Source organism: uncultured Clostridium sp., from assembly GCF_900547735.1.
In the GTDB taxonomy this organism is placed as follows: Bacteria; Bacillota; Clostridia; order Lachnospirales; family Lachnospiraceae; genus Otoolea.
Window position 1 is genome coordinate 1 of the sequence record NZ_URHZ01000026.1, and the last position, 57,671, is coordinate 57,671.

52 protein-coding genes and 1 pseudogene (1 of these 53 running past the window's edge) are annotated in these 57,671 nt (G+C 49.2%); 20 read left to right on the plus strand and 33 right to left on the minus strand.

All coding sequences use genetic code 11. From position 1 onward, the window contains the following. Positions 1–132: 132 nt before the first annotated feature. The 6 genes from QZT18_RS10155 to QZT18_RS10180 form a co-directional block, all read right to left on the minus strand. Positions 133–954, minus strand: a complete 822-nt coding sequence (locus QZT18_RS10155; RefSeq protein WP_294147381.1) for a formate/nitrite transporter family protein — start codon at positions 952–954, stop codon at positions 133–135. Between the two features lie 182 nt (positions 955–1,136). Beyond that, positions 1,137–2,804 (minus strand): formate--tetrahydrofolate ligase, encoded by a 1,668-nt coding sequence (locus tag QZT18_RS10160; protein WP_294147384.1) that lies wholly within the window; start codon positions 2,802–2,804, stop codon positions 1,137–1,139. Positions 2,805–2,863: 59 nt separating this feature from the next. After that, positions 2,864–3,505, minus strand: a complete 642-nt coding sequence (locus QZT18_RS10165; protein WP_294147386.1) for a cyclodeaminase/cyclohydrolase family protein — start codon at positions 3,503–3,505, stop codon at positions 2,864–2,866. A 110-nt stretch (positions 3,506–3,615) separates the two neighbouring features. Beyond that, complete coding sequence (gene ftcD, locus QZT18_RS10170) at positions 3,616–4,542, minus strand: glutamate formimidoyltransferase (RefSeq protein WP_125143780.1); 927 nt, start codon at positions 4,540–4,542, stop codon at positions 3,616–3,618. Positions 4,543–4,719: 177 nt separating this feature from the next. Continuing rightward, positions 4,720–5,337 carry a HutD family protein gene (locus QZT18_RS10175; protein WP_294147388.1) on the minus strand — a complete coding sequence of 206 codons (618 nt, stop codon included), beginning with the start codon at positions 5,335–5,337 and terminating at the stop codon, positions 4,720–4,722. 31 nt (positions 5,338–5,368) lie between these two features. Further along, positions 5,369–6,316 carry an agmatinase gene (locus QZT18_RS10180; RefSeq protein WP_294147390.1) on the minus strand — a complete coding sequence of 316 codons (948 nt, stop codon included), beginning with the start codon at positions 6,314–6,316 and terminating at the stop codon, positions 5,369–5,371. 205 nt (positions 6,317–6,521) lie between these two features. Here QZT18_RS10180 and QZT18_RS10185 point away from each other — a divergent pair, with 205 nt between their 5' ends. Then, positions 6,522–6,974 carry an Lrp/AsnC family transcriptional regulator gene (locus QZT18_RS10185; RefSeq protein WP_294147392.1) on the plus strand — a complete coding sequence of 151 codons (453 nt, stop codon included), beginning with the start codon at positions 6,522–6,524 and terminating at the stop codon, positions 6,972–6,974. A 216-nt stretch (positions 6,975–7,190) separates the two neighbouring features. On the opposite strand, the gene QZT18_RS10190 is transcribed toward QZT18_RS10185, so the two are convergent. Both QZT18_RS10190 and trxB read right to left on the minus strand, forming a co-directional pair. After that, positions 7,191–8,612 (minus strand): NlpC/P60 family protein, encoded by a 1,422-nt coding sequence (locus QZT18_RS10190; RefSeq protein WP_294147394.1) that lies wholly within the window; start codon positions 8,610–8,612, stop codon positions 7,191–7,193. Between the two features lie 13 nt (positions 8,613–8,625). Beyond that, positions 8,626–9,546: a thioredoxin-disulfide reductase gene (trxB, locus tag QZT18_RS10195; RefSeq protein ID WP_294147396.1), complete on the minus strand. Its 921-nt coding sequence runs from the start codon at positions 9,544–9,546 to the stop codon at positions 8,626–8,628. 502 nt (positions 9,547–10,048) lie between these two features. Between trxB and QZT18_RS10200 the strand changes: the two genes are divergently transcribed. The 4 genes from QZT18_RS10200 (at position 10,049) to QZT18_RS10215 (ending at position 14,638) form a co-directional block, all read left to right on the plus strand. Next, entirely contained in the window at positions 10,049–10,780 is a 732-nt protein-coding gene (locus tag QZT18_RS10200) for an elongation factor P 5-aminopentanone reductase (RefSeq protein WP_294147398.1), read from the plus strand. A 114-nt stretch (positions 10,781–10,894) separates the two neighbouring features. After that, entirely contained in the window at positions 10,895–11,812 is a 918-nt protein-coding gene (locus QZT18_RS10205; RefSeq protein WP_294147400.1) for a LysR family transcriptional regulator, read from the plus strand. A 244-nt stretch (positions 11,813–12,056) separates the two neighbouring features. Continuing rightward, positions 12,057–13,244: a M20 family metallopeptidase gene (locus QZT18_RS10210; RefSeq protein WP_294147402.1), complete on the plus strand. Its 1,188-nt coding sequence runs from the start codon at positions 12,057–12,059 to the stop codon at positions 13,242–13,244. A 17-nt stretch (positions 13,245–13,261) separates the two neighbouring features. Continuing rightward, positions 13,262–14,638 (plus strand): YfcC family protein, encoded by a 1,377-nt coding sequence (locus QZT18_RS10215; RefSeq protein ID WP_294147404.1) that lies wholly within the window; start codon positions 13,262–13,264, stop codon positions 14,636–14,638. A gap of 73 nt (positions 14,639–14,711) precedes the next feature. Here the strand turns inward: QZT18_RS10215 and QZT18_RS10220 are convergent, their stop codons facing one another. The 6 genes from QZT18_RS10220 to QZT18_RS10245 form a co-directional block, all read right to left on the minus strand. Beyond that, a complete protein-coding gene (locus QZT18_RS10220; RefSeq protein ID WP_294147408.1) occupies positions 14,712–15,764 on the minus strand; it encodes an electron transfer flavoprotein subunit alpha/FixB family protein in 1,053 nt (350 codons plus the stop codon). 27 nt (positions 15,765–15,791) lie between these two features. Further along, a complete protein-coding gene (locus QZT18_RS10225; RefSeq protein ID WP_294147410.1) occupies positions 15,792–16,583 on the minus strand; it encodes an electron transfer flavoprotein subunit beta/FixA family protein in 792 nt (263 codons plus the stop codon). Between the two features lie 70 nt (positions 16,584–16,653). Then, positions 16,654–17,808, minus strand: a complete 1,155-nt coding sequence (locus tag QZT18_RS10230; RefSeq protein WP_294147412.1) for an acyl-CoA dehydrogenase — start codon at positions 17,806–17,808, stop codon at positions 16,654–16,656. A 75-nt stretch (positions 17,809–17,883) separates the two neighbouring features. Then, positions 17,884–18,720, minus strand: coding sequence for a 3-hydroxyacyl-CoA dehydrogenase family protein (locus QZT18_RS10235; RefSeq protein WP_294147414.1), 837 nt, complete (start codon positions 18,718–18,720; stop codon positions 17,884–17,886). 25 nt (positions 18,721–18,745) lie between these two features. Beyond that, positions 18,746–19,522, minus strand: a complete 777-nt coding sequence (locus tag QZT18_RS10240) for an enoyl-CoA hydratase-related protein (RefSeq protein ID WP_294147415.1) — start codon at positions 19,520–19,522, stop codon at positions 18,746–18,748. Between the two features lie 96 nt (positions 19,523–19,618). Continuing rightward, positions 19,619–20,803 (minus strand): acetyl-CoA C-acetyltransferase, encoded by a 1,185-nt coding sequence (locus QZT18_RS10245; RefSeq protein WP_294147417.1) that lies wholly within the window; start codon positions 20,801–20,803, stop codon positions 19,619–19,621. A gap of 1,021 nt (positions 20,804–21,824) precedes the next feature. Between QZT18_RS10245 and QZT18_RS10250 the strand changes: the two genes are divergently transcribed. The 8 genes from QZT18_RS10250 to QZT18_RS10285 all read left to right on the plus strand — a co-directional run bounded on the left by QZT18_RS10250 (position 21,825) and on the right by QZT18_RS10285 (position 30,925). Then, positions 21,825–22,616 carry an enoyl-CoA hydratase-related protein gene (locus QZT18_RS10250; RefSeq protein ID WP_294147419.1) on the plus strand — a complete coding sequence of 264 codons (792 nt, stop codon included), beginning with the start codon at positions 21,825–21,827 and terminating at the stop codon, positions 22,614–22,616. A gap of 187 nt (positions 22,617–22,803) precedes the next feature. Next, entirely contained in the window at positions 22,804–24,360 is a 1,557-nt protein-coding gene (locus tag QZT18_RS10255) for an acyl CoA:acetate/3-ketoacid CoA transferase (RefSeq protein ID WP_294147421.1), read from the plus strand. A 30-nt stretch (positions 24,361–24,390) separates the two neighbouring features. After that, the gene (locus QZT18_RS10260; protein WP_294147423.1) at positions 24,391–25,698 is read left to right on the plus strand and encodes a GntP family permease; all 1,308 of its coding nucleotides are present in this window, start codon (positions 24,391–24,393) and stop codon (positions 25,696–25,698) included. A gap of 238 nt (positions 25,699–25,936) precedes the next feature. Beyond that, a complete protein-coding gene (locus QZT18_RS10265; protein ID WP_294147424.1) occupies positions 25,937–27,076 on the plus strand; it encodes an acyl-CoA dehydrogenase family protein in 1,140 nt (379 codons plus the stop codon). 158 nt (positions 27,077–27,234) lie between these two features. Beyond that, positions 27,235–27,657 (plus strand): MarR family winged helix-turn-helix transcriptional regulator, encoded by a 423-nt coding sequence (locus QZT18_RS10270; RefSeq protein ID WP_125143805.1) that lies wholly within the window; start codon positions 27,235–27,237, stop codon positions 27,655–27,657. Between the two features lie 95 nt (positions 27,658–27,752). After that, on the plus strand, positions 27,753–28,469 hold the full coding sequence (locus QZT18_RS10275; RefSeq protein ID WP_294147427.1) for a hypothetical protein: 717 nt from the start codon (positions 27,753–27,755) through the stop codon (positions 28,467–28,469). Positions 28,470–28,485: 16 nt separating this feature from the next. Further along, positions 28,486–29,493, plus strand: coding sequence for an electron transfer flavoprotein subunit alpha/FixB family protein (locus QZT18_RS10280; RefSeq protein WP_294147429.1), 1,008 nt, complete (start codon positions 28,486–28,488; stop codon positions 29,491–29,493). A gap of 88 nt (positions 29,494–29,581) precedes the next feature. Next, positions 29,582–30,925 (plus strand): butyryl-CoA:acetate CoA-transferase, encoded by a 1,344-nt coding sequence (locus tag QZT18_RS10285; RefSeq protein WP_294147431.1) that lies wholly within the window; start codon positions 29,582–29,584, stop codon positions 30,923–30,925. Between the two features lie 134 nt (positions 30,926–31,059). Here the strand turns inward: QZT18_RS10285 and QZT18_RS10290 are convergent, their stop codons facing one another. The 4 genes from QZT18_RS10290 to QZT18_RS10305 all read right to left on the minus strand — a co-directional run bounded on the left by QZT18_RS10290 (position 31,060) and on the right by QZT18_RS10305 (position 34,366). Continuing rightward, the gene (locus tag QZT18_RS10290; RefSeq protein ID WP_294147433.1) at positions 31,060–31,311 is read right to left on the minus strand and encodes a Smr/MutS family protein; all 252 of its coding nucleotides are present in this window, start codon (positions 31,309–31,311) and stop codon (positions 31,060–31,062) included. Next, positions 31,308–31,748: a hypothetical protein gene (locus QZT18_RS10295; protein ID WP_294147435.1), complete on the minus strand. Its 441-nt coding sequence runs from the start codon at positions 31,746–31,748 to the stop codon at positions 31,308–31,310. The genes QZT18_RS10290 and QZT18_RS10295 overlap by 4 nt, the downstream gene beginning before the upstream one ends. Before the next feature lie 95 nt (positions 31,749–31,843). Then, positions 31,844–33,148, minus strand: coding sequence for a CitMHS family transporter (locus tag QZT18_RS10300; protein WP_294147437.1), 1,305 nt, complete (start codon positions 33,146–33,148; stop codon positions 31,844–31,846). A 27-nt stretch (positions 33,149–33,175) separates the two neighbouring features. Further along, a complete protein-coding gene (locus QZT18_RS10305) occupies positions 33,176–34,366 on the minus strand; it encodes a CaiB/BaiF CoA-transferase family protein (protein WP_294147439.1) in 1,191 nt (396 codons plus the stop codon). Between the two features lie 295 nt (positions 34,367–34,661). Here QZT18_RS10305 and QZT18_RS10310 point away from each other — a divergent pair, with 295 nt between their 5' ends. Next, positions 34,662–35,396 carry an IclR family transcriptional regulator gene (locus QZT18_RS10310; protein ID WP_294147441.1) on the plus strand — a complete coding sequence of 245 codons (735 nt, stop codon included), beginning with the start codon at positions 34,662–34,664 and terminating at the stop codon, positions 35,394–35,396. A gap of 107 nt (positions 35,397–35,503) precedes the next feature. Here the strand turns inward: QZT18_RS10310 and QZT18_RS10315 are convergent, their stop codons facing one another. Together QZT18_RS10315 and QZT18_RS10320 are read right to left on the minus strand one after the other, a co-directional pair. Further along, positions 35,504–36,445 carry a hydroxymethylglutaryl-CoA lyase gene (locus QZT18_RS10315; RefSeq protein WP_294147444.1) on the minus strand — a complete coding sequence of 314 codons (942 nt, stop codon included), beginning with the start codon at positions 36,443–36,445 and terminating at the stop codon, positions 35,504–35,506. A 131-nt stretch (positions 36,446–36,576) separates the two neighbouring features. Continuing rightward, complete coding sequence (locus QZT18_RS10320) at positions 36,577–37,860, minus strand: 2-hydroxycarboxylate transporter family protein (protein ID WP_294147446.1); 1,284 nt, start codon at positions 37,858–37,860, stop codon at positions 36,577–36,579. Between the two features lie 367 nt (positions 37,861–38,227). On the opposite strand from QZT18_RS10320, the gene QZT18_RS10325 reads away from it, so the two are divergent. Together QZT18_RS10325 and QZT18_RS10330 are read left to right on the plus strand one after the other, a co-directional pair. Continuing rightward, entirely contained in the window at positions 38,228–38,656 is a 429-nt protein-coding gene (locus QZT18_RS10325) for a MarR family winged helix-turn-helix transcriptional regulator (RefSeq protein ID WP_294147447.1), read from the plus strand. Beyond that, positions 38,649–40,007, plus strand: a complete 1,359-nt coding sequence (locus QZT18_RS10330; RefSeq protein WP_294147448.1) for an MATE family efflux transporter — start codon at positions 38,649–38,651, stop codon at positions 40,005–40,007. Before QZT18_RS10325 ends, QZT18_RS10330 begins: the two co-directional genes overlap by 8 nt. Positions 40,008–40,107: 100 nt before the next feature. Here QZT18_RS10330 and QZT18_RS10335 read toward each other — a convergent pair whose 3' ends face one another. Further along, the gene (locus QZT18_RS10335; protein ID WP_294147450.1) at positions 40,108–41,445 is read right to left on the minus strand and encodes a benzoate/H(+) symporter BenE family transporter; all 1,338 of its coding nucleotides are present in this window, start codon (positions 41,443–41,445) and stop codon (positions 40,108–40,110) included. A 489-nt stretch (positions 41,446–41,934) separates the two neighbouring features. On the opposite strand from QZT18_RS10335, the gene pruA reads away from it, so the two are divergent. Further along, entirely contained in the window at positions 41,935–43,563 is a 1,629-nt protein-coding gene (pruA, locus tag QZT18_RS10340; RefSeq protein ID WP_294147452.1) for an L-glutamate gamma-semialdehyde dehydrogenase, read from the plus strand. Positions 43,564–43,636: 73 nt separating this feature from the next. On the opposite strand, the gene QZT18_RS10345 is transcribed toward pruA, so the two are convergent. The 12 genes and pseudogenes from QZT18_RS10345 to QZT18_RS10400 form a co-directional block, all read right to left on the minus strand. Next, complete coding sequence (locus QZT18_RS10345) at positions 43,637–44,338, minus strand: AraC family transcriptional regulator (protein ID WP_294147453.1); 702 nt, start codon at positions 44,336–44,338, stop codon at positions 43,637–43,639. A 225-nt stretch (positions 44,339–44,563) separates the two neighbouring features. Further along, positions 44,564–46,648, minus strand: a complete 2,085-nt coding sequence (locus QZT18_RS10350) for a sodium-translocating pyrophosphatase (protein ID WP_294147455.1) — start codon at positions 46,646–46,648, stop codon at positions 44,564–44,566. Positions 46,649–46,917: 269 nt separating this feature from the next. Next, positions 46,918–47,421 carry a transcription elongation factor GreA gene (gene greA / locus QZT18_RS10355; RefSeq protein WP_294147457.1) on the minus strand — a complete coding sequence of 168 codons (504 nt, stop codon included), beginning with the start codon at positions 47,419–47,421 and terminating at the stop codon, positions 46,918–46,920. A 151-nt stretch (positions 47,422–47,572) separates the two neighbouring features. After that, positions 47,573–48,925 (minus strand): phosphoglucosamine mutase, encoded by a 1,353-nt coding sequence (gene glmM, locus QZT18_RS10360; protein WP_294147460.1) that lies wholly within the window; start codon positions 48,923–48,925, stop codon positions 47,573–47,575. Positions 48,926–48,959: 34 nt separating this feature from the next. Beyond that, positions 48,960–49,817, minus strand: a complete 858-nt coding sequence (rfbD, locus tag QZT18_RS10365) for a dTDP-4-dehydrorhamnose reductase (protein WP_294147463.1) — start codon at positions 49,815–49,817, stop codon at positions 48,960–48,962. 19 nt (positions 49,818–49,836) lie between these two features. Beyond that, a complete protein-coding gene (gene rfbB / locus QZT18_RS10370; RefSeq protein ID WP_294147465.1) occupies positions 49,837–50,859 on the minus strand; it encodes a dTDP-glucose 4,6-dehydratase in 1,023 nt (340 codons plus the stop codon). Continuing rightward, positions 50,792–51,064 carry a hypothetical protein gene (locus QZT18_RS10375; RefSeq protein ID WP_294147467.1) on the minus strand — a complete coding sequence of 91 codons (273 nt, stop codon included), beginning with the start codon at positions 51,062–51,064 and terminating at the stop codon, positions 50,792–50,794. Before QZT18_RS10375 ends, rfbB begins: the two co-directional genes overlap by 68 nt. Positions 51,065–51,085: 21 nt before the next feature. Then, a complete protein-coding gene (gene rfbA, locus QZT18_RS10380) occupies positions 51,086–51,979 on the minus strand; it encodes a glucose-1-phosphate thymidylyltransferase RfbA (protein ID WP_125143955.1) in 894 nt (297 codons plus the stop codon). A gap of 207 nt (positions 51,980–52,186) precedes the next feature. Continuing rightward, positions 52,187–53,080 (minus strand): class B sortase, encoded by an 894-nt coding sequence (gene srtB, locus QZT18_RS10385; protein ID WP_294147472.1) that lies wholly within the window; start codon positions 53,078–53,080, stop codon positions 52,187–52,189. Positions 53,081–53,121: 41 nt separating this feature from the next. Then, positions 53,122–53,322, minus strand: a pseudogene (locus QZT18_RS10390) (hypothetical protein); the annotation flags it as partial. Then, positions 53,323–53,583, minus strand: a complete 261-nt coding sequence (locus QZT18_RS10395; RefSeq protein WP_294147474.1) for a DUF2164 domain-containing protein — start codon at positions 53,581–53,583, stop codon at positions 53,323–53,325. A gap of 18 nt (positions 53,584–53,601) precedes the next feature. Next, positions 53,602–54,474 carry an AraC family transcriptional regulator gene (locus QZT18_RS10400; protein WP_294147475.1) on the minus strand — a complete coding sequence of 291 codons (873 nt, stop codon included), beginning with the start codon at positions 54,472–54,474 and terminating at the stop codon, positions 53,602–53,604. Between the two features lie 459 nt (positions 54,475–54,933). On the opposite strand from QZT18_RS10400, the gene QZT18_RS10405 reads away from it, so the two are divergent. The 3 genes in view from QZT18_RS10405 to QZT18_RS10415 are tightly spaced (at most 20 nt apart) and all read left to right on the plus strand, a layout consistent with a single transcriptional unit that may run on beyond the window. Next, on the plus strand, positions 54,934–55,902 hold the full coding sequence (locus QZT18_RS10405; RefSeq protein ID WP_294147476.1) for an alpha/beta hydrolase: 969 nt from the start codon (positions 54,934–54,936) through the stop codon (positions 55,900–55,902). Between the two features lie 20 nt (positions 55,903–55,922). Continuing rightward, on the plus strand, positions 55,923–56,405 hold the full coding sequence (locus tag QZT18_RS10410) for a TRAP transporter small permease (RefSeq protein WP_294147478.1): 483 nt from the start codon (positions 55,923–55,925) through the stop codon (positions 56,403–56,405). Continuing rightward, positions 56,402–57,671: the 5' portion of a TRAP transporter large permease subunit gene (locus QZT18_RS10415; RefSeq protein ID WP_294147480.1), read on the plus strand. 56 nt of this gene lie beyond the right edge of the window; only the first 1,270 of its 1,326 coding nucleotides appear in the window; it begins with the start codon at positions 56,402–56,404; the stop codon falls past the right edge of the window. Before QZT18_RS10410 ends, QZT18_RS10415 begins: the two co-directional genes overlap by 4 nt.

The window sequence follows — 57,671 nt, forward strand, 5'->3', positions numbered from 1 at the left end:
GCGTTTCCCGCAGGAACTTTTTCTGCCCGGATTCCCCACCCGCGACAACCTAAATCCCGGGGCTGAAGACTCATAATCCCCCTCTCACCATCCCGCCCCCCGACCGTCCCGGCGGCGTTCTCATTCTTCAACTTATTTTTTCCCATTATAGATATGCCCAAGCCACATCGCCACGCCAACAAATACACCGCCCAGGATATTCCCGATCGTGACCGGGATTAAATTTTTCACAATGAAATTCCCCCAGGTCAGCATGGACAGGTCAAGACCTGCTTCGGCCGCTTTTGCCGCATAGGCCGGCACATGGGATGCAAAAATCCCGGCCGGAATGTAATACATGTTGGCCACCGAGTGCTCAAATCCACAGATAACGAAGGAAGCGATTGGAAGGAAGGTTCCGAAAATTCTTCCGCATACATCCTTGGCCTGAAGGCTGCATAATACGGCAAAGCAGACAAGTACGTTGCAGAAGAAGGCTAAAACGACTGCATTCCCTGTCGGCAGCGAGGCCTTGGTGGCGGCCAGCTTCATCGTAAATACGGCGAGTCCGCCGCCGGAGTAATTCATCTGTCCGAAGTATGCGCAGCCAAATGCTACAATAATGCTTCCGATGAAGTTTCCTATATAAACAAACAGCCAGTTTTTAAGCATCTTGGCCACTGTCGTTTCTTTTGCCAGGACGGAAATGCTGATCAGGCAGTTCCCGGTGAACAGCTCTCCTCCCATTAAAACAACGAGTGACAGTCCGGCCGGAAACAGAAGGCCGCAGATGATACGGGCTGTAGAAACGTCCGTAATTGTGTGGGCTGCCGTATTGGTGACGGCGGCTCCCAAAGCGATAAACATACCTGCCAGTATCCCCAATACCAGCATCTTGAAAATAGATAATTCCGATTTTTTCTTACCGGCGGCTGCAAAATTCATTACAACTTCCGGAGCAGTAAAAAGATTCATAATATTCCTCCCCTGTTCGGCAATAGAAAATCCTTGAACGGCGCATAAATGCCTTCAATTATAAGAAATGACACCGCAGAAAAGAATTTCTGCGGCATCATTCACGTTACACTCTAATCTATACACTGCCTGTATCTGTATTTTTGAATGTTCTTTCAGTTCCTAAAGAACTGATTCGGTTTTTAGAACAGACCGGAAATCTTTCCTGTCTCATCTACATCAATCTTCTCTGCAGCCGGAACTTTTGGAAGACCCGGAAGAGTCATGATGTCGCCTGTGAGGGCTACGATGAATCCGGCGCCTGCGGATACTTTCAGGTTACGTACGGTAATCTTGAATCCACGTGGTGCTCCTGTCAGTTTCTGATCCTCGGAGAAGCTGAACTGTGTCTTAGCCATACAGATTGGCAGGTTGCCGAATCCAAGCTCGGTCAGTTTCTTTGCCTGTTTCTTTGCTGCTGCAACCAGTTCTACGCCGTCGCCTCTGTAGATCTTTGTTACGATTGCATTTAATTTCTCTTCGATGGAGAGGCTCTCATCGTAGCAGAACTCAAAGTTGTTCTCTGTCTCACAGAGACGGATTACTTCTTTAGCCAGCTCCTCGCCGCCTTCGCCGCCCTTTGCCCATACTTCGGAAAGTGCTACGTTAACGCCCAGCTCCTTGCACTTGTCAGCGATAAGCTGTAATTCTGCCTCGGAGTCGAATGGGAAACGGTTGATGGCAACTACACAGGGAAGACCAAATACTTTTGTGATGTTCTCTACGTGCTGTAACAGGTTCGGAAGACCTTTCTCAAGTGCTTCCAGGTTCTCGTTGTTGAGCTCTGTCTTAGCAACTCCTCCGTGATGTTTCAGGGCACGTACGGTAGCTACGACTACAACTGCGGATGGTCTGAGACCAGCCTTACGGCACTTGATATCAAGGAATTTCTCTGCACCGAGGTCAGCGCCGAAGCCTCCCTCTGTTACCGTGTAATCGCCAAGCTTTAATGCCATCTTTGTAGCGATAACGGAGTTACAGCCATGAGCGATGTTAGCGAATGGTCCGCCGTGGATAAAGGCAGGTGTATGCTCCAGAGTCTGAACCAGGTTTGGTTTCAGGGCATCTTTTAACAGGGCTGCTGCAGCGCCTGCTGCCTTTAAGTCTCCTGCAGTTACAGGCTCATCCTCGTATGTATAAGCAATGATCATCTTTGCAAGACGCTCTTTTAAGTCTGTAATGTCGTTTGCAAGGCAGAGAACTGCCATGATCTCACTTGCTACGGTAATCTCATATCCGTCTTCACGTGTGAAACCGTCTACTTTTCTTCCAAGTCCGTCAACGATGTTTCTTAACTGACGGTCGTTCATATCTACAACACGTTTCCATGTGATTCTCTTCGGATCAATGCGAAGTGCGTTGCCCTGGTAGATGTGGTTGTCAAGCATTGCTGCAATCAGGTTGTTCGCTGCGCCGATTGCGTGGAAATCACCTGTGAAGTGCAGGTTGATGTCTTCCATCGGAACGACCTGAGCGTATCCGCCGCCTGCTGCTCCGCCCTTAACGCCGAATACCGGTCCCAGGGACGGCTCACGCAGAGCTACGGTTACGTTCTTGCCAAGTCTCTTTAAGCCGTCTGCAAGACCTACGGTTGTTGTTGTCTTTCCTTCACCGGCCGGTGTTGGTGTGATAGCGGTAACGAGAATCAGTTTTCCGTCTTCTTTGTCTGTTTCTTTTAACAGGTTGTAGTCAACTTTTGCTTTGTAGTTGCCGTACTGCTCTAAGTACTTCTCATCAACGCCTGCTGCTTTGGCGATCTCACGGATGTTTAACGGTGTTGACTCCTGTGCGATTTCGATATCTGTTTTCATGATATGTTCCCCTCCATCGATTTTATTTTTTATGTTTTGATTAATAAAGTTCAATATAATTATTTATATAACTGATCGGAAAGTTCAGATGCTTTTAAAATCTTCTGCTCGTAAGCGATTGCCTGCTCTTCAAGGCTCTTTACCTTTGCAGCCAGTTCAGCTACGAATGCTTCATCTTTAATGGAACCCAGGTTAATCTTAACATTGAATAATGCTCCGATTACGGCTGTACGTGCCATCATCGCTGCTACAAGGCCATCTGTTACCGCATTAGTATTTCCTCTGCTTACTACTGCCTCAGCGATTGGGAAAATCTTGTATGCAGTCTCTCCTACGGAAAGCGGAACCTGTGCTGCAGCCTTTAAGCCGTTCTGCATAGCTTCTCTTCTTGCTGCCTTTTCTTCGTCTGTGTCCTTAGGCATTCCGATAGCGTCCATGTAAAGGTTGAAAGATGTGCTGTCTTTCTGGATATCTTCTACCAGCTCTTTTCTGATAGCGGCTCCGGCTGCTGCCAGTTCCTTCATCTCGCCTTCTACTTCTGCATATTTTGCTTTGCCTACCGTCAGATTTGCAACCATCTCTGCAAGTGCTGCTGCAAGTGCTCCTGCAAGTGCGGATACGCTGCCGCCGCCTGGCGCCGGTGCGTCAGATGCTGTTACGTCTACAAAACCCTCAACTGTTAAATCTTTTAAATCTCCCATTGTGGTATATCTCCTCGCATTTATTCATACTTTCGTTGTACCGCCCCGGCTCAGAGCAGGGGCGGCGTCACTACAAAATCGTTCTTATCAGGCTGCGTCCCGGATTCGGATTATTCCTCTTCCAGTAAACGGTTCTCCATAACCTGTTTGTCGGCATCGAATGTCATCGGGCCGAAGCTTGCAAGCTGTAAGTAGTACTCAGCACAGTCAATCAGAGCCTGCATTGGTACAAGACCTACTAATTCGCTCTCTAATACGGAAACGCCGTAGCGTTTTGCTTCCATCTTGATTGCTTCGAATGCACGGTAAACGGATGTCTTTGTGTAATCTGTCAGGTTCATGGAAACCTGTGCAAGGTTTCTGTCATCCAGCATGATACCGATAGCTTTTACATAACGGTAGCCGCCGCCGATGTGACGGATTCTCTTTGCGATCTGGTTTGCAATCTCAAGGTTTGGTGTGTCAAGGTTTACGTTAAATGCTACGAGCGGCATTCTTGCGCCAACTGCTGTAACACCTGCTGTAGGATGGATTGTTTCCGGTCCGAAGTCCGGTGCCCACAGTTCTTTGTCTTTCATCTTCTCAGCCATTCCCTCGAACTGTCCCTTACGAATCTTTGCAAGGTTCACTCTGTGAGGAGCTGAAGCGGAATCTTCATATAAGAAACACGGAATACCATATTTCTCAGCAACTGTCTTAGCTACTTCTTTTGCTACTGCATCTGCTTCTTCTACGGTTGTGTTACGGCAAGGAATGAATGGAACTACGTCAACTGCGCCCATTCTAGGATGCTGTCCTTCGTGTTTGGTCATATCAATTAACTCAACTGCTTTTCCAAAGGAAGCAACTACGGCGTCACGCAGTTCATCCGGCTCACCGATAACAGTTACAACACATCTGTTGTGGTTCGGGTCTGTCTGGTAATCTAAGAGCTTAACTCCTTTTTTACCTCTGAAGCAGTCAACGATCTGCTCCACCTTCTGCAGGTCACGGCCCTCGCTGTAGTTCGGTACGCATTCAATCAGTTTGTTTCCCATGATAATGATCCTCCTCTGTTTTAATAGTGATAAATAATAGTGATAGTGATATATATAATGGTGATATATATTATAGTGAATCGTAACTATTCAGTGCCTTCTGAACAGTTACAGTGAATCTATTATAGCTTATTCTGTGTCTTTCAGGATAAGCCCGTGATAATCTTAACTCTTTTCTTACTGGAAGTGGACTGCCGCCACAACAGCCGCTACGGCCGTCTTTGCGGAACATGACCAGCTGGCTCCGCCGAAGCTTCCGGTCAGTTTCATCGTATCTCCGGTTTCCAGAAGGTACTCTCTTTCGTTCTCCAGTGTAATGGCAAGTGTTCCTTTATAGCAGTAAACCATAACTGCTTCGTACTCCGGCATCTCGAAGGTAAGGATACTGCGCAGGTCGCAGCCTTCTTCTTCTTCCATGCGCAGCGGAACCACATGTCCGGCGCACTGGCCTTTCCGTAACATCAGGTTAAAATCAATTACTTTGCCTTTGCTTACGGTCTCATCTTTACCGTCAAAGACATGAGGTGTAAATTCCGGCAGGTCAATCCAGTTGTCGTTGTTATGTGAAAGACTGATGTCACCCTTCAGTGTCATAATAATGCGGTCATAATCGGGAAGGCATGTGAAATCACTCTCTTCCAGTTCCACAGTAGCCGAACTCAGCCTCCACATGAAATCTCTGTCTGCGTAAACGCTGCCTTCCGGTGCAATGGAAAGTTCGGTTGTCATTCCGCCGCTCCACTCCGTCGTCTTATAATCTTCTTTGTGTAACAATTCCGCCTGGTATTCTGCCATAGCCTTACCCCTCTCTCTTAACCTCTCCTGTTTAACCCTTGTCTGTTTGTTTTTGTTCCTCTATCTTGGCGAACACATGCATCATCATCAATGACGCGAGCCGCAATGTAATTCCCGACGGGTCAAACATCGGATCCACCTCCACGAGGTCGGCTGCCACGATTTTTCCCATCTTTGCGATACCGTCTATGATGTCGCATTCCTGGTTATAAAAAAGTCCTCCGGGCAGCGGTGATGCAACTCCCGGTGCGATGGACATATCAAATCCATCAATATCTATTGTAAGAAAGTAATTCTTTGCTTTTGGAATCTTTGCCAGAACGCCTTCTACGCCAATCTCTTCGGCCTCGCGTGCCGAGATGAGAACACTGCCGTATTTCCTGGCATCGTCAAAATCCGTTTTCCTGCTGCTTCCCATACCCCTTAAGCCAATCTGTGCCATCGGTCCGATATGGTCCATCTCCGACATACGCCTCATCGGGCTTCCGTTGCCGGTTTTCAAAGGTCCGACATGGTCGGTCCAGTCGAGGTGAGCGTCAAACTGTATTACGCACACTTCCTCACCCAGCTCCTCAAGTGCTTTTCCCACCGGAATGGAGATAGAGTGGTCGCCTCCCATAATAACGGGAACGGCTCCTTTTCTGATAATCTTCTTTACACTTTCCGTTACATTGGCGAAGGTGTAATTAAAATCGCTATGTAGTACATCGACGTCCCCACAGTCTACAATCTTTAAAGGCGCTGCAAGTCTCTGCTTATCGCTCTCAAAGTCATAGTAACCCGTCTTCCCGCGGCCATACTGGGTGGATGCTTCCCTGATTCTTCTCGGGGCCAGCCTCGCGCCGCTCATAAAACCTACCGCAAAGTCAACAGGTACCCCCAATACTGCTATATCCGCATCAAGTTCATCAAGGTCGGTACAAATCGGATATTTGCCAAAAGAACAGATACCCGTAATAGGTAAATTCAACGGCTCCATGAGACATCTCTCCTCTTTTAATATTGTACGATAATTTTAACAATATTACACCGTTGTGTAAATATCTTTCCGTTTGCAAAACTATTCATTCTCTAAAATTCTTATTTCAATTTTGCCCAACCGCTTTACAGAAAGTCTTTACTTACCAATTTTTATCATGTATAATGAGACTTTAGGGGAACTATTTACAGAAAGGGGAAGAGGCATGGATAATACAGATATCAAGATCATTAATATTCTCCAGGATAACTGCAAAACTTCAACCCGTGAAATCGGACAGATGGTAGGACTGACCGCTCCGGCTGTAGCCGAAAGAATAAACCGCTTAAAAGATGCAGGGGTTATTGAAGGATTTCACGCGCAGATTAATGAGACGCTTTTGGGGAGCAACATATCGGCGTACGCGCTTGTGAACGTCCCTCCGAAGGAATACGAACCATTCTGCAGATTCTGCGAAAATGATCCTTCTATCGTTGAACATCATCATATAGTCGGCTTAAATAATGTATTGATTAAAATGCGCGTAGGCAATGCGCAGGAACTGGAGGTGCTCCTTGAGCAGATCCGCAAGTACGGTCTCTCCAACACCTCAATTTTACTTTCCACCTATTTCAGGCAGAAAGAATTTTCTCCATTAAGCGGAATCAGGCTGGACTGATTTCACCGGATACAATCAGATAACAGAAATTAAAACTTCAGGCCATGCGGGACAGTATCAACTGTTTTGCGTGGCTTTTTTATATCGCCCCGCCGCAGGCGGAAACTGCGGCACAGACACATTTTTTATAAAAAAAGCGGCGGAAAGCCTGATAAGCTTTCCGCCTGATAATTAATATGTCTGTGTATATCTTCTCTTCTATATCTTATTCCTTTATTAATCCAGGAACGATACCGCTTTACACGGCGTACGGTAATTGGACGATGTAATCGTGATACCGGTCGCAGGAGTGCTGGAATGAATTACCTGGCCTCCGCCTATGTACATGGCAACGTGGTTAATATAATTGCCGCTGGCATAGAACAGAAGATCTCCCGGCTGTACGCTGCCGACCGAAATCTCACGTCCTTTAGCCGCCTGATCCCTGGAGCTTCTTCCCGTTGTAATTCCAAAATGGGCGTATACTCCCTGTGTAAATCCGGAACAGTCCGCGCCGTTTGTCAGGCTGGTTCCTCCGTAAACGTACGGGTTGCCCAGGAACTGTTTTGCATAAGCCACAACAGCAGACCTTGTCGCGGATGTGACCTCGCTTGAGCCTCCGCCAGGGCCTTTGGCTCCTGAATCCCCGCCTCCGGGACCTTTATTGTTTGCGGCCTTCGTCGTCTCAGGCGCCTTGGTTGGCGCTTTGGTTGTTTCCGGCGCCTTAGTCGGAGCGCTGTCCGGATTGGCCTCTATCGTTCCATTGTAAGATGTCTCAGGCGCTTTCGTTGTCGACGGTGCCTTAGTCGTCTGCTTCGCGGCTTCCGTTGTCTGCTTGGCAGCGTCCTTCTTGGCATCCTCCATTTTCTTTATCGCGTCCTCCGCATCTTTCTTAAGCTTTGCGGCCTCGGCTGCCTTCTGCTGTTCTTCCTGGGTGGAGACTGCCTGGTTAAATTCTACCTTCACATCGATATAATCTTTAAACACATAGCCAACCAGGTCGTTATCAACGGATATCTTATAAAAATCTCCCTCTTCCCCGATTACTACGTATTCCGCATCCGGTGAAAGCAGATCAAGCGTCCTGCTGTCCAGGCCGGGCTTCTCGCGCAGCCTCAGAGTACCGGTGCTGGCAACGCGGGCCTTCTGCGTTCCCACCTGCCTGGCAATCGACTCCGCCTCCGAACCCGTTATAAAATACTGTGACTTAATATATCCTTTTACGCTGCCCGACTGGATCTGATACCACTTTCCGCCTTCTCCATCTACTGTGGAAAGAATCGTGGCGGCACAGTTATTGTAGATTTTTCCCACCACAGCGCTTGTCGTGTTGGCCTCCGCCCTCACATTGACATAATTGCTGACGCGGGAAATAGCCACATTATCATATGCTGATTTTGATGTGGCTTTTACGACCGGTACCTCTCCGTCACGGGACGATGTGGCTGCCTGGGCCAGTTTCTCATCCGAAGAGAAGGCCTGAGCCAGCTCCTCCTCCGGGTTCAGGCTTCCGGCATAGTAATTATTAATCGCTACCGACGCGCCCGCCACCGGGGAATCCGTCTCAAGATTCATTGCAGCTTCCGATGAAAACGCCATCCCGCTTGCAAAAAGCAGGCAGGCGGACGACATCATCAGTATCTTCAAACCCTTTTTCATGTGAAACTTCCCCCTAAATCATGGTAAGATAACTCTGGGCGCTGGTAATGCAGTTCGCTCCGTCAGCAGCTGCCGTTATAACCTGTCTGAGTGCTTTCGTCCTCACATCCCCGGCGGCATATACGCCGTCCACCGATGTCTTTCCGTCCTCACCGGCTACAATATATCCGTGCTGGTCCATCTCTATCTGACCGGAATACTGCCCGCTGTCAGGCTCAATCCCCACGGCTATAAACACGCCGTCCACCTTCAGTCCGCTCTTCTCTCCGGTCTTTTTATTCCTAAGCATTAATGACTCTACTTTGTCTTCTCCTTCTATCTCATCCACTACCGTATCCCAGATAACTTCCACATTATCTAAGGACAGCAGGCGGTTCTGCAGGCTCTTGGCGCCTCTCAGCTCGTCCCTTCTGTGGATCAGGTATACCTTGCTGCACATCCTGGCAAGGAATATGGCATCCTCTATCGCCACATCGCCTCCGCCGATGACCGCCGTTACTTTATTCTTAAAGAACGCTCCATCACATGTTGCACAGTAGGAAACCCCGGCTCCCGTCAGGATTTCTTCGCCCTTCGCCCCCAGTTTTCTGTGGTGGGCGCCCGTGGCAATGATCACTGTCTTTGCAAGATACGTGTCATTCTCGCAGACAATCTTCTTCACGTCTCCGCCCAGCTCGGCCGCCATAACGGTGTCCTCTTTGAATTCGGCTCCCAGCTTGTCCGCATGTTCCCTCAGCTTCATTCCAAGGTCAAAACCGGAAATTCCCGGAAGTCCGGGATAATTGTCTACTTCGTATGTGTTGAGGATCTGTCCTCCGCTCATCATATTCCTCTCGATCACCACCGTGTCGAGCTCCGCCCTCTGCGCATAAACAGCGGCGCTTAATCCTGCCGGTCCTGAACCGATAATGATCAAATCATGGATTTTATCCATCTGACCGTCCTCCATTCGTCCTGATATTTTAGTCTGATTTACTGTTTTGTTCAATTAAAATATTGAATTTCTGCCGTATATTTTCTGGATTTTATCTGATAGCCAGGTGTATCCGGTCGGTTTACCCTGATTTTTTTACGTATTCCGTGCTGCTCTTATCATCCGTTTTCAGCCATTTTAGGATAAATTAGGATTGGCTTTTAAGGTTACTTTTAAGTATACCACATCTTTCCAGTGCGGAACAGATATTTTATATGGAAACTTCTTACATTTTTGGGTTGCGGCGCGAAACGGTGTTTTTGCCTTTTCTGTGCACTGCGCAGCGTGTTACCGGGCACGGAGAGAACAGTAACGGGACGTTTTCATTCCTCAGCTCCCCTTCTGTTTTTATCATGACTTTTTCCCCAATCCGTGATAAAATAACCTTATCCCCAATGAGGAACTTACTGATACGATTCACAGTGAATATCCCACAGGGTATTCTGTCAAAGGAGTTGATTTTATGCCAAGAAAAACTGTACTTGTCACTGGCGCTTCCCGCGGAATCGGAAAGGCCATAGCGATAAAATATGCCAAAAAGGGCTACAATGTGGTCATCACCTGCGTTCACCGGCGTGAACAGCTTCTGCAGACCGAGATGGAGATTGAGGATTATAATGTGGAATGCCTGACCTGGGTAGGGGATGCCGGGGACTACGGCTCCTGCGAAGAGCTGTTCCAGAAAATCAAAAAGCAGTTCGGGACCCTGGACGTCCTTGTCAATAACGCCGGCGTCTCCTATATCGGTCTGCTTCAGGACATGAAGCCGGAGGACTGGGACCTCATCGTCCGCACCAACCTGACCTCGGTATTTAACTGCTGCCGTCTGGCCGTACCCATGATGATTCAGAAACAGCAGGGCAAGATCGTCAACATCTCTTCCGTCTGGGGCGTCAGCGGCGCTTCCTGTGAAGTTGCCTATTCCGCCACCAAGGGCGGAGTCAACGCGTTTACAAAAGCGCTGGCCAAAGAACTGGCTCCCAGCAACATTCAGGTTAATGCCATCGCCTGCGGCGCCATCGACACGGAGATGAACCATTTCCTGCACAGGGAAGACCTGCTGAACCTGATCGATGAGATACCGGCCGGACGCCTCGGCAAAGCGGAGGAGGTAGCGGATCTGGCTTACCATCTTGGGTATAAGGAGTCTTATTTAACCGGACAGATTATCGGGCTGGACGGCGGATGGATTTAATCTTCGGAGGTTATTATTTGCGGCGCCATTCTCCCGAACGTTAAACCAACTATATCAATCATTTATAATTCTATTTTATTTTGTTTAATTTTTCATGCCGGGAGGGTAGTCCGTATGGATTTGAAAGAACAAAAGTATGTATGTACGCTGGCCGAATGTCAAAATCTGACCAGGGCCGCCGAACGTCTCTATATTTCCCAGCCTGCCCTCAGCATATTTATCAGCAAACTGGAGAACAGTATGGGCATCCCGTTATTTACCAGGAAAAACGGGAAATTCATCCTTACCTATGCAGGGGAATGCTATGTGGAAGAAGCCCGCAAAATGCTGGAACTCGAGCGTTCCCTCAGGAAGAAGCTGGATAAGATAACGAGTGAACAGTCCGGCCGTATCCGCATCGGTTCGTCCGTGCGCAGAAGTCCATGGCTGCTTCCTCCGGTAATTGCAAAGTTTGAAAAGGAATGGCCCGACGTTGAAGTAATTCTGAAGGAAGGCACCATATCAGATTTAAACGAACTGCTCGATAATTTTGAGCTGGATTTGGTAGTCCTTAATCTGCCGGACTTAAAAGATGATATGGATTACCAGGTGCTGTTTCGCGATGAGTTTCTGCTGGCGGTTCCCCAGTTTCACCCAATCAACGAGAAGTCGGAATATGTTCCCGGCTCCGCCTACAGAAAGATTGATCCAAAATACTTAAACGGTGAGTCGCTGTTTTTACATGCCTCATGGTCCAGCAGCCGCCAGATCGAGGACCGTATTCTGGAGAAACATCATGTGAAACCCGGAAGAATCCGTGTCATACGCGGTACGGAAACCTCTTTTCAGATGATAGCGGAAGGCCTTGGAATCGGCTTTATCAGGGAGAGTTACGCCATCAATTTGAAATACAGAAAAACGGTCAATTATTACTGTATTGACTCTGATGACCACCCGATTGATGTTGTGGCCTGTTACCGAAGCGGCGTTCCCCTTCCTGCGTATATGAAGCGGATGCTGGAGCTGCTGGAAGAACACGGGCGGAATATGTAACCCGTTGTAACAGTTCAGACAGCATGAACTGTTACGGCATTCGGCTAATAAAATCGCTGCGCGATGAGCCGAATGCTTGCTGCCACTACCTTTTTGTACGGTCAGCGCAGTAAATGTGCAGACCTATCTGAACTGTTACAACCCGTTACTATTAATGTCATTTATAAAGATAATAAAATATATAAAGTTCACACGTGCCTCCGTTTCAGATATAGTTATCATATCAAAAAACGGAGGTATTTTTATGGATTCCAAAATTCTTTATCAGTACATTGACAGTATTTCTCCCGAACTTCTGGCAATGTCCGATCGCATTTTTGATCATCCGGAAGAGGGGTTAAAAGAGTATTATGCAAAAGAGCAGTTGACAGGCTGGCTTGAAAAAGTGGGATTTACCGTAGAATCCGGCGTTGCCGGCGTAGAAACCGCCTTCCGCGCCGTCTGGGAAAATGGGAAAGGCGGCCCTAACATCGGACTTCTGTGCGAATATGACGCCCTTCCCGGTCTGGGACATGCCTGCGGCCATCATATGCAGGGACCGTGCATCCTCGCAGCCGCCGCGGCTGTCCGGAACGCAGCCGGAAATATGCCGTTCACCCTCACCGTCTACGGCACTCCCGCGGAGGAAAGCGTCAGCGGCAAGATTATGATGATAAAAAACGGCTGCACCTTTGAGGAACTGGATGTGGCTCTTATGATGCATGCCGCCGGCGCTACTCAGGTCGATGTCAAGTCTATGGCCAATACGAAATTCAGCGTCACCTTCCACGGTGTGAGTTCTCATGCAGCCATACGCCCAGAAAAAGGCCGAAGCGCCCTGGACGCTCTTCTCCTGGCTTTCCAGGGTGTAGAATTTCTCCGGGAACATGTTTTAGAAGACACCCGTATTCATTACACCGTAACCGACTGCGGCGGCACGCCTGCCAACGTCGTTCCCGCCCGGGCCACCGGCAGTTTCTATGTGCGTTCCTACAACAGAACGTATCTGGACACTGTAATTGAACGTTTTAAAAAGGTCATCGCCGGAGCGGCAATGATGACGGAAACAGAAGTTGACATAAAAGAAGAAAAGAGTGTGGATAATAAGATACCGGTACTCTCCCTTAACAAGCTTGTAATCGATAATGCGGTAAAGTCGGGCGCTCCAAACATAGGCCCCTCCCGCGAAAAGACCGGCTCAACCGATTTCGGCAATGTCATGCACCGGGTTCCCGGGACCTGTATCCGCGTCGCATTTGTAGACAGCAGCGCTGCGGCCCACTCCACCGAATATCTGGAAGCAGGGAAAACCAAAGAAGCACACGACGCCGTCATTTACGGCGCCCGGATCCTTGCCATGACGGCCATGGACTTAATAGAAAATCCACAGCTTTTGTCTGAAATAAAAGAAGAGTTTACCGTAAACCGCAATAACGAATCCGTTTGTCTGTAAAAGGGAGGTAGGTAGAAATGGAAAAGAAAAAGTTTAAAATGCCCCACTCATATGTCATTATTTTTTTACTGCTGATTGCCGTGTCAATCATGACTTATCTGATACCTGCCAATGAATATGACCGTATCGAAACAGCCTCCGGCAATACAACGGTTGTCGTAGAATCTTATCATGCTGTTGAAGGTTCTCCTGTTCCCATCTGGGAGATTCCCAACTATATCATGAAAGGGCTCAGCAAACAGGCCGATATCATTTTCCCGCTCCTGGTCATTGCCGGCGCTCTGGAGGTCATATTGGCCACCGGAATGTTTCATGCCTATTGCGGTAAAATGGCTATGAAATGCAAGGGAAAGGAGAAAATATTCATTCCTGCCATCCTGCTCATTTTTGCAGTGATCGGCATTACCCAGTCAACCAATAAGTTCATCGGCTTCGCCCCTCTCGGCGTCATGCTGGCTGCGACCCTGGGCTATGACGCCATTGTAGGAGTCGCGATTGTCCTTCTGGGCGTCGGGATCGGATTTTCTACCGGTATTCTTGCACCGACCACCGCTGTTGCCCAGGATATTGCAGAACTTACCGCCTACTCCGGCTTGTGGCTGCGTGTCGTCAGCTTTGTGCTCTTCTATATTGTTACGGCGCTCTATATTATCCGTTACGGTGAAAAATGCAAGAAAGATCCTGCCAAAAGTGTTCTGTACGGAGTAGAAGGGGTTAAAAATTTTGATATTGGCGATTCTCAGACGAAAATTGAAAAACGCCATCCGCTTGTACTTGCCGTATTTCTTGTTTCCTTCGGCGTTTTGATGTACGGCTGCATCAACCGCGGCTGGGGACTGGTGGAAACCGCCGTCTGTCTGTTCTGGATGGCATTTATCGGGGGCCTTGTTTACGGCTATAATCCCAGCACGATTGCAACGCATTTTGTAAAGGGCGCTAAGAATATGACTTCCGCTGCCCTGATCGTAGGTCTGGGGGCCACAGTTGCCATTATACTTTCCTCCGCCAATGTCCTGGATTCCGTTGTACACGGCCTGGCCTCCATGCTGGCCCTGTTCCCCAATTTTCTCAAAGCTCCCGTGATGCTGGTAATGAACGTGATCGTCAACGGCTTCGTCACCTCAGGGACAGGACAGGCTGCCGTTGTTATGCCTGTAATGGTTCCGCTGGCCGACGTTTCCGGAATCACCCGCCAGACGGCGGTCCTTGCCTACAAATTCGGAGACGGCTTCTGTAACTATATCCTGCCCCATGCATCCGCCCTGATGGGATTCCTGGGCGCTACCGGCATCGGGTATGATATCTGGATGAAATTTATGGGTAAACTTTTCGCTCTGTGGATGACCCTTGGGTCTGCAATCCTGATTCTGGCTTATGTAGTACAGTATCAGTAGAATCAATTAAAAAAGTACCGCAAACCCTGTTTTCACAAATGGTCTGCGGTACTTTTTTAATTGAATCTGCTGATTAGTTCTCTTTTGCAGCAGCTTTAGCTTCTTTGATCTTCTCTGTTAAGAAAGGAACAATCTTGTTCAGATCGCCTACTACGCCGTAGTCAGCTACATCGAAGATAGGAGCTGTCTCATCTTTGTTGATGGCAACAATGATGTCGGACTCTTCCATACCTGCAAGATGCTGAATAGCGCCGGAGATACCGATTGCAAAGTAAACGTTAGGACGAACTGTCTTACCTGTCTGGCCTACCTGTAAATCTTTAGGTTTCCAGCCTGCATCTACAACTGCACGGGAGCAGCTTACTGTTCCGCCGATTGCTTCAGCAAGTTCTTCAAGGATCTTGAAGTTTTCCGGGCTGCCCATTCCACGTCCGCCGGATACGAGGATCTTAGCGTCCATGATATCTACAGTATCGGATACAGCCTTAACGATGTCAAGGATTTCTACGTACTGGTTGTTTGGTGTAAATCCTGGGTTGAACTCTTCAACTACAGCTTTAGCGCCTTTTACCTTCGGAGCTTTCTTCATAACGCCTGGACGTACGGTTGCCATCTGAGGACGGAATTCCGGGCAGGCGATAGTAGCGATTGTGTTACCGCCGAATGCAGGACGTGTCATCAGTAACTGATTATGTTTTGTCTCTCTTCCAGGAATCGGGTTCATTGGGAAGTCACCGATATCAAGCTGTGTACAGTCAGCAGTTAAACCTGTATGGATTCTTGCGCAAACACGAGGACCAAGGTCACGGCCGATTGCTGTAGCACCAATTAAGAAGATTTCCGGTTTATATTTCTCGATTACAGATGCAAGAGCGTGTGTGTATGGCTCAGTTCTGTACTCTTTTAACTCAGGATCGTCAACAACGATTACTTTGTCGGCGCCGTATTCAGCCAGCTGGTCTGCAAGGCCTTTTACATCGGAACCAACTAAAACAGCCGTTACTTCTGTGTTTAAGTCTTTTGCTAATTCTTTTCCTTTGCCAATCAGCTCGAATGCGATACCGCCGATTACGTTATCAACCTGCTGTGCAAAGACAAATACTCCCTTATATGCTTCTAAGTTCATCTTATTCACCACTCTTTTCTTTGATTTTTAAATAACGTGTTTTTCTGCCAGTTTGCCTACGATGTAATCTGCGGAAGCTGCCGGGTCTAAAGTTACATGCTCGCCGGCGCCCTTTCTGACTTTATCGGAAGCCTTAGCGATCTGAGTTGGAGAACCTTTTAAACCTAAGTTGGAATCTTCTACGTCTTTCAGGTCATTTCTTCCCCAAACAGTGATTTCTTTGCTGTAAGCATCGAAAATTCCGCCTGGAGTCATGTAACGCGGCTCATTTAATTCTGCAAGAGCTGTGAGTAAGCATGGTAACTGAGCTTTAACAACATGATATCTGTCGTCATACTGACGCTCAACAACGATATATTTGCCTTCGAGATTGATCTCTTTAATTTCCTGAGCATAGCTGATTACCGGGATTCCAAGATGCTCGGAGATCTGCGGTCCAACCTGTGCCGTATCACCATCGATAGCCTGACGGCCTGTGATGATTAAGTCATATTCCATATTGCGGATAGCGCCTGCAATTGTCTGGGATGTTGCCCATGTATCTGCGCCGCCTAATACTCTGTCTGTTACTAAAACGCCATTGTCTGCGCCCATAGCCATAGCCTCACGAAGAACTTCTTCAGCCTTTGGAAGACCCATTGTAACTACGGTAACTTCTGCGCCATACTGATCTTTTAAACGGAGGGCTGCTTCCAGACCAGCTTTGTCGTCTGGGTTCATGATTGTAAGCATTGCGCCTCTGTCAAGAGTACCATCAGGATTAAATTTAACTCCGCCTTTGGTATCCGGAACCTGTTTAATACAAACTACTATTTTCACGGTATGTTCACTCCTTATTCTTGTTTTTTTCTCATAATTGAGATACGTTAAAATCTATTGCCTGGAAATCTTATTTTAACAGGGAAGCAGAAATTACCATTCTCTGAACTTCAGATGTTCCTTCGTAGATCTCTGTAATCTTAGCATCACGCATCATACGCTCTACATCATATTCTCTTGTGTAGCCGTAACCGCCGTGAAGCTGAACAGCCTTGGTTGTAACTTCCATAGCAACCTCTGCTGCGTATAATTTAGCCATAGCTGCTTCTACAGAATAATTTTTCTGTGTCTTCTTAGCCATAGCTGCTCTGTAAACAAGGAGCTGAGCCGCTTTAACTTTTGTAGCCATATCAGCTAACTGGAACTGTGTATTCTGGAACTGTCCGATGGAACGGCCGAACTGCTTTCTTTCCTGAACATATTCAACTGTTCTGTCGAGAGCGCCCTCTGCAAGGCCGAGTGCCTGAGCAGCAATACCGATACGTCCGCCATCCAGAGTATGCATAGCGATACCAAAGCCTTTACCCTGCTGTCCTAAGATGTTCTCCTTCGGGATTCTGCAGTCTGTAAAGATCAGCTCATATGTTGCTGAACCACGGATACCCATCTTCTTCTCTTTCGTTCCGAAGGTGAATCCTGGAGTTCCTTTTTCTACGATAAATGCAGAGATTTCTTTTTTCTTTCTTCCTCTTGCATCTTCTTTAATGCCTGTTACAGCGATGATTACATAGACATCAGCTTCCTTACCGTTTGTGATGAAGATTTTGGAACCGTTAAGTACCCACTCGTCACCATCTAAAACAGCTTTTGTCTGCTGTCCCTGTGCATCTGTACCAGCGCCTGGCTCTGTTAAACCGAAAGCACCTAATTTCTCACCTTTTGCAAGGGGAACCAGGAATTTCTGTTTCTGCTCTTCAGTACCGTAGGTCTGGATTGGATCACAGCAAAGAGAGGTATGTGCAGATACGATAACGCCTGTAGTACCGCAAACCTTTGAAAGCTCCTCAACACACATAGCGTATGTTAACGGATCGCAGCCCTGTCCGCCGTACTCCTTCGGAACCGGAATTCCCATGAAGCCCAGTTTCTGCATTTTCTCAACGGTACCTGTCGGGAAATGTTCTGTCTCGTCAACTTCCTGTGCTAAAGGTTTTACTTCTTTTTCGGCGAAGTCATGGAATAACTTCCTCGCCATTTCATGCTCTTTACTTAATGTAAAATCCATGTCTATTCCTCCATCATTTTCTTATATAGCGCTTAAAGGCGGCTTAGGCACGCCTGATGCGGTTCAAATAATTAATTAATTGTACTTATAGAAGCCTTCGCCGGATTTCTGTCCTAACTTTCCGCCGCGGACCATCTTACGAAGGAGCTGGTGCGGACGATACTTCGGATCTCCGGATTCAGCCTGTAATACTTCCATGATGGCAAGTACTACGTCAAGACCAATCAGATCTCCAAGAGCCAGCGGTCCCATCGGATGACTTGCGCCCAGCTTCATAGCTGTGTCGATGCCTTCTACAGTTGCTTCGCCCTCGGCATAAATGCCGATAGCTTCATTTATCATCGGAATCAGGATTCTGTTTACTACGAAACCTGCGGCTTCCTCTACCTGAACCGGGATCTTTCCGATTTCTTCTGAGATTGCTTTTACTTTGTCGACAGTCACTTCTGGTGTGTTCAGTCCGGCGATTACCTCTACCAGCTTCATAACAGGAGCCGGGTTAAAGAAGTGCATACCTACTACCGGTCTGTCAAGTCCTGCACCGATTGCCGTGATGGACAGAGAAGATGTGTTTGTTGCGAAGATACACTCCGGTTTGCAGATTGCAGCCAGTTCTCTGAAGGTCTGTTTTTTGATTTCCATATCCTCGATTGCTGCTTCAACTACCAGATCGCAGTCAGCGCAGATTGTCTTCACACCTGGGTGGATTTTGGCAAGGACTCTGTCGGCAGTTTCCTTGTCCATCTTGCCTCTTGCAACACGTTTCTCAAATCCTTTTGCAATTCTCATTTTGCCGTTTGCGGCGAATTCTTCATTAATATCACATAAACATACTTCGTAACCATCTACCTGGGCAAAAGCCTGAGCAATACCGGAACCCATTGTTCCTGCACCAATAATACCAACTTTCATGACAAATCCTCCTGATTTTACACTGTTATTTGTTATTGAAATTTTCTACTTTTCGTTTCTCGAGAAACGCGGTCATGCCTTCTTTCTGATCCTCTGTCTCAAAGCAGTCGCCAAATGCTTTTTCCTCAATGACGATAGCCTGATCCATATCAACCTGAAGTCCTTCGTTCATCGCCTTCTTAGAATTTCTCACTGCAATAGGAGCATTCTTCGCGATGCCTGCCGCCAGCTTCTTTGCCGCCGGCATCAGTTCTTCCTGTGTATAAACCGCATTGACAAGTCCCAGTCTGTACGCCTCATCCGCCTTGATGTTTCGGGCGCCGTAAACCATCTCTTTCGCTTTTCCTACACCAATCAGACGGGCCAGTCTCTGAGTGCCGCCGAATCCCGGTGTGATTCCAAGGCCAACTTCCGGCTGGCCGAACATCGCATTATCGGAACAGATGCGGATGTCACAGCTCATGGCAAGCTCATTGCCGCCGCCAAGCGCGAATCCGTTTACTGCCGCAATTACCGGAATCGGGAATGTCTCGATCTTACGGAAAATATCATTGCCGAATTTGCCAAATGCTTCACCCTCAGCCTTTGTCATCGTGCTCATGGCAGCGATGTCGGCTCCGGCCACAAAGGATTTCTCCCCTGCGCCTGTCAGGATAATGGTTCTGATTCTGGAAAGATCCACTGCATCAAAAGCAGCTTCGATATCCTTTAACACATCTTCATTTAACGCATTGAGTGCTGCCGGACGGTTGATGGTCATAATGCCAACGTATCCATCCTCTTCGTAATCAACAAACCCCATTGCCATCATCTCCTTACATAATTATGTAGTTAAACCAGAAACAGCCGGAGCGTGGAGGGGTTGTCCCCCTCCACAGATTCCGGTTATTTAAACTGCTTAGTCTCTCTCGACGATTGTGGCACATCCCATGCCGCCGCCGATACAAAGTGTTGCGAGACCTTTCTTAGCGTCCCGTTTCTGCATCTCGTATAACAATGTAGTAAGGATACGGCATCCGGAAGCTCCTACCGGATGTCCAATGGCGATAGCTCCGCCGTTTACGTTCAGGATGTCGCTGTTGAAGTGTAAATCACGGGCAACTGCGATAGACTGTGCAGCGAATGCCTCGTTTGCTTCGATCAGGTCGAAGTCCTCAACTTTCATGCCTGTTTTCTTGAGAACCTTGTTGGTAGCTGCTACAGGGCCGATACCCATGATAGTAGGATCAACGCCGCCAAGTGCGCCTGCAACCCAAGTAGCCATTGGTTTGATTCCCAGTTCTTTTGCTTTTTCTTCGCTCATAACAACTACTGCTGCTGCGCCGTCGTTGATAGAGGAAGCATTACCTGCCGTAACACGTCCGCCGTCTGGTTTAAATGCAGGACGAAGTCTGGCAAGTGATTCTTTTGTTGTACCTGCACGCGGGCCTTCGTCGGTATCAACAATGACAGTTTCTTTTTTCTTCTTGATTTCGATCGGAACGATCTCGTCTTTGAATCTGCCTGCTTCACGTGCTGCGCATGCCTTCTGCTGGCTGGCTGCTGCAAACTCGTCAAGCTCTTCTCTTGTAATGCCCCATTTGTCGCAGATGTTCTCTGCGGTGATTCCCATGTGATAACCGTTGAAGGCATCCCACAGGGCGTCATTTACCATGGTGTCGATCATTGGAGCGTTGTTCATACGGTAGCCGTAACGTGCGTTCATTAACGCATATGGTGCTGCGGACATGTTCTCCGCGCCGCCTGCTACTACGATGTCAGCGTCACCTGCAACGATCATCTGTGCTGCTGCGTTTACACAATGTAAACCGGAGCCACACACAACGTTCATTGTCACTGCCGGAACTTCGATAGGAAGTCCTGCTTTGATAGACATCTGACGAGCCACGTTCTGACCAAGGCCGGCCTGGATTACACAGCCCATGTAAACGTGATCTACCTGTTCCGGTGCTACGCCAGCTCTGTTCAGTGCTTCTTTAATAACGACAGCGCCCATTTCTGCTGCCGGCACTGTGCTGAGCTGACCGCCCATGGAACCTACGGCGGTACGGCATGCACTTGCTATTACGACTTTCTTTGACATATCAAATTTCCTCCTTAAAAAATGACTTGCCACGTAAATAAAACAATTGCATAGATTGATAGTAACTATATCTTATCACTCTTGAAGTGTCCTGTCAAATAATTATCAATGAATTTATAAACTTTTTATAATGCTTTCTTAACACGGTTTTATCAATGATTTTTTGCCGGTTTTTCAGACCCACTGGCAATTTTGCACAATTTTTTTTACATATTTTTTACTTTTCATCCGGTTTCTTTTGCGATATTACTAAATAGTTACCCAACTGTGTGAGATTTTGGACATTCCTTTTCTCCTGTTATTCGCCTCTATTTATAACTGTGATATTAATATATCAATAATCAGGCTATTTTTTGAGGCGCCGGACGGGTTTCGGGATGCTCCGTACCGGTGCATTACCGTAACTATTCACAATAAAGCACTTTCTATATTATGCAATCTGTACATTGACGAAAGGGTGAAAATGAATTATCATACATACAAGCTTTATCTAGCATGCTAACAATTAGCTTACTCCTGAATAATTTTGCATGCTGCAGACAGCCGCTGTGTCAGGGAGCCGAAAAAGGCCGTTCCTCCGGCCGCGCGTTACGTTCCGTATAAGTTTAGCCATTACATGTACTACAAAAATATAACTGCTGCGTATATAAAACAAGTGCTGGAAAGATAGTAAAAGTGAAAAGAATGTAACGGCTTCGGCTCCGCTCCTGATGCAGGGGCCGCTTTCCCATAGAAAATCAGGCTCTATTTTTGTTCATTTAGACGGAAAAAATCTGTTCTCAAAAATTCTGACCCCCATTTCCAGAGGTAATTTCCCCAAAAATCAAAAATATTTTTATCTATTTGTGCCAATTTTTCGTTTGCTCTTTGATTTATTTCGAATTATTAGCATGCTATATTTTTTATCCCAAAACTATTCACATTCATTTATAACTGTGATATACTCCTGATTATAAGAGCAGCGACGATGGCTCCGGAAAATTTTATTAACCAAATCATTCAAAATTGGGAGGAACGGATCATGGAAGTAAAAAATTACAACAACTTATTGGTAGAAACAGAAAACGGCATTGCAGTTGTCACAATCAACCGTCCTAAGTCTTTAAACGCACTGAACAGCGAGACGCTGGCAGAGTTGGGCGACATTGCCGCCGAGATTGAGAAATCGAAAGAAGTAAAGGTGGTAATTCTGACGGGAGCCGGACAGAAAGCGTTTGTCGCAGGCGCCGACATTTCTGAAATGGTTAACGCCACCCCACAGGAAGGACGCGCCATGGCGCTTCTGGCAGCCGATACCTTTAAGAAATTTGAGAATATGCCTCAGGTGACCATTGCGGCCGTCAACGGATACGCCCTCGGCGGCGGATGTGAAATTTCCATGTGCTGCGACATCAGGATTGCCGCTGAAAACGCTAAATTTGCCCAGCCGGAAGTCAATCTCGGAATCCTTCCCGGCTTTGGAGGCACACAGCGCCTTCCGAGACTGGTTGGCAAGGGACGCGCCAAGGAACTGATTTTCACCACCGACCAGATTGATGCCCAGGAGGCCTACCGCATCGGACTTGCCAATAAGGTGGTTCCTCAGGAAGAGCTTCTTAACTACTGTAAGGAAATGGCGAAGAAAATCATGTCCAAGGCCAGCTTTGGAGTTACCCTCGCAAAACAGGCCATCAACACGGGCATGGACACCGATTTGGACAGCGGCCTGAAGCTGGAAGCCAATCTTTTCGGTCTGGCATTCTCCACCCATGACAAAGCGGAAGGAATGCAGGCATTTCTGGAAAAGAGAAAAGCCGATCTGACGGATTTCTAAAATTACATAGGTAATACAGATTAACCGGAGTTGGTGTAAAACCCGGCTCCGGTATTTTTTATATTTTTTTGCTTTAAATTGTCTGATTTCTATTCTTATAACCGTGCAAAGACTGTTTTCAGTTTTACAAAATTTCATTTATGCATACAACACTGTTTTATGATTCTTAAACCACAGGAGGTAATATATGAGCAAGGTTTCTATTATAACAGCCGCCGAGGCAGCCGCAGCGGTCACAGACCGCATGACCGTGACTACCAGCGGATTTGTGGCAAGTGATATGCCGGAGGCTCTGTCAAAGGCTCTGGAGCAGAGATTTCTGGAAACGGGCGCTCCAAAGGATCTGACCCTGTTTTACGCCGCCGCCCAGGGCAACAGGGACGGCAGCGGAGCCGATCATTTCGCCCATGAGGGCATGGTGAAACGCGTAATCGGCGGTCACTGGAATATGGTTCCGAACCTTGGCCGGATGGTCCTGGAAAACAAGATCGAGGGTTACAACCTTCCCCAGGGCACTCTGTCACAGCTCTTCCGCGATATCGCGGCGCACCGCATCGGCACCATCACCCACGTGGGCCTGAACACCTTTGCCGATCCAAGAATTGAGGGCGGTAAGCTGAACTCCATTACAACGGATGATTTGGTGGAGGTAGTCGAAATCCTCGGTGAAGAAAAGCTGCTTTATAAATCGTTTCCCCTGGATATTGCCTTTATCCGCGGCACTTATTCCGATGAAAACGGCAACATAACGATGGAGCACGAGGTGGCGTCCCTTGAGTCCACATCCATTGCACAGGCTGTCCGTAACAGCGGAGGCAAAGTGATTGTACAGGTGGAAAAAGTCGTAAAGAACGGCTGTCTTGATCCGAAGCTCGTTAAAATCCCCGGAATCTATGTGGATGCCGTTGTGGTATGTGAGGATATGAAGGATCACGAACAGTGCGTCGGCTGTGAATACGACGGGGCCATGACCGGAGATTTCAGCGTGCCGTTAAGCAGCCTGTCCTACCCTTCCCTCTCCGCAAAGAAAGTGATCGGCCGCAGGGCTGCGATGGAACTGAAAAATGATTCCGTCGTCAATCTGGGGATCGGAGTTCCCGAATATATTTCCATGGTTGCGAACGAGGAGGGAATCGGCGACTATATGACCCTGACCGTGGAGGCCGGTCCTGTCGGCGGAGTTCCCCAGGGCGGTCCGAAATTCGGCGGTTCCGTCAATCCCGAGGCTATTCTGGATCAGCCGTACCAGTTCGACTTCTATGACGGAGGCGGCGTGGACTATGCGTTTCTCGGTCTGGCCCAGGCCGACCGATGCGGCAATATCAATGTCAGCAAGTTCGGTCCGAGAATAGCGGGCTGCGGAGGCTTTATCAACATCACCCAGAATGCAAAACGGGTATTCTTCTGCGGTACGTTTACCGCCGGCGGACTGAAAGTTGCCTTTGAAAACGGGGAACTTCAGATTCTTTCTGAAGGCAGGGAGCAGAAATTTATCGAGCAGGTGGAGCAGATTACCTTCAGCGGCAATTATGCCAATAAGACGGGGCAGCCGGTGCTCTACATCACCGAGCGGGCCGTATTCGAGCTTAGAAAAGACGGGGTTTATCTTCTCGAAGTGGCTCCCGGAATTGATATACAGACCCAGATTATCGATCAGATGGGATTCACTCCCAGGATGGATGGACAGCCAAAATTAATGGACGGCCGTATTTTCAGAAATGAGCTGATGGGACTGGCCAAATAGCAAATCTAATTGTCAGGGGGGTATGTATCTATGAATTTTCAGATATGGATTTTATTTATTGCTATCGTATTGTTTGGGCTGCTGGCGTTTAAGCAGGTCAGCGCCCTGATTCTGGCTCCAATCATCACCATCTTTGTCGCAGTCTGCTCGGGCCTTCCGATTCTCGACAGCCTGCAGAACCAGTTCATGCCGGCTGCCGGAGATTACATTATCAAGTATTTCCTTATCTTTTTTGTGGGCGCTCTGTTCGGCTCCGTCTATCAGTTTACGGGAGCCGCAGAATCCATTGCAAGGGCCATCGTCAAGGTCAGCAAGGGAAAATATGCCGCTCCGATTATCATGTGCATCACCGGAATACTGACATTCGGCGGCGTCAGCGGCTTTGTTGTGTTCTTTGTCATCTATCCGATTGCCATCCAGTTATTTAAGGAAGCCAATCTTACGAGGAGACTGCTGCCGGCCGCCATATCGGCGGGCTGCTGGACATGGTCCATGAGCGGTCCCGGTTCTCCTTCCATCCAGAACTACATTGCCATGACCAACCTGGGAACTCCGGCCACGGCCGCTTTTGTGCCGTCGCTCATCACCACGGCCGCCATGTTTGCCCTGATTTTTGCCTGGCTGGAATACAGGGCCAGAAAATTCACAAAAAAGGGCCTGGTATTTAATGACGCCTCTCTCAAATACCAGCTCACGGACGAGGAACTGAGTACCGAGGAAAGCAGGGATCTGCCTCACTGGATCATTGCATTCCTGCCGATTCTCATTATCCTGACCGTATTTAACCTTCTCGGTTTCCCGGTGGAAACCGCGGTACTGGCCGGCATCGGCGCTTCCGTCCTTCTGATGTTCCGGAGGGTAGGCGGCCTGAACCGCTGGATCGAAGTATTCAACAAGGGAGCCGCCGACTCGGGAGTCGCAATCCTGAACACGGCTATCGTCGTTGGATTCGGAGGCGTTGTGCAGAACACGCAGGGGTTTACCGACCTTGTACTGACGCTTAAAAGCCTGCATATGCCGCCTCTCGTATTTGTTATGATCACCGTGGCGGTCTGCGCCGGAGCCTGCGGTTCCGCTTCCGGCGGAATGGGCGTTGCCTTCAACGCATTGAAAAGCACTTATATGGAAATGGGCATCAACTTCCAGTATGTCCACCGCATTGCCGCCATCGCTGCCGGAACTCTCGACACCCTGCCCCACCAGGGCGCGCAGATTACGCTTCTCGGCATCTGTAAGATGACGCACAAGGAAGCTTACTGGGATATTGCCGTCACTCAGATCATTATTCCGTTTATCGCCTGTGGTTTCTTCATCGTGCTGGCATCCCTCGGACTTTGACAGTTCCGGCCGGAATCTGCGGTTGTTGTGAAATTACACAAAAAAACGGCAGATAATTTTACACTTTGTATATTGACCAACAGAGAAAAAAGAAGTATTATTTATGCAAGCTATTAATTAGCATGCTAGATATTTGTAAACATAATTTCTCGCATGTAAAATATTAACCAAAACATACGGCGGTCCCGTCGCGGCCGTCCGAAGACAAACCAATCATTTATCCTAAGGAGGTAACACTATGAATTTCCAGTTAACAGAAGACCGATTAGCATTACAGCAGGCAGTAAGAGAATTTGCAGAGAAAGAACTGGCTCCGGGTGTCATTGAACGTGATGAGAAAAGTGAGTATCCGGTAGAGCTCTATAAGAAGATGGGCGAGATGGGCCTGATCGGACTTCCTTATGCGAAGGAATACGGCGGTTCAGGTAGGGACTATCTGGACTACGCTATCGCAGTAGAAGAAATTTCCAAGGTTGACGCATCCGTCGGTATCTCCTACTCCGTATCCACTTCCCTTTACGGCGGCAGTATTGCAAACGGCGGTTCCGAGGAGCAGAAGAGAGAATTCCTCCCGGAAGTTCTTTCAGGTAAAACATTCGGTTCCTTCGGCCTGACCGAGCCGAACGCAGGATCCGACGCAGGCGGCTGTGTTACAATTGCGGAAAAGAAGGGCGACAAATACGTATTAAACGGCCTGAAGTGCTTCAATACCAACGGACCTCTCTCCGAACACTTTGCAGTATATGCACTGACTCATCCGGAACTGGGCAGCAAGGGCCTCTCCTGTTTCCATGTTACAAAAGGCACTCCCGGATTATCCATCGGAAAAATTGAGAACAAGATGGGTATCCGCTCCGCACAGGTTTCCGAACTCGTTTTTGAAAATTGTGAGATTCCTGAGACTGCTCTTCTGGGCGAAGAGAAACAGGGTTTCAAGATTGCCATGAAGACACTGGACGGCGGCCGTATCGGCGTTGCCGCACAGGGACTCGGACTCGCCGAAGGCGCGTTTGAAATCGCAAGAAAATATCTCATGACAAGGGAACAGTTTGGTAAACCGCTCTACAGAAACCAGTATCTTGCTTTCAAGATGGCCGAACTGGAATGCGAAATCGAGCAGGCTAAGTACATGCTCTACAAAGCCGCTCTCGACAAATCCGAAGGAAGATCCTACTCCATTCCTGCCGCCAAAGCAAAACTTGTCTGCACCAACGCCGCAATGCACGTTACAACAGAGGCCGTACAGATGCTGGGCGGCAACGGCTTCATGAAAGAATACCACGTAGAGCGTATGATGAGGGATTCCAAGATCACTCAGATTTACGAGGGAACAAACGAAATCCAGAAACTTGTAATCAGCGGAAGTTTATTCAGATAAAAGTCTCTCATACGTCTTCTGTTACTGCTCGCGGCATGGCCGTTTCCCGGCTGTGCCGTAATGAGCCCGGATCTGTTTGACTTTGCATGCAAATTTTCTTATAATAGAAACAGTTCGAACAGAAAATATTTGCACAGAAAGGCGATGAACAAACAATTATGGAACTCAAAGAATGTATTAATTTTCTGCTCACCACTGCACAGCATACGGTTTTCCAGTATCTGAGCCAGCGGCTGGCGCCTTATGACATCACCCCTTCCCAGTACGGCATATTAAACTGCCTGTGGATCGGCGGCGGCACCTGCCTTCCGCGCCAGATCGCAGAACTGCTCTGCCTGGAAACCTCCACTGTATCAGGAATCCTGGACAGAATGCAGAAGAAGGATTTAATTGACCGTGTCATCAACCCGGATAACCGGCGTGAGATTCTCGTCATGATCACTCCCAAGGGCGAGGCCCTGAAGGAGCCGGTCCTCAAGATTATCGATGAGGTGAACGAGGAAGTCTTAAAGGATTTCAGTCCGAAGGAAACAGATTTTATTAGAAAATCGCTGCGGCAGATTGCGGAAAAAGCATTGTAGTCTTCATGACACAATGCTTTTTCTTAAATTAAGTGGCAATGAAAAGTTCGCGAAGCGTGCTTTTCGTTGTTAACAGCGAAAAGTGAGGATTTTTTATGAATACGATTGCCATCATTCGTCAAACCTCCCCCGGCACAGAGGCAAAACAGGATTACGCCGCAGTGGAGGCAGCCCTGCGCTTAAAAAAACAGGCCGGAGGCTCCGTCACAGCGGTCTGCCTGGGCACGGAGTCAGGACTTTCCCTTCTCAGGGAGGCCGTCGCAATGGGATGTGACGGCGCTCTTCTGCTTCTTCTCCCTCCCGGCCTTCCTTCCACTCCCGAACCGTTACTGTATGCCCGGCTGCTCTGCGATAATCTCCGCTCCATGGAATTTAACGCCATTTTCACGAGCTGCTATAACGTGGATGCCGACACAATACAAACCGGTTTCCTGCTGGCCTCATTTCTGGACCTCCCCCAGGCCGGATATGCGGACGAAACCGCCTATTCCGAAAAGGACGGTTTTACCGTAAAGCGCCTGTTTGAAGACAGGTACCAGATGGTGAACCTTCCTTCCCCCTGTCTGATAAGCGCCCTATTGCAGCCCGGAAAGCGAATCTATATGACGGCCGACGGCATTACCAGGGCCTACTCGATGAAGATTCCGGTGATACCGGCGGATATAGCGCTCCGCTCCGGCGATCCCTCCTGTCTCACACTTCTCCATTCAGATAAGAAAAAAGAGAGGCACCACGGGACCGTCCTCACCGTTTCCACGGAGGAGGCCATAACCGCCATTATGGACATCATGCACAAAAACCATATAATTTAGAAGAAAGGGATACGAAATGAACCATGATATTGTCATAATCGCGGAACAGAGAGACGGAAAATTACAGAAAATCAGTCTGGAACTGATCTGCGGAGCCAGAGAACTGGCAAGGCGGACGGGCGGCAGGGTGATCGCCGTCATTGCCGGTTTCCGGCTTAAAGAATCCGCAGAGAAGCTGGCGGAAGAAGGCAGTGACGAGGTGTGGGTGATTGACGCTCCCTTCCTTGAAGAATACAGGGCAAAACCCTATGCGGAAGCCGTGAGCCGGGCCATTAAAAAGGCAGAACCGGAAATCGTCCTCTTCGGCTCCACCATGAGCGGAATAGAAATCGCCTCCGGCGCCGCGGCCAGGCTGAATACCGGCCTTGTCACCGACTGCACCGCTCTCTCCCTCTCACCGGAAAACGGCCTGCTGCTCATGACGCGCCCCAATACGGACGGCATTTCCATCGATACCTTTGTCTGCAGGGAAAAACGGCCGCAGATGGCCACAGTCCGGCCGGGCGTGCTTGCAAAAATGAGGGCGGAGGAGACTCCTCCCGAAATGCCCCCGGCCGTTATCCGTTCCTTTCCCATGGATTTCAGCAATATGGAAGACGGCGTCTCCATCATTTCCACGGTCAAAGGCAGGGAACAGGAATCCGACATCACCCGGTCCAGGGTCCTTGTCGCAGGAGGGCGCGGCATCGGCGGTCCGGAAGGATTTAAAACGCTCCGGACACTGGCTTCCCTCCTGGACGGCCAGATCGCCTGTTCCAGGGCATGTGTGGAGTCCGGCTGGATCGACGCTTCCCCTCAGGTGGGACAGACGGGAAAAACCGTGCGCCCCGACCTCTATCTGGCCTGCGGTATCTCGGGAGCATTCCAGCACGTGACGGGAATGGAGGCGTCCCGGCTGATTATTTCCATCAATAAGAATCCGGCCGCACCGATTTTCGATATCTCCGATTTGGGAATTGTCGGCAGCGTGGAAGTCCTGCTGCCAAAGCTCATCGCTGCCCTGACGGAGTATCGGAGAGCATAAGCGCCCTGCCCGTGAGCATTGACAAAAAATCCACAGAATGCTACACTTATTTCATCATTTTAAAAAGTTTAAGGATAAGGTGAACAGTATGGATTATAAGAAAATGTATGCAGAAAAACTGGTTTCCGCCGACGCGGCCGCGGCAGTGGTCAAGTCTGGTGACTGGGTTGACTATGGCTGGACGACCGGAACTCCGGTTGCCGTAGACGCCGCCCTGGCAAAACGTATGCCTGAGCTGACCAACGTCAATTTCAGAGGTGGAATCCTGATGTGGGTACCGGAGATTTTCAAAATCGAGAATCCGGCCGAGCATCTCACATGGAATTCCTGGCACATGAGCGGAATCGAGAGAAAGGCAATTGCACAGGGATTTTCCTATTATGCTCCAATCCGCTATTCCGAGCTTCCAAGATACTACAGAGAGTCCTCTACCAAACCGGACGTTGCCATCTTCCAGGTTGCTCCGATGGACGCACACGGATACTTTAACTTCGGGCCGAACGCCTCCCATATGGCAGCCTGCTGCGAGACCTCCAAAGTCATCATCGTGGAAGTGAATGAGAATATGCCGGTCTGCCTCGGCGGATTTGAGAACGGCGTGCATATCTCCCAGGTTGACATGGTTGTAGAGGGAAGCAATCCTCCTATCGCCGAGATGGGCGCAGGCGGAGCCGCCACGGAAGTGGATGAGGCCGTTGCAAAACTGATCGTGGAGGAGATCCCGAACGGAGCCTGCCTTCAGCTTGGTATCGGCGGAATGCCGAATGCCGTAGGTTCCCTCATCGCCAAATCAGACTTAAAAGATCTGGGCGTTCACACCGAGATGTATGTTGACGCATTTGTGGATATTGCCGCTGCCGGTAAGATCACGGGCGCTCACAAGGGCATCGACAAGGGCCGTCAGGTTTACGCTTTCGGCGCAGGTACGAAAAAACTTTACGACTACATTAATAACAATCCTGAATGTATGAGCGCACCGGTTGATTACACCAATGATATCCGCTCCATCTCCGCGCTGGATAACTTCATGTCCATCAACAATGCGGTAGACGTAGACCTCTTCGGACAGGTCAATGCGGAGTCGGCAGGCGTTAAACATATCAGCGGAGCCGGCGGACAGCTTGACTTTGTACTGGGCGCTTACCTTTCCAAAGGCGGAAAGAGCTTTATCTGCTGTTCCTCCACCTTCAACACAAGGGACGGCCAGTTAAAATCCAGAATTCTTCCGACCTTAAACCAGGGTTCCATCGTAACGGACACCCGTGCCAATATCCATTATCTCGTAACAGAGTACGGCAAGGTTAACTTAAAAGGTCTGTCCACCTGGCAGAAATGTGAGGCCATCATCTCCGTTGCACATCCGCAGTTCAGAGATGAACTGATTAAGGATGCCGAGAAGATGAATATCTGGAGACGCAGCAATAAGATTTGAGAAATGTAGAACTTGAGAAACATAAAGATTTAGAATCATAAAGATTTGGAATCATAAAGAATGACAGAGCCGCCGCAGACCGGGAATCGTATCCCGTCTGCGGCGGCTCTGTCCGCCGTGTTTTCAAACACGCTCTAGTACTCACGCAGCACCAGTTCCGTTATCCCCTGGTTCATCCCGTGCTCCAGCCGCGCCACCCGCGGTTCACGGCCGTAGGAATACTCCTCCCAGATCATGTTCTTTATTCCCGTTCCTCCATGGAACCCATGTATCAGGCGGATCCGGTAGACATTCCGGCCTGCCCGGTCAAGCTCTGCGTCGATCAGGCGTTTTGCCTCCTCGGCCCTCCGACCGTGCAGATCCAGTTCTATGATTCCGCCGTTCATCTCTTTTCCCCTGTGGTCTCACGGATCAGGCGTTCAACCGCTTCGTCCGTGTAGGACAGGAGTTTCCCGAATTCCCAGGCAATCCGGTAACGGGCTTCTCCCGTATACCTGCCTTCCCTGATCAATTCTTCCTTCCGCTCTCTGAGGGACAGATAGCTGTCCAGATCTTCGTCATTCTTATAGAAGATATAGTGACTGGCTCCTCTGTTCATCTCCTCCGGAAAAAGATCCGTGACAAGAGAATCATTTTCTGCATACATCTTCGTACCGTACCGGGCGCATATCTCACGGCATGCCTCCAAACACTCATCCCGCTCCTCCGGCGTCCGGCACGGATGGCTCATGGCAATCTTCTTTACTCCCGCACCTACCATCTCGTTAAAACAGTCGATCACTCCCAACTGGTAGGAATATGCATCAATCTCTCTTTTGTTCATCCCTGCTCACCTCTCCTGGCAAATATTTTTTCTGCCCTAAGTATAGCATGTACAAACTTATTTTGTCACTACGCGGTTTTATACATTACTGCCTCTTAATATATCTTCATAAGCCCCATCAAAACCGCTATTACAATCAGAACCAGGCTGATTGCCCATAACCGTTTAAAATTAAACTTCAGGTTGTCCTTGAGCTCCACGCCGGCCAGGCCGCAAGCCAGATAGGTCGTCGGCTGAAGCGGGCTGATAATCATTCCCACGTTCTTTCCGATCAGCATGGCAACTCCGACATCCATGGCCGGTACGTTAAATTTCTCCGCAACCTCCCCAAGTATCGGGAACACGCCGTAGTAGAATGTATCTGCGCCAAGCACCGCCCCGACCGGAAGGGAAAACACTCCCGCTATCAGGTTCATGTAACGGCCCATGGTCTCCGGCACAAAGCTTAAAAGTGTCTCTATCATCGCATCCAGCATTCCCGTATTGTTCATGACTCCGATAAACACGCCTGCGGCTAAAAGAGTTGCCGACATGTCGAGGGCCTCCCCCGCATGGGCCTTGAATCTCTGCCTCTGCAGTTTGGCGTCGGGATAATTTACCATCATGGCAATGGCCAGCGCAATCATAAACAGAACATGAGAGGGAAGCACCGCAAAGGTGAGTGTCAATATCAGAACACAGGTCAGGCCGATATTGAAGGCCGTAAGTTTCGGCCGTTTGAGCGCCAGCACTTCCGGATCCTCTTCATTTTTCTGTTCTTCTATCTCCTCCTCCGTCAGGACTCCGGCTCCCCTCTTCTTCTCCGCAACCCCACAGAGCGCCGCGATGACGAGGGTGACGACGAGACAGATACACTGGAAAGGAAGGAGGATGTGCCAAAGCTCCGTGACATCCATATCCAGGACGGTGGCAACTCTTACAATCGGGCCTCCCCAGGGAACCAGGTTCATGACGCCCATTGCCACGCCGATGATCAGAAGAAGATATACCGGCTTGATTTTAAGCTTTTTATAGAGAGGCAGCATGGCCGGGATTGTAACCAGCACGGTGGTCGCCGTTGCTCCGTCCAGGTGGCCGAGCACCGCGATGATTCCCGTTGCCACGGTAACGAGAATCACATTATTTCCCGCCCTTTTTATCAGTTTATCTACGAGAAGATCGAACATCCCCACATCCGACATGATTCCAAAATAAGATACCGAAAATATGAATAGTACCGCTGTTTTCCATACCGTTCCAAGCCCCTTGTTGATTACCTCGCCCGTTTCGGCGAGCGGTGTCCCGATGACCAGCGCCGCAATCACCGGGATTGTTGCAAAGATTAAAATAGGCATGGATTTTCCCCTCATCAGGAGGAAAACAATTAAAAATAAAGTAACAAATCCAACTACTGCCAGCATAATTTAACCCAACCCCTTCTATTATTTTTAAATAATACCATTCTCCTTAAGTTCCTTCAATTCTTCATCACCCATTCCCAGCATATCCCTGTATATTTCATCGTTAAACGCCCCAACCGGCTGGCCGATCCAGTTGATCTCTCCCGGAGTCTCCGTCAGCACCGGGCAGACGGATGGAATATGGACCTTTCCAAAATCCGGGCTGTCGAACTCGACCAGATTGTGCCTCGCCTGATACTGCGGGTCTTTCCATATGTCCGCAATGCTGTAGATTGGGCTGAGGGCCACTTTGTTTTCATTGCAGCGTTTCAGCACATAATCATAATCATGGCCGGCAAACCATTTTCTCGTTTCTTCCATTATGTAGTCCGCCGCTTTGAACCGGTCTTCCATCAGAGGATATTTCTCATACAGCTCCGGACGTCCCATGGCCGTTGTAAGGTATTTGAAGGAATTATTGGTGGAGGATGCGAGGAACACCCATTTATCATCCTTTGTCAGGAATTTTCCGCCCGGGATTGAAGCTCCGCGCTGACGCTCCGCCCGCTCTCTTACCACGCCGTTAATATCGTAATCGGCAATCAGGGCGTCCTGCATGCGGAACAGTCCCTCATAGAGACTGACATCCACCTCCTGGGCGGTTCCTCCCTCCACGGCATCCCTGTAATACAAGGAGATCATCGTTCCAATCACGGCATTTAACCCGGCCACATAATCGGCCAGTGAAAAACTCGGGCTGACCGGAGGCCGATCCGGATAACCGGTCGTATAGATAATTCCCGCGAAACCGGTCAGAGGCCCGCCAAAGCCCGATAACTCCCTGTTAGGCCCCGTCTGTCCGTATCCCGTTACATGGGTTACGATAATCCGGGGATTGGCTTTTCTCAGTTCCTCTATCCCCAGCCCCCACTTATCAAACGTACCCGTTCTGAAATTTTCGATTATGACATCGGAACGGCTGACCAGTTCCAGAAATATTTTCCTTCCCTCTTCGTAGTGGAAGTCGAGCGTAATACACTTTTTGTTTCTTCCCATGGACGGCCACCTTGTACTCTTCCCATCCTTCAGAGGGCCCATGGAACGGAAGTTATCCCCCTTGCCCGGCATCTCAATTTTTATCACCTCCGCCCCGAACTCGGACAGGATGCTGGCACAATACGGTCCCGCAATGACATTGGCACAGTCTAACACACGAACTCCATTTAACGCTTTTGACATGATTTCCTCCTGATAATTTGCCTTTAGTTTTCATTGAATGAAAATAACTTTTATATAATGGCATAATATCAGATATAGTCCGCTCTTTCAATAGACAAAATACCATAAAGAGTCACTCTATCTTTGTGTATTTCGTATAACCCCCTCGATTCCACCGCCTGTTTTTATGCATAAGTTCCATATATTGAAAATCATTTTCATTTATTATCACCAAACACCCCCGCTTTGGCCGCGTTGACAATAAAAAACCCGTTTGATATAATAAAATCAATTATCACAGGGAGGGAATCAAGATATGACACAGGAGAATGGTGTACGCACCGTGGAACGGGCACTGGCTATTTTGGACTGTTTCACCGAAACGAATAATAATTTTACCCTGACCGAGCTTTCCAACGCCATCGGATTATCTCCCAGCACAACGCTCCGGCTGCTGACTACCCTGGAAAAAAAGCATTACATATTCAGGGATCCGTCCAATCTGCGCTTTTATCTCGGCTTCCGCCTCGCACAGCTCAGCAATATTTCCTTTGCCAATCTGGATGTGTGCCGCGTCGCAAAACCGCACCTTGAACAGCTTCACAAAAAGTATGATGAGAGTATGGGGATTTATATCCTGAATAACCGCAGCAGAATCTGCGTGGAACGGATTGAATGCACCCAGGCGCTCAGGAGCGTGGTGAATGTCGGACAGAGCCAGACTCTGACCAGAGGCGCTTCCGGCCGCATCCTGCTTTCCTATATGCCGCAGGAAGAGATTGAGGAACTGCTCGCCGAAGATCCGGCCGCCAGCCCCGACGATCTGAAGAAAGTCCGCGAATACGGCTATGCCGTCAGCCACGGCGAAAGACAGGCGGGAATTGTCTCCATAGCGGCTCCGGTCTTCAATGCCGCGGGCAATGTCGCCGCCGCCCTTTTTGTCAGCGGCCCCGATGTCCGTTTCGATCAGTATCTTACCAACCAGCTTATCACGGAGGTGGTAAATACCGCTAAGAAAGTCTCCTTTGAGATGGGGTACGGCGAAGTATAAGACCGGACAGATAAAGACGGCCGTTGTCTTCCTGCCGGGGTGCATCGCACCTGCGGCTCCGAAGATAACGGCCGTCTTTATTTTTCTGTCTTTATGCTTTGATTTCTTTACTTTCTTTTTAGCTGCCCGGTCGGCAGTTCCCGTATTAAATCTTTTGATTTCCCGGCTCTCAGCAGGTAGCTGTCCGTCGGATGTCCAAGCAGGCCGCTGATCTTCCGGCCCGTTTCCATCGCCCGATCCAGATCTATTCCCGTCTCCACCCCAATCTCATCGCACAGGTGTATCACATCCTCCGTCGCCACGTTCCCGGCCGCGCCCGGAACAAAGGGACAGCCGCCCACACCGGCAAAGGAGGAATCAAATCTCGTAAACCCCGCCTCCATGCCCGCCATGATATTGGCAATTCCCAGTCCCCGCGTATTATGAAAATGAAGCCACCACTTCACCTGAGGGAAATCGCGTTTCACCCTGGTGCTGATCTCGTATACCTGGGTGGGATACGCCATGCCCGAGGCATCCGACAGTGATATCTCGTCTATCCCAACCGCCAGATATGCCTCCACAATCTCTTTCACCTCTTCATATGGGATCTCCCTGTCCCATGGGGAACCAAAGGCCATGGAAACAGAACCCGAGATTCCCATTCCGTATTCCGCCGCTCTGCTTACGCACTCCGCAAATTTCGCCACGCTTTCCTGCGGCGTGCAGTTCAAATTGGCCAGATTGTGGGAACGGCTTGCCGATACATTCAGCTTAACCTTACGGCAGCCACACGCAGCGGCTCGCTCCACTCCCTTTACATTTGCAATCAGCGCCCTGTATTCCACGCCCTCCCGCCGTTCAATCAAACGGAACACTTCATCCGTATCCTCCATCTGCGGCACCGCCCTGGGACTTACAAAGGAACCTGCCTCTATTACCCTGAACCCTGCCGCCGCCATATCATTAATTAATTCCGCCTTCTGCCTTGCCGTCAGCAGTACCGTCTCATTCTGAAGTCCATCTCTCGGACCGACCTCGCAGAGAGTTATACGATTCACCAGCTTCATTATTATTCATTCTCCCGTTTTCTTATCACTTGTTATGAGTTATTTTGTTTTCCATTATATAAAAGTCATTTTCATACAATGAAAGTATAACTCGATTTGAATCGGGATGCAAGTTATTTTTTATCATCTCATCACTTCAACATCTGTACCAGCACTCCTCCAAGGGTCAGCATCAGCGCTCCGCATGACCGGGTCACAATCTGCGCAAAGGGGAGCAGTTCCATCCGCTTCGCACTGCTCAAAACAGCCACGTTGCCCGAGCCGCCCATGTTGGTCGTGCACATACCGGCGGCAATGGCGGACTCCAGAGGATAAAATCCCATTTTTTTACCGACAAATGTGGCGGTCAGCGTGATCGCCGCGACAACCAGCACCACCGTCAGAAGGTAGAATGGAGTGATCGTGCTGAGAATGGTCTTCAAATCGATCAGCGTGGCTCCGATTCCGGTCAGGGCTGCCGCCGTCCAGCTATGAATGGCAAACTGCCCCCACTCCCTGGCCGCATCCTCCAACTGCTCCGACATGATTCCGGTTCCCTTCACCAGAACTACCGCGATAATCATCCAGGCATAGGTCGGGATAATGGGAATATACCGATGGAACAATGCCCCCAGCTCATAAAACGCCAGAGAAATAATGAGGCCCGTGCACAGCAGGGCGAAGGTGGGTTTCATAGGCGGGCGGGGCGCTACCTCATGCCCGTCGTTGACAAGGCGTCCGTTTCCCGTCAGGTGCGGTTTCCGCTCTCCCAGGTTGTTGGCCAGGGCGCCGAACACGATGGCCACACAGTTGCCCAGCACGGTGGCCGGGGCGATACGGGTCAGTATCCCTCCCGCATCCATTCCGAGCACGGACGAGTACATCTCCGACAGGGGAACCGCCCCTGCCGTCATTCCTCCGCTTGTCATTGGGATGCCGATAAAAAGGATTCCCTCCATAAAGCTGTTTCCCATAAAAAGCCCGAGAAGTCCGGACAGGCTCACTCCCACTGCCAGCGCAATCACTGCGGTCGGGAGCAGCTTTACGGTTGCCCTGATCAGAAGATCCCGGTCAATATTGAACAGACTGCCGGTGATCAGTGCTGCAATATAAAACACCAGGAATCCCTCCTGGTTCACAAAGTTATCTATAATTGTATGCGTCTCCTCCGGTATCAGCCCCGCCGACTGAATCACGGCCGCGCCCAGTATGCAGATAACGGAACCCCCGAGATAAGTCCTGACTACAGGCACCGAATTGCCGATTGCGTTCAGCCCCTCTCCCAGCACCATTAAAAATATCAGGCCTCCCACCAGGCCTTTCGGCAGGCAGCCTGCATACATACAGACCGTGACCAGCGCAAATATCGCCAGATAAAGCGGAAGCGGAAAACCGGCTATTTTTACCCACGCCTTTTTACCCGTATCTCTTTCCATATCCATCACTCCTTTAATGTCTTCTCTGCTCTAATCTTTTAATCATAGCATAGCAAATCCGGAATTTCTATATTAATTGTAATTTCCATGTTAATAGTAACTGCTTTTGAATTGTATTGAAAAAAAATATCAAAACCTATTGATTTTTTCTCTCATACCCCATATAATAGTTGAGGTTAACAACGGTTATATTATGCAACATACTAATTATCATTATTTCGTATGTATATGATTTATTACTATTTTATTGCAGTTCGGCCCGGATTTATTTCATGTTACTGCGCACGGAGTGAACGGTAACTACTTTACATCACTGCTGCTCAATCCCCGGCTAAACTGTATCTTTTTGTTTTCCCGGGAGGTTTTTATGCAAATCAATATTGGTATTATACGCCGATGTGAGCAGAGCTTTTTGAGGGACCGGCTGCGCACCTGCAGGCTGAAGCCTGTGGACAGCGTTGTCCTGCTGGCCTTAAGCCGCCACGGACAGTGCAACCAGGACACCCTCTGCAGTATCGTCAATATCGACAAGGGCAGGATGGCAAGGGTGATGGAACGCCTGGAAGAACGCAGCCTGATACGCCGTCTGGTTAACCCTGACAACAAACGTGAAAAACTGATTGAAATGACGGAAGAAGGAGAAAAGATGCTGGAAGTCATCAACTCCTTTTCCAGAGAGTGGAATGAACGCTGTTTTGCAGGATTTACGGAAAATGAGAAGCAGGAGTATCAGAGTTATCTGGAACGGATTGCCAGAAATGCTCTTGCGGGAAAGGAGAATTTAGAAAATGATTAAAAATCTGACGGAAGGAAAACCGCTGAAACTGCTGTTTTTCTTTTCTCTTCCTATGCTGATGGGAAATCTGTTTCAACAGTTATACAACATGGTGGACTCCATCGTTGTCGGCAATTTTGTCGGAGCCGACGCTCTGGCCGCCGTCGGGGCATCGTTCCCGGTTGTTTTTCTGGCTGTTGCCCTGGCTTCCGGACTGTCTATGGGATGTAACGTCGTTATTTCCCAGCTCTTTGGAGCCGGACGGGTACGCGAGATGAAAACCACAATATCCACCGCATTAATCGGCCAGTTTGTCCTGAGCGCCGCCATCACCGTAATCGGTGAGATTGTCTCCCCTGGAATTTTAAGACTCTTAAAAACACCGGATAACATTATGGCAGACTCTCTGATATATCTGCGTATTTATCTTGGAGGCGCCATTTTCCTCTTTATTTACAATACGTTAAACGGTATTTATAATGCCCTGGGAGACAGTAAGACACCGCTTTATTTCCTGATGCTGTCGACCCTGACCAATATCGTACTGGATCTTTTATTTGTAATCAAGTTCCATATGGGCGTCGCCGGCGTGGCCTGGGCCACCCTGATTGCCCAGGGAGTCTGTGCCGGTCTGTCGTTAGTCGTCATCATGGCGCGCCTTAAAAACCTGGAGGACGAACCGGGGCACGAGGATGAGGGTAAACGGCCGCTGTTCCATTTCTCCGCCGTGGAGCGGATTGCCAGGATCGGCGTTCCGTCCATGATTCAGCAGTCCATCGTATCCATCAGCATGCTGATGATGCAGGGTCTGGTAAACTCCTACGGCTCCGTCTTTATTGCCGGTTATACGGCCGCGACCAAGATCGACAGCCTTGCAATGATGCCCAACATGAACTTTTCAAACGCCATGTCCAGCTACACGGCCCAGAACATCGGCGCCGGGAAAATCGAGCGTGTCAAAGAAGGTTACAAGGCCAACATGTTCATGGTTGTCGTGTTCAGCGCCATTATTACACTGATTATCTTCCTGTTCGGCCCGAATCTGTTAAATATGTTTATGGATTCCAATGCCAATGTCGAAGCAATCAACTATGGTATGGATTATATGCATGTAGTATCCTCGTTCTACATATTAATGGGAATCATGTTCTCAAGCAGCGGTCTTTTAAGGGGCGCGGGCGATATGAAAATCTTCATGGCCAGCTCCCTGGGCAACCTTTTCTCCCGTGTACTCCTGGCTTATATCCTGGCCAGCCGGATCGGACCGGGAGCAATCTGGTGGTCTATCCCGATTGGATGGCTTGTCGGTTCCGCTATCTCCTTTACAAGGTATAAAACAGGCGGATGGGCAAAAAAAGTTCTTGTGAAATAATATAAAATAACCGTACAGCCGGAATTCCTTTAAATAAATGGAATTCCGGCTGTATTTTTCAGAACAAAACAGGGGGTATGGGGGAATCTTTTATCTCTTTTTACGACGGTGACGCCGAGTAAACTCTCGCCTTCTCCGCATGCTGTTTATTTTCTTTTTCTTTCTCTTCTTCCGCTCTTATCAGTTCGGTAAATTCATCCTTCTCCAGGAACAGAGCAACTATAACTCCTACAAGCAGCCCCCAGAATACAGGTCCGATGTTAAAGAACGATTTGTTGGCGAGGCAGACTACAAAAGTGAAAAAACATGAGACCGGCATTTTCCCGGTTCCAAAGCCCACCTGGAACGCCTCCATCATAACTCTTAAGAGGGCCAGCGCAGCAATCGGCGTAATCAGGCTGCTGGGGAGCAGCAGAATAAACGGCACCATAACTCCGGCAAACAGTCCGGCAAATAAGGTGATCACGTTGCAGACAAAGGCGGCTGTATAGCGTGTTTCAAGCGGTCCCACTTCGGGAGCGGAACAGATACCGGTCGTCGGCCCTGCGATGTTGGCATTATGGCCTCCGAGAAGTCCGGCTATCACACCGCCGAAACCACTGCCCACCGTCATAACGGTGACAGGAACATCGGGATAACCACGGCTCTTCAGCAGACCGATTGCCTGAGCGTTTTCAACTCCGATTACCAGAAGCGTGGTGGGTATTACAACAGAAGGAATCGTGCTTAAGTTAAATGCTACCGCGCCAAACTGCGGAATAACGAGGCCGTAACTCTGAGTAGTCGGGGACGTCTCAAGTACACCTGTGGCGACTGCCAAAATCATAGTAACACAGAAAGTAATGAGTACCGGAGGCAGTTTCACAATCTCTTTATATTTTGTACAAACCAGGAATGTAATAATTGTGGCAAAAATAATGAGAGGCATTTCACTGACATATGATACGGTATTCGTGCAGTAGCGGACCAGCGCGCCGGCCAGCATGGCCATTACCATCGGCATCGGCAGGAATTTCATTACTGTCTTTATAAGTCCGGTAGCTCCCAGAACAAAGACCAGGATACCCGACATAATAAAAGCGCCCCGCATTTCCGGCAGACTGTACAACTGGAATCCAAGGGATGCCACCGTCACGGCTGGCATTGACCATGCGCCGACAATCGGCATTTTGTATTTCAACTGCAAATAAAAACCGAGGAGTGAACCAAACACGAATGTAGAAAATACCCATGATATGGTCTCCTCCGATGTCAGTCCTGCTTCCGTGCCGCCGTTAACAATCATAACAACACAGGTTAAGAAAAAAATTGCCCCTAATATTCCGTTTGAAACGGCGCCGAGAGTAATGTATTTGGGAATGCGCCGCAAACCTTCGAGTACACTGCGGTTTGCCAGAAATTCATAGTCAATACTGGAATTCTTGTTGTTATACGACATATTTCTCCTCCTATTCACTGAAGCATCTGTTTCGCCTTGAATCCTCCTGACGTCACCGCAGGCATCCAGGCAGTTTCCATTATGAAATTGGGGTAGCGTGTCACGAAACCTTAGTGTTGTGCAAGTTCCGCATTTTTACATACAACAAGAGTATCAAAAAACCGACGGCATCACTTTTCTTTATCACAGCTAAAATTTGTCTCAAATTCTGGTACGGAGATAAAATGAAAAAAACGGGATCCTCCCCCTGCTAACCTGTTAAGTTCATACAGAATCCCATTATATGGAAGTCACGGCGCAGCCAAATTTCATACCCGAGATTCAGACAATAAAAAGATGCTAAAATGCAAAGTCCGGTTATTTTATTTCCTGTATGATTTTAACAAGCAAGTCGTTCCGCTGGGGTAGCGGCACGTTTTACCCCTGCAGTCCTGCAGGAAAAGCTGAAAATTCTATTAAGAGAAGGTAAATGAAGGAGGACTATCAATTATGACAAACGCATATTTCACAATTGCACGGCCTAAAAATGATCCATTTCTCGGGTATCTTCCGGGAAGCAAAGAAAGAAAACTTCTCAAGGCAGAGCTCGACAAACAGGCATCCGGGGTGGTGAAAATCCCCCTGATTATTAACGGAAAAGAAGTGTATACCGATAAGACGGTTAAAGTGACCATTCCTCACGATCATCAGCATGTGATTGCCGAATGCTGTATGGCGGGTGAAAAAGAATTAAATATGGCCATTGACGCTTCCCTGGAGGCGAAAGAAGCCTGGGAAAATATGCCGTGGGAACACCGTTCGGCCATCTTTCTTAAGGCTGCGGATATGATCACCGGCTCCTACCGTCCTGTGCTGAATGCATCCACCATGCTCGGCCAGTCGAAAACCGTATTCCAGGCAGAAATTGATATTGCGGAAATGGCCGATTTTCTTCGTTTCGGCGTGTGGAGCGCCCAGGAGATTTTCAAAGATCAGCCGGCCAGCAGCGATGGAATCTGGAACCGCCAGGACTACCGCCCCTTAGACGGTTTCGTCTGCGCAATCACGCCGTTCAACTTTACTTCGATTGCAGGAAATCTTCCGACGGCTCCGGCCATAGCCGGCAATGTGGCCTTATGGAAGCCAAGCACGACTGCTGTTTTATCTAATTACTACTACATGAAACTTCTTATGTGGTGCGGCCTGCCCGCCGGCGTTATCAATTTTGTCCCCTGCTCGGGCAGCGATATGTCCGAATATGTTGTCAGCCACCCAAAAATGGCTGGCTTTCATTTCACCGGTTCCACGCGGGTATTCCAGACCGTCTGGAGAAATGTAGGGCAGAACATTGCAAATTACAGCAACTATCCCCGTCTTGTCGGTGAAACCGGCGGAAAAGATTTTATCTTCGCGCATAATACGGCCGATATTGAACCGCTGTCAGCGGCCATTGTCCGCGGCTCCTTCGAGTATCAGGGGCAGAAGTGTTCCGCCTGCTCCCGTGCCTATATTCCCGCCAGCATCTGGCCATCCGTGAAGGAACGCCTGACGGAGGAGATCGCCGCCCTCAAGGTAGGGGATGTCCGGGAATTTGATACCTTTATGGCCGCTGTAATTGATAAAGCATCCTTTGAGACATGCAGAGGCTTTATTGACCGCGCTTCGGCCTCCCCCGACTGTGACTTTGTGGCCGGAGGAACCTACGACGACAGCAAGGGCTGGTTCATACAGCCAACCGTCATCCTCTGTAAAGATCCGCTCTATGAGTCTATGGTAACGGAGATCTTTGGTCCGATTGTCTCGGTCTATGTATATGACGACGATAAACTTGACGAAACTTTAAAGCTTTGTGACACGTCCTCCCCCTATGCATTGACGGGCGCCGTCTTTGCCCAGGATCGTGAGGCAATTGTTAAAATGGAGAATGCGCTTCGCCATGCTTCCGGCAATTTCTACATTAACGACAAGTGCACCGGAGCCGTAGTCGGCCAGCAGCCGTTCGGCGGCGCAAGAGCGTCCGGCACTAACGACAAGGCTGGTACTACGCTTAATATGATGCGCTGGATCAGTTCCCATACCGTAAAAGAAAGCTTCTGCCCATCATCGGATATTACATACCCATATATGAGCGAAAAATAAAAGACCCTCAATCCTTTTATTCATAAAAACCGCCACAGTCCTTCTTCTCCATCAGAGGGACTGTGGCGGCGGTTTATGTAAGATTATTCCGGTAAAATGCAGGAGAACAATTCTCTTGTTCTTTAAATGCCTTAGTGAATGAGGCATTATTGGCATATCCCACCTGAACTGCAATATCAATGATACGGTATTGAGTGGTTGCCAGAAGTTCCTTTGCTTTTTCAATGCGCAGATTACGGACATACTGGTTGGGCGTACAGCCCATTTTCTTATGAAACCACTCGGTAAAGTAAGTAATATTGTAATTCTCCAGGCGGGCCAGCTCCGCCACGGTAATTTTTTCGCCGAAATGCTCATGGATATATACCAGGGATTTATAATTATGGTGCTCTATCAGCTTCTCATACAGATAAAAATAGAGATAGCGCAGCCTGTCGCTTTCGGGATTCTGCCGTACTTCGGATTTGATAAGTTCCACCAGCGGTACAAGCAGCTCGGTAACCTTGACGCAGACACACTGCGACAGCATTGCCAGATCACTTTCTTTAATCATGGGGGCGGGTATGTTCATGATAATCACCTCGTCCGTTTTGAAACAGTGATGAAATTTATCCGGGGGAACAAAGGCCAGGTGCTGGTTTGTAACCGAATGATTGATGCCGTCCAACTGCAGTGTAAGACTGTCCCTTAAGGGCAGCAGAATATGGGCATAGGAATGGGCATGTCCTTCTCCGGTGTGCGGAATTTCACATATGTTGCAATCCAGTTTTGCCATACATCGCCTCCTGCTTTATAACTTTACCTCGAATTCACGGTACCTTGCTAAATCAGTTTTACATGTTTTAGGCAAAATGTCAAGTTTATTTTATCGTCCTACCAGAGGCAGAAAATGCCGCCCTGCCACTGGAATTTAGCGGCGGAACGGCATTTCACGGTATCAATAACCCGTCGGTTATACACGCAGGTTATAAAATCTTATTCTGTTTCTTTACAATTTTCATTACAGAAGGTGGAATGAAACAACTACTCCTGCAAATACAATCGAAACCATCGTGGTCAGCTTAATCAGGATGTTGATGGCAGGACCTGAGGTATCTTTGAACGGGTCACCTACGGTATCGCCCACGACCGCTGCTTTGTGGCAGTCGCTTCCCTTGCCGCCGTGAGCTCCGCTCTCGATGTATTTCTTTGCATTATCCCAGGCTCCGCCCGAGTTAGCCATCATAATGGCAAGTACGAAACCTGTAACGGTATTTCCTGCAAGGAGTCCGGCCACGCCGTTTACTCCGAGGATAAGACCGACTCCGACAGGTACGATAACGGCGATCAGCGCCGGTGCAATCATCAGGCTCTGCGCTGATTTTGTACACATGTCTACGCAGGCTGCATAGTCGGGCTGCTCTTTCCCTTCCATCAGTCCAGGGATTGCCTTGAACTGGCGGCGTACTTCCACTACGATGGACTGCGCTGCCTTACCTACGGCATCCATGGTAAGGGCTGCGAACAGGAACGGCAGCATACCGCCGATAAAAAGACCAATCAGTACAGGCGGGTTGATGATAGTCAGATCCATCTCGAAGTCGGGTGCAATCTGATGTACTTTATCAATATAGGATGCGATCAGAGCAAGAGCCGTTAAGGCTGCGGAACCGATGGCAAAACCTTTACCGGTTGCCGCAGTCGTGTTGCCCAGGGAGTCAAGGGCATCCGTACGCTCCCTTACTTCGTGAGGCATATGGGTCATCTCGGCAATACCGCCCGCATTATCGGCGATTGGGCCGTAAGCATCGGTTGCCAGTGTGATTCCCAGTGTGGACAGCATACCTACTGCGGAAACGCCTACTCCGTAAAGTCCCAGGTTGAAATCGGAAGCTCCGCCTGCGCAGAAATAGCTGACAAGCACGGAGATGCCTACGATGACAACAGGAGCCACTGTGGAAAGCATTCCAAGAGAGAGTCCGCTGATAATAACGGTTGCGGAACCTGTCTCACTGGAACCGGCCAGATCCTGTGTCGGTTTGTAAGTGTCGGATGTATAATACTCTGTCAGCGCGCCAATCAGGACACCGGCAACAAGTCCGGAAATGATGGCCGCGTATACGCCCATATTGTTCGGAAGCAGCACCTTCACTGCCACGAAAGAAGCGATAATGATTAAAACGGCGCTGATATTCGTACCTTTTCTCAGAGCCTGCAGAAGGTTCTTCTGGGATGCATCCTCTTTGGTGCTTACAAAGAAGGTGCCGATGATGGAGAAGATAACTCCCAGTGAAGCTAAGAGCATTGGAACCGCAACGCCCTTCACACCCAGTCCGGCCGCAACAGCCAGGGCGAATGTGGATAAAATGGAACCTACATAGGATTCGTAAAGATCGGCGCCCATACCGGCAACATCGCCTACGTTGTCACCTACGTTATCTGCGATAACAGCCGGGTTACGCGGATCATCCTCCGGGATTCCCGCCTCAACCTTACCAACCAGGTCGGCGCCGACGTCGGCCGCTTTTGTAAAGATACCGCCGCCTACACGGGCAAACAGCGCCATACTGGAGGCGCCCATACCGAATGTCAGCATGTTGGCGGTTACCTGGGCAATACGCTCCGCCTCAGGCAGTGAACCGAATACCAGGTTCAAAATCGTGTACCAGATGGTGATATCGAGAAGTCCAAGACCTACAACCGTAAATCCCATAACGGAACCGGCGGAAAAGGCCACCTTCAGTCCTCTGTTCAGGCTGTGGGACGCTCCCTCTGCCGTACGGCAGTTCGCCATCGTGGCGGTGCGCATTCCGATGAATCCGGATAATCCCGAGAAAAATCCGCCGGTCAGGAATGCAAACGGCGTAAAGAAGCTGAGTAAACCGCTGAACGCCAAACCTAATAATATTACAAACATAACTGCAAAGAAAATACCGATACCCTTATACTGTCTCTTCAGATAAGCATTGGCACCTTCACGCACAGCAGTGGAAATCCGAATCATCTCGGAGTTTCCTTCCGGCTGTTTTTTCACTTTGGCAAACATCGATGCTGCGAACAAGAGCGCTGCCAGTGAACCAACCGCTACAAAATACATAGCATACATAATCTTTCCTCCCCTTGTCTTGGTATAAATTCATACCTTTTCATCCATTATATTGGTAGAATCCGGCAATTTCAATAACGCTTTACAGATACTTTACAAATTAATATTAAAATCCGCGTTACGCTTTATTTCTTTCGGAATTTTCTTTATATTTTAAAAAATCATAAATTAATATTGTCAAATCCTTGTCAATTTATTATGAGTTCTCATAAATCAAAGCCGCCAATCTCGTTTTCAGAGCCTTTTAAATGGAGGAAGGGATGCCTGAACTAAAAACTTCTGATTCGGTCGGCGTCGTCCTCGCCGGTCTTCTCTATCTTCTTTATCGTGACGGTATACCCGGCCTTTTCACTGATCCGGACATTCACGCTGTCCCCTTCCCTGCGGCCCTTAACGGCTTTTCCCAGGGGGGACTCGATGCTGATCAGGCCCTTCAGGGAATTCCCCCTGATGCTCGTCACAAGGCGGTAAACCTCCTCCTCGTCGTCATCCTCAAAGTAGAGGGTGACCGTATCGTTTAGGCCCACCTCGCCGGGCCTGGACTCGTCCGATACCACCCTTGCATTCTTAAGCATATTTTCCAGATAACGGATGCGGCTCTCGTTCCGGTTCTTGTCCTTTTTGGCTGCATAATATTCAAAATTTTCACTGAGATCGCCCTGTGCCCTGGCCTCTTTTACGGCCTCGATCGCCTCTTTCCTGACCACCAGTTTTCTGTGATCTATCTCTTCCTGAATTTTTTTAATATCACTTTCCGTAAGTTGTTCCCGCATATCCATCACCTTTCCCCGAAAAAGCTATGCGGCTGTCTGCAGAGGCAGACAGCCGTATGATTGATTGATAAAGGCAGCCTGTGCAAAGCATGCAGGCTGCCGCCGGCGGTCCGTGCCGCCTGCCTGATTCTATTCCCGGTTTGAACCGGCTTTACAGGAGATGTCCCTTCTCCTTCATAACCGCAATTACCTGATCCACGTATTTTTCGCAGATTTCGTCGGTCTGGGCTTCCACCATAACGCGGATCACCGGCTCGGTTCCGCTCTGGCGCAGCAGGATGCGTCCCGTATCCCCGAGAGCTTCCGCCACTTTCTCCACCTCTGCCTGGACATCGGCGTCATCCTGGGCCTCCGCTTTACTCTTAACCTTCACATTCTTAAGGACCTGAGGATAAATCTGAATCTCCGACGCCAGCTTGCCAAGCGTCTGTTTTTTCTCCAGTATTACTTCCATCACCTTAAGGGATGTAAGGATACCGTCGCCTGTCGTGGCATTCTTACTGAAAATAATGTGGCCGGACTGCTCACCGCCGAGGCAGTGGCCGTTCTGGGCCATATTCTCGTATACATACTTGTCGCCCACGGCCGTCTTCTCATAGCTGATTCCTTCTCTTTCAAAGGCTTTATAGAGGCCGAAGTTAGACATAACCGTCGTTACAACCGTGTTGTTGACCAGGGTTCCCTGTTCCTTCATGTATTTGCCGCAGACGTACAGGATCTTGTCACCGTCCACCACTTCACCGTTCTCGTCCACGGCCAGGCAGCGGTCGGCGTCGCCGTCATAGGCAAAGCCCACATCCAGCTTATTGTCTTTCACAAACTTCTGGAGCTGCCCGATATGGGTAGAACCGCAGTTGGTATTAATATTGGTTCCGTCCGGATCATTGCTGATCACATGTGTCTCCGCGCCGAGTGCATCGAATACATTCTTGGCAATGGAAAAGGCGCTTCCGTTGGCGCAGTCCAGTCCGACCCTCATGTTCTTGAACGAACGTGTTGCAATGGAAATCAGATATCCGATATAACGGTTTCTGCCCGCCGCAAAGTCAATGGTGCGTCCGATGGAATCTCTCTTGGCAAGCGGAATTTCCCCGATTTTACCGTCCAGATATTCCTCGATCCTGTCAATCACTTCTTCTTCCAGTTTCTCTCCGCGCTCATTGATTACCTTGATTCCGTTGTCATAATATGGATTATGGCTGGCGGAAATCATGATGCCGCAGTTAAATTCTTCCGTCCGGACCACATAAGAAACACTGGGCGTGGTCGTCACGTGGAGCAGATAAACATCGGCTCCCGAGGCCGTAAGGCCTGCAACAAGAGAGTATTCAAACATGTAGCTGCTTCTTCTCGTGTCTTTTCCAATCACAACGCGGCAACGGCTGTCGGCTGCCTTCTGTCCGTAATACCAGCCCAGAAAACGTCCTACTTTAAACGCATCTTCTACTGTCAGATTCACATTTGCCTCCCCGCGGAAGCCGTCGGTGCCAAAATATTTTCCCATCTGTGGATGTCCTCCTTGATTTGTCCCTTTATTGTCACAGAATTTCCTTCAGATACCGTTCCAGGGCATCCTGCCATGACGGCAGCCGTTCAAAGCCGTTCTGTTCCAGCTTATCCTTGCTGATACGGCTGTTCATCGGCCTCTTGGCCTGGTTCGGAAAACACCTGGTGTATTCTTTCGTATCCACAGGCGTCACTCTGACGTCCTCCATGCCGGCCTTTTTAAAGATCTCCACAGCAAATTCATACCAGCTGCAAAGCCCTTCGTTGGTGGCATGGTAACGGCCGTATTTGTCAGTCTCTATCATATCCACTAAAAGCCTTGCCAGGTCATAGGTGTAGGTCGGCGAACCAATCTGATCATCCACGACCGAAACAGCCCCGTTCTCTTTGCCGAGCCGCAGCATGGTTTTAATAAAGTTCTTTCCGTTGACGCCGAACACCCAGGCGATACGGACGGTAAAATACTTATCCAGAAGCTCCTCGATAGCCAGTTCACCCTCGTACTTGGACTGGCCGTATGCGTTCAGAGGCTCTCTTTCATCATCCGGCTCCCAGGGCCGTTCGCCCATCCCGTTAAACACGTAGTCCGTGCTGATGTACATCATCTTTATATCCAAATCGCGGCAGACCACGGCAATATTGCGCGTTCCCTCTGCGTTGACCTTTCTGCAGACTTCCATGTTCTGTTCCGCTGCATCTACTGCAGTATATGCAGCGCAATGGATAACGGCATCTGGTCCCACTTCCGTAATTACGCGGCGGCAGGCGGCGGCGTCCGTGATATCCATCTCGTCCACGTCCACTCCGATTCCTTCAATCCCGCGTTTTGCCAGTTCGTTCATGACATCGTAACCCAACTGGCCTTTGACTCCCGTCACTAAAACTTTCATCGCATTATCTCCCGGCTTCTTATAATCTGTCTCCATACATCTTATCGAAGTACTGGCTGTACTCACCGCTGATGATATGTTTCCACCAGTCCTCGTTTGCCAGATACCATTCGATTGTCTGCTTAATTCCCGTATCAAAGTTGTACTTCGGTTTCCAGCCAAGCTCCGTCTCCATCTTAGTCGGATCAATGGCATAGCGCAGGTCATGGCCCGGACGGTCCTTGACATAGCGGATTAAGCTCTCCGGCTTGTCAAGCGCCTTCAAAATCGTCTTAACCACTTCCAGGTTGGTCCTCTCATTATGGCCGCCGATATTGTAAACCTCGCCCACACGGCCCTTGTGGATAATCAGGTCAATGGCCTCACAGTGGTCGGAAACGTGGAGCCAGTCGCGCACGTTGGCGCCGTCTCCGTATACCGGCAGTTCTTCATCGGCAAGGGCGCGGCTGATCATAAGCGGAATCAGTTTCTCCGGGAAATGATACGGGCCGTAGTTGTTGGAACATCTGGACACCGTCACAGGCATTCCGTATGTCCTGTTATAGGCAAGCACAAAGAGATCCGCGCTGGCCTTGGAGGAAGAATACGGGCTTGATGTGTGAAGCGGCGTTTCCTCCGTAAAGAAGAGCTCCGGGCGGTCAAGAGGCAGATCCCCGTAAACCTCATCCGTGGATACCTGATGGTAGCGCTCTATTCCATATTCACGGCATGCGTCCAGAAGTGTCGTTGTGCCGATGACATTGGTTCTGACAAAGGCCTCCGGATCGGTGATGGAACGGTCCACATGACTCTCCGCCGCAAAGTTGACCACCATATCCGGCTTTTCTTTCTCAAATAAATCAAAGACAAACTTCCTGTCGGCGATGTCGCCCTTTACAAATTTATAATTCGGTTTATTCTCTACCGGTTTGAGCGTTTCCAGATTTCCCGCATAGGTGAGCAGATCCAGGTTGATGATCTGATAATCGGGATATTTATTTACCATATGGTGTACAAAGTTGCCGCCGATGAATCCGGCGCCTCCTGTTACAATGATTTTCATAGTGTATTCTCCTCAAATTTATTTTCAGGCCGCCATGTATGTTATTGGCATTCATGCTGCTGCCATGCACGTTACCGTCATGCATGTTTTTGTCATGCATTTTTTCGTCCTGCATGTTTTCGCCCTTCATGTTTTCGTCCTGCATGTTTTCGTCCTGCATGTTTTCGCCCTGCATGTTTTCGCCCTGCATGTTTTCGCCCTGCATGTTTTCGCCCTGCCGTACGTTCTATCTGTCCTGAAGCTTGTCTACATATTTGCCGTCCAGAACATCTTTTAAGTACTTGCCGTACTGGTTTTTCTTGTAAACCTCATATGCGGCCATAACCTCATCCCGGCTGATCCAGCCGTTTAAGTATGCAATCTCCTCCAGGCAGGCAATCTTCCTGTGCTGGTGTGTCTCCACCGTCTTCACGAAGTTGGTGGCCTCCACAAGAGACTCATGGGTTCCCGTATCCAGCCAGGTAAATCCCTGGCCCATCAGGATGACATCGAGATCGCCGTTTTCCAGGTAGATGCGGTTCAAATCGGTAATCTCCAGCTCGCCTCTGGCGGACGGCTTTAAGTTCTTCGCATACTCCACGACGCGGTTGTCGTAGAAATAGAGGCCTGTCACACAGTAATTGGACTTCGGTTTCTCGGGTTTCTCCTCGATCGATATGGCTTTGCCCGTCTCATCGAACTCCACAATACCAAAACGCTCCGGATCATCGACATAATATCCGAAAACAGTGGCCCCATTCTCCTTGGAGGATGCGGCGCGCAGGCGCTTTCTGAGTCCCTGGCCCTGGAAAATGTTATCTCCCAGAATCATGGCGACAGAATCACCTCCGATAAATTCTTCTCCTATAATAAAGGCCTGGGCCAGCCCGTCGGGACTCGGCTGTACCGCATAACTTAAATTGATGCCAAACTGATGGCCGTCGCCGAACAGCTCTTCAAACCTCGGCGTATCATCCGGTGTGGAAATAATCAGAATATCACGGATTCCAGCGTTCATCAGAACTGAAAGCGGGTAATAAATCATCGGTTTGTCATAGATAGGCAATAACTGTTTGGAAGTTACTTTTGTAAGCGGATACAGGCGTGTTCCTGAACCGCCTGCCAGAACGATACCTTTCATTGTCTTCTCCTCGTACTTTTTATTTTCTGCTTATGTATCCATCCCGGAGCAGGGCGTCTTGCGGCGCGCCTCTCTGAAAATGGGCAGATCTCGGCACTATAGGTAATATAGCACAAAGGAAATGGGCTTGTAAACGGATAACATTTACAAAAAACTTAATATTTACCGCTGTTTTTCTCCGCCTGCGGCTTTTTGTCCCTTTTTCCTTTATTCCGACCCTTCGTTTTCCCGGATCGCGTAAAGAATGGTACGGGCGTCATTGAACTCATAGCTGCATGTGACAAAGGAATACAGACCCCCGATATCTCCTTCCGGCAGTTCGCGGAAGCTGCAGTTTTTCGTCATCTCATCCACATAGGCGTCAAATGACTCCCGGGCAGCGAACTGTGTCCTTCTCTTCTCTCCGTCTGCGTCGCCGTACACGGCCGCTATTGTTCTCAGGTGAAGCTCCGCCTCCGGCGTATAGAGAATCACCTCCCGGTTCTTCTTAAAAAATGCTTCCTCCTTGAATTTCACAAGCTGGGCGAACATCGTCTGGTTTTTCATGTGATGCCCGTAAAGAATCGAGTGCAGCCCCATAAGATCGGCATCGCTGTCCATATCCAGGAAAACAGCTCCGGATGCGCTGGTCTTTCCCTCGAAATCACGTTTCAGATACGTCTCATTGTCCCCTGTCTGCACGACCGGATAACTGATGTCCGTCCCGGGTATCTCCACCCAGGCGACAACATCGGGATTCACCGCCCTGAGGCTTTCAAAATCCACGGGAGAATGATAGCGTTCCGTCTCCCGGGGCGCTGTCTCCTCCTCCGTCTCCCCAATGCTCTCCGCCGTGGTTTCCGCCCGGGTCTGCTGCGTTTCCTGAAGCGCCAGCCTCCGGATTTCCTCTTCCCTGCTTCTCTGCCGGATTCCCTCCATGATATGCCCCGCAATCAATACGGCGCAGACGGTGATGAGAATCAGAAGAAACGTGTCCATGATTTTCCAGGGGCGTCTTTTATGATGTGCATTCTTTTTGTCCGGGCCGGGCCGCTCTTCGTTTTTGTCCGGCCTCTTTCCGTCTCTGTTTTTACTGCTTTTATCTCTTTGATTTTCCTCCATCCGGGCGCCTCACCTCCATTCCCGGGCTTAATCCTGTTCCCCTATTGATCTGATTTTTCTGTATTCGCCGACATGCGTACCATTTTCTCGGGAATTCTTATATGAGCCGCTGTCTCCGCAGCCGTCATGCCGCTGTCGAGGAATCTTTTGCAGACAAATTTCATATTTTCTCCCACTTTTATTATATGGCCGTCGGGATCAAAAAAGCGGACCACGCGTTGTCGCCATCGATGCTCGAATACTCAGATATTCTTATATAAGCCGTAATAATCCGACTCCATGTTCTCACTCACCTGCTTATGCCAGCGGAAGGCGTCGTCCAGCGCCTTATTGTAAATAACCGGCCCCAGTGTTTCGAGGAAAAAGTCCATGATCTGCTGTTCCTCTATAATTCCAATTTCTTCTCCCCTTACATCCAGATAGAATGCCTTTATCTCCTCTGTAATTTTCTTTTTTTCCGCATCTGTCAGTGACAGAATCTGAACCGGTTTTCTTTTTCCCAAAGTATTTCTCCTTCCAAATTATTCTTCCGCCTTCTCCTCCAGCGGAATCTGTCCGTTCCTCTCCCTGTATTCGCTGGGCGTACAGCCGATTCGTTTTGTAAACATGTTGGTAAAATGGGTCGGGTTATCATAACCGACGCGTTCCGAGATCTCCGTTATGGTCAGATCCGATTTCAGCAGATACTCTGTTGCATAGGTAATCCTGCAGTGAATCAGGTAATTAATCGGAGACATATGATAGGCCTGGGCAAAGATCCGGCTCAGGTGTGAAGGGCTGATATTAAAATGGCTGGACAGCGATTCCAGCGTAATCTTCTGTTCTCTGTTGTCCTGGATGTAATTCAGAATATCGCTCAGGGAATATTTTGACGCAATCCTCAGCGTCATGGTTTCATTGGTGAACAGAATCCGGGTAAGCTCCAGAAGCCCCAGGCAGATTGACTGGAATGCTCCGTCCGCAATACCGCCGTTGGCATGATGGATATTAAAAAGCAATTGCAATGTACTCTGAATATAGGGAAGACAGTTAAGACCCGATGTAACCGCCAGCCCCAGGCTGCGAAAGAACGTCTGGAATTCCCCCTCCTCCGGCGTATCCTTAAACCGCAGCGTATAATACTGCATGCCGGTATCGTCATCCGCCGTGAAACGGTGGGCAATGTCGGGCGGTATGATAATAACGGAGCCGTTTTTTACGGGAAAAGACTGATTGTCAATCACGAGATGACCGCATCCGCTGGTAATAAACGCGATCTCGTAAACATCTTTATGGTCATGCCACGGGTATGTCCAAAGCGGCAGGTTATCAATATAGCACATATGGGTAATCTCTACAAACGGCTGCTGCCGGTAGGGGTTATCCTTTTCTGATTTATAGTCGTAAATCCACATGTGAGCCCTCCTTCCCACTTCACCAATTATAACAAGAAGAAATTTTTTTTACAATAAAATTGGGTACCCTGCCGGCGGAAATAGAAAAATAATGTTACTGTTCACTCAGGATGTATTTACGCGAGGTATTTTCACATGTTTTTCGTGAAAATCCCGGGGCCTGCGGCGCGAGATTGCGTTCTTTGCCATTTCTGTGCATCGCGAAGCTTGTTATTGTTCACAGCACATTGCGGTGTGAACAATAACAAAATAATTCACGAAATGAGAAGATAATTTGGTTAATACTCTCAAAACCGGTTTTTACCCCCATAAATCCGTATACAAAATGATAAGTTTCTTACACAAGATAGTAAGATCCTTTGTAGAATAATTCCAATTTCAACTATATAATGTGATCAGTTAAAAAAGATGGCTTTCAGAAGGGAAAAGAAGTTCCCATCCTGAAGGAAAGGAGAAAAAATGTATTCTGTAACAAAGGAGGATGTGCTGCGCACGATTCCCGGAAGCGAGACAATCCCCAGGAGCACCGATTTAAGCGGGTTTTCCCGTTCCTATACAAACCTGCCTTATTCCTGCGGCTCTGCCGCCCAGAAACTCAACATCGTACTTCCGAATGAGGGGGAAGGGCCTTACCCGGTGATTGTTTTTATCCATGGAGGCGGGTGGCTGACCGGTGACAAAAACCATGTACAGACCCAGCAAATCTACCGGCTTCTATATGCCGGGTACGCCGTATGCTGCATCAATTACAGACTCTCGGACGAAGCCAAATGGCCTCTCCCCCTGCATGACTGCAAGGCTGCCGTCCGGTTTCTGCGGGCCAACGCCGCAAAGTACAATCTGGATACGGAACGGATTGGAGTCGCGGGCAATTCTGCCGGAGGGCATCTGGCCGCCATGATGGGAACAACAAACGGAGATGCCCAATATGAAGATTTGACTATGGGCTGCGCAGACTTTTCCAGCAGTGTCCAGGCCGTGTTTGTCTGGTTCGGCGCTTACGATTTCACAAGCTGGGCTGAGGACTGCATAAACACTTATCCGGACCGCAGTTTTGATTATGAATCCGGAGCCGAGGCCTTCATGTTCGGCCATTCGCTGAAAGAGCATCCGGAACGTCTTAAGGATGCCAGCCCCATCTGTCATCTGGACAGCCGGACAGCGCCGTTTTATGTGGAACACGGTACGGGAGATCATGTAATTCCTTACTGCCAGTGTGAAAAGTTTTATCAGAAGTATACCGAACTTCTGGGGGACAGCCATATTTCCATCCGGCTTTTCGAGGGTGCGGAGCACTCGGATCCGGCTTTTAAGACAGATGAAAATGTGTTTGAATTTGTAAAGTTTTTTGATCAATATGTGAGACAGATTCCCGAACGCGGGTATTTTCTGCTCGGTACGCTGGGGGACTGCGAAACAACGATGTAGAATGGAAGGAGACGAGGGTTATGGAACAAAAGAAGGATTTCTTGGACGAACTGGCTCAGAATCTGATGCTGATTATGATTGTCATCGCATCGGTCTGCACCCTGCTTAGCGTGGTGTTTCAGTTTATCTCGGAAGATATCAAGACATTATTTATGCAGTTTTCTTATTACGCTTACGGCTGGATGGTATTTCTGGCTTTGGGGCCTGCGGTGAAAAGAGCCGCCTTTATGCGGATCGACATGGTGGTCGGCCTGTATCCGGAGGGTATTAAAAACTTTCTGAAGATCTTCTGCGACGCCGTCCTGTTTATCATGATGATTTTAATGTGCTGGTTCAGCATTCAGAATCTGCTGAATGCCGTTTCCACCGGAGCAGTCAACGCTAAAACACCTGTAATTCCCCTGGCGCTGGCTTATGCCGCCCCGGTTGTGGGCTATGCCCTGGGAACGGTCGCGTATATCATGCGGTTTGCCCAGGCAAAGAAAGGAGGCGCTGAATCATGACAGCTATTTTTCTGATACTCTTCTTCTGTGGATTAATCTTCGTAGGAATGCCCATAGCCGGATGCATCCTGGTATCGGCCGCCAGCATTCCGCTGTTCATGGGCGCGGCCTCGCCTCTTATGTGGACGCAGGTAGCCGGTGAGGCAATTAACGGCGCAGTCGCCAATAACGTCGGGCTGACCATTGTACTTTTCATGGTGGCCGGTGAATTTATGGCCAGAGGAAAACTGACCGATAAAATCTTCGATACTTTTTCCTATTTCTTTGGAAAGAAAAAAGGATTTATGCCCATTATCTCCATAGCAACCTGTATGTTTTACGGCGCCATCTCGGGCTCCGGCCCCGCCACAACCGCGGCTGTCGGCGCAATGTGCTACCCGATGCTGGTCGGCATGGGCTATGATAAATTCTTCAGCGCCAGCATTCTGGTGTCGGCCGGCTGCCTCGGAATGGTCATTCCTCCCAGCGTGCCGCTGACCGGAGCCGCCGGACTGGCCGGAGGGCTGGAACTGGTTCCCCTGTACCAGATCGCTGCCGTCGGCGGTGTCTGCGCAGGTCTCCTGCTGATTGGCTATGCCTATCTGCACTGCTGCCTGAAAAACGACGGGGATCAGATAAAAATCAGCGCCGCCGTTGATAAGCTCCACGAGCAGAGCTTTGGTTCCCTCTTTAAGGACAGTATCTGGGCGCTTTTGACTCCGGTCCTGATTCTGGGCACCATCTTCAGCGGCATTGCCGACACGGCCCAGGCCGCGGTTCTGAGTCTGGCTTATTCGATGATAGTGGCAATTTTTGTATACCATACAATCCGGGTGGAGGATGTCGTTCCGATTCTAAAGAAATGCGTGATGAACGCCGCTCCTCTCTGCTTCCTGATTGCTCTGTCCAACGTATTTTCAGCGGCCATGAGGGCGCTGGACATCCCGGCCAGCCTGGCGGGCGCCCTGATAAGCTCCGGCGTTTCCAGCACGCTCCTGATTCTTCTGATTCTGGTATGCATGCTGATCCTGGGCGCGTTCATGGACTGCGGCGCCGCAATGACAATCCTGGTCCCTCTGTTTGCACCGGTCATTATCAGCTTCGGTATGGATCCCTATACGGCCATCGTTGCAATTATCATGTGCCAGGCAGTCGGTCTCTGCAGCCCGCTCTGCGGCCTGTGCATCTTCGTCATGTGTCCGATTGTGGGCTGCACCATCGGTCAGTTGGGCAAATACGTCATCAAGCTGAGCGCCCTGATTGTGTTTGTCTCCGTGGTGATGGTAC

What these genes read in the sequence shown, in the direction of transcription:
- QZT18_RS10155 (WP_294147381.1), bottom strand. Translation starts at nt 954, where the DNA reads ATGAATCTTTTTACTGCTCCGGAAGTTGTAATGAATTTTGCAGCCGCC.
- QZT18_RS10160 (WP_294147384.1), bottom strand. Translation starts at nt 2,804, where the DNA reads ATGAAAACAGATATCGAAATCGCACAGGAGTCAACACCGTTAAACATC.
- QZT18_RS10165 (WP_294147386.1), bottom strand. Translation starts at nt 3,505, where the DNA reads ATGGGAGATTTAAAAGATTTAACAGTTGAGGGTTTTGTAGACGTAACA.
- ftcD (WP_125143780.1), bottom strand. Translation starts at nt 4,542, where the DNA reads ATGGGAAACAAACTGATTGAATGCGTACCGAACTACAGCGAGGGCCGT.
- QZT18_RS10175 (WP_294147388.1), bottom strand. Translation starts at nt 5,337, where the DNA reads ATGGCAGAATACCAGGCGGAATTGTTACACAAAGAAGATTATAAGACG.
- QZT18_RS10180 (WP_294147390.1), bottom strand. Translation starts at nt 6,316, where the DNA reads ATGGAGCCGTTGAATTTACCTATTACGGGTATCTGTTCTTTTGGCAAA.
- QZT18_RS10185 (WP_294147392.1), top strand. Translation starts at nt 6,522, where the DNA reads ATGGATAATACAGATATCAAGATCATTAATATTCTCCAGGATAACTGC.
- QZT18_RS10190 (WP_294147394.1), bottom strand. Translation starts at nt 8,612, where the DNA reads ATGAAAAAGGGTTTGAAGATACTGATGATGTCGTCCGCCTGCCTGCTT.
- trxB (WP_294147396.1), bottom strand. Translation starts at nt 9,546, where the DNA reads ATGGATAAAATCCATGATTTGATCATTATCGGTTCAGGACCGGCAGGA.
- QZT18_RS10200 (WP_294147398.1), top strand. Translation starts at nt 10,049, where the DNA reads ATGCCAAGAAAAACTGTACTTGTCACTGGCGCTTCCCGCGGAATCGGA.
- QZT18_RS10205 (WP_294147400.1), top strand. Translation starts at nt 10,895, where the DNA reads ATGGATTTGAAAGAACAAAAGTATGTATGTACGCTGGCCGAATGTCAA.
- QZT18_RS10210 (WP_294147402.1), top strand. Translation starts at nt 12,057, where the DNA reads ATGGATTCCAAAATTCTTTATCAGTACATTGACAGTATTTCTCCCGAA.
- QZT18_RS10215 (WP_294147404.1), top strand. Translation starts at nt 13,262, where the DNA reads ATGGAAAAGAAAAAGTTTAAAATGCCCCACTCATATGTCATTATTTTT.
- QZT18_RS10220 (WP_294147408.1), bottom strand. Translation starts at nt 15,764, where the DNA reads ATGAACTTAGAAGCATATAAGGGAGTATTTGTCTTTGCACAGCAGGTT.
- QZT18_RS10230 (WP_294147412.1), bottom strand. Translation starts at nt 17,808, where the DNA reads ATGGATTTTACATTAAGTAAAGAGCATGAAATGGCGAGGAAGTTATTC.
- QZT18_RS10235 (WP_294147414.1), bottom strand. Translation starts at nt 18,720, where the DNA reads ATGAAAGTTGGTATTATTGGTGCAGGAACAATGGGTTCCGGTATTGCT.
- QZT18_RS10240 (WP_294147415.1), bottom strand. Translation starts at nt 19,522, where the DNA reads ATGGGGTTTGTTGATTACGAAGAGGATGGATACGTTGGCATTATGACC.
- QZT18_RS10245 (WP_294147417.1), bottom strand. Translation starts at nt 20,803, where the DNA reads ATGTCAAAGAAAGTCGTAATAGCAAGTGCATGCCGTACCGCCGTAGGT.
- QZT18_RS10250 (WP_294147419.1), top strand. Translation starts at nt 21,825, where the DNA reads ATGGAAGTAAAAAATTACAACAACTTATTGGTAGAAACAGAAAACGGC.
- QZT18_RS10255 (WP_294147421.1), top strand. Translation starts at nt 22,804, where the DNA reads ATGAGCAAGGTTTCTATTATAACAGCCGCCGAGGCAGCCGCAGCGGTC.
- QZT18_RS10260 (WP_294147423.1), top strand. Translation starts at nt 24,391, where the DNA reads ATGAATTTTCAGATATGGATTTTATTTATTGCTATCGTATTGTTTGGG.
- QZT18_RS10265 (WP_294147424.1), top strand. Translation starts at nt 25,937, where the DNA reads ATGAATTTCCAGTTAACAGAAGACCGATTAGCATTACAGCAGGCAGTA.
- QZT18_RS10270 (WP_125143805.1), top strand. Translation starts at nt 27,235, where the DNA reads ATGGAACTCAAAGAATGTATTAATTTTCTGCTCACCACTGCACAGCAT.
- QZT18_RS10275 (WP_294147427.1), top strand. Translation starts at nt 27,753, where the DNA reads ATGAATACGATTGCCATCATTCGTCAAACCTCCCCCGGCACAGAGGCA.
- QZT18_RS10280 (WP_294147429.1), top strand. Translation starts at nt 28,486, where the DNA reads ATGAACCATGATATTGTCATAATCGCGGAACAGAGAGACGGAAAATTA.
- QZT18_RS10285 (WP_294147431.1), top strand. Translation starts at nt 29,582, where the DNA reads ATGGATTATAAGAAAATGTATGCAGAAAAACTGGTTTCCGCCGACGCG.
- QZT18_RS10290 (WP_294147433.1), bottom strand. Translation starts at nt 31,311, where the DNA reads ATGAACGGCGGAATCATAGAACTGGATCTGCACGGTCGGAGGGCCGAG.
- QZT18_RS10295 (WP_294147435.1), bottom strand. Translation starts at nt 31,748, where the DNA reads ATGAACAAAAGAGAGATTGATGCATATTCCTACCAGTTGGGAGTGATC.
- QZT18_RS10300 (WP_294147437.1), bottom strand. Translation starts at nt 33,148, where the DNA reads ATGCTGGCAGTAGTTGGATTTGTTACTTTATTTTTAATTGTTTTCCTC.
- QZT18_RS10305 (WP_294147439.1), bottom strand. Translation starts at nt 34,366, where the DNA reads ATGTCAAAAGCGTTAAATGGAGTTCGTGTGTTAGACTGTGCCAATGTC.
- QZT18_RS10310 (WP_294147441.1), top strand. Translation starts at nt 34,662, where the DNA reads ATGACACAGGAGAATGGTGTACGCACCGTGGAACGGGCACTGGCTATT.
- QZT18_RS10315 (WP_294147444.1), bottom strand. Translation starts at nt 36,445, where the DNA reads ATGAAGCTGGTGAATCGTATAACTCTCTGCGAGGTCGGTCCGAGAGAT.
- QZT18_RS10320 (WP_294147446.1), bottom strand. Translation starts at nt 37,860, where the DNA reads ATGGAAAGAGATACGGGTAAAAAGGCGTGGGTAAAAATAGCCGGTTTT.
- QZT18_RS10325 (WP_294147447.1), top strand. Translation starts at nt 38,228, where the DNA reads ATGCAAATCAATATTGGTATTATACGCCGATGTGAGCAGAGCTTTTTG.
- QZT18_RS10330 (WP_294147448.1), top strand. Translation starts at nt 38,649, where the DNA reads ATGATTAAAAATCTGACGGAAGGAAAACCGCTGAAACTGCTGTTTTTC.
- QZT18_RS10335 (WP_294147450.1), bottom strand. Translation starts at nt 41,445, where the DNA reads ATGTCGTATAACAACAAGAATTCCAGTATTGACTATGAATTTCTGGCA.
- pruA (WP_294147452.1), top strand. Translation starts at nt 41,935, where the DNA reads ATGACAAACGCATATTTCACAATTGCACGGCCTAAAAATGATCCATTT.
- QZT18_RS10345 (WP_294147453.1), bottom strand. Translation starts at nt 44,338, where the DNA reads ATGGCAAAACTGGATTGCAACATATGTGAAATTCCGCACACCGGAGAA.
- QZT18_RS10350 (WP_294147455.1), bottom strand. Translation starts at nt 46,648, where the DNA reads ATGTATGCTATGTATTTTGTAGCGGTTGGTTCACTGGCAGCGCTCTTG.
- greA (WP_294147457.1), bottom strand. Translation starts at nt 47,421, where the DNA reads ATGCGGGAACAACTTACGGAAAGTGATATTAAAAAAATTCAGGAAGAG.
- glmM (WP_294147460.1), bottom strand. Translation starts at nt 48,925, where the DNA reads ATGGGAAAATATTTTGGCACCGACGGCTTCCGCGGGGAGGCAAATGTG.
- rfbD (WP_294147463.1), bottom strand. Translation starts at nt 49,817, where the DNA reads ATGAAAGTTTTAGTGACGGGAGTCAAAGGCCAGTTGGGTTACGATGTC.
- rfbB (WP_294147465.1), bottom strand. Translation starts at nt 50,859, where the DNA reads ATGAAAATCATTGTAACAGGAGGCGCCGGATTCATCGGCGGCAACTTT.
- QZT18_RS10375 (WP_294147467.1), bottom strand. Translation starts at nt 51,064, where the DNA reads ATGCAGGGCGAAAACATGCAGGGCGAAAACATGCAGGGCGAAAACATG.
- rfbA (WP_125143955.1), bottom strand. Translation starts at nt 51,979, where the DNA reads ATGAAAGGTATCGTTCTGGCAGGCGGTTCAGGAACACGCCTGTATCCG.
- srtB (WP_294147472.1), bottom strand. Translation starts at nt 53,080, where the DNA reads ATGGAGGAAAATCAAAGAGATAAAAGCAGTAAAAACAGAGACGGAAAG.
- QZT18_RS10400 (WP_294147475.1), bottom strand. Translation starts at nt 54,474, where the DNA reads ATGTGGATTTACGACTATAAATCAGAAAAGGATAACCCCTACCGGCAG.
- QZT18_RS10405 (WP_294147476.1), top strand. Translation starts at nt 54,934, where the DNA reads ATGTATTCTGTAACAAAGGAGGATGTGCTGCGCACGATTCCCGGAAGC.
- QZT18_RS10410 (WP_294147478.1), top strand. Translation starts at nt 55,923, where the DNA reads ATGGAACAAAAGAAGGATTTCTTGGACGAACTGGCTCAGAATCTGATG.